A 57,377-nucleotide genomic window follows, 5' to 3' on the forward strand; every position below is an offset into this window, starting at 1 on the left:
GGTAAAGCCGTCGGTACCCGGTACGCAGTGGCTGACCCAGGTGAGGTCGGCATGCACAAGGCCGGTGGGTTTCATCATCTCGCTCGGGTGGGTGACCACCCAGGGCGCATACGGGGTGTGCGCGTCTTTGCTACCAACGCGATGCCCGGCGAGGCTGGCCATGTAATTGAGTTCAGCGCCGATCTGGTCGCCACCGGCCACAGGCAACTCGTTGGGGCACAGCGGCGTGAAGCTCTTTTGGGCATCAACATCGAATGAAGCAAGGGCGGTTTTCGCAAGGGTCATGATGATTCTCCTATGGCCTGGAAACAAAAGTACACGTCATGTACTTTCATTGCAAGAAACATTTATTTACCTGTGCTGGAGCAAGTACATGACATCGCTGTTCGATCCGCTAGACTGTGCCCCACCGCCGTTCGGAAGGACTTCACATGCCACTTAGCGCCTATCTCCACACCGTCGACCTGTGCGTACTGTTTTACTGCCGCACCTCGGGCGAACTCAAACTGCTGCTGAACAAACGCGACGCCGAGCCCTTCGCCGGGCATTGGGCGCTGCCGGGTGTGGTGGTCAATGGCGGCGTGCAAGATCTGAGCCTCAAGGATGCCGTGGAACGGTTGCGCGCCAGTGACAAAGTCGGCCTGGAGCTGGCCTGGAGCGAGCAGGTTGGCACGGTAGGCGACGCGTTTCGCGACCCGCGATGCTGGTCGTCGTCCACTTATTACCTGGCGATTGTGGCGGATGAGGTAACCCTGGCTGAACATCAGGCCTGGTTTTCGCTGAATGCGGTGGCGGACGGCAGTATCAAGCTGCCGTTCGATCACAACCAGATCGTGGCGGCCGTGCAGGAACGCCTGCTGTCCAAGTCGCTGTACAGCAGCTTGCCGCTGATGTTTCTGGGCAAGGAATTCAGTGCGCCGCAAGCGACTGCGATTTTTTCCCTGGTGCTTACACGGCCCGTGTTGAAGACCAGTATTCGCCAGCGGTTGCTGAAGCTGACCGAGGCGGGGTATTTGCGTGAGACGGGGCGCAAAAAGCCGGGTGAAGGCGGCAGGCCCCAGGCGACGCTGGAAAGCCTGAAGCCCGGTGAGGTCTATTTCTTCGATCGCAGCTTTGCTGAATAGTCAGGCTCATGCAGATCAGCTGTGGGAGGGGGCTAGTTCATCCAATTGCCGCCATCGACGTTGTACGTCTGGGCCACTACATAATCAGCCTCTTTCGAAGCAAGGAAGATCGCCATGCCGGTGAGGTCTTCAGCCGTCCCCATCCGCCCAAACGGCACCTCAGCGCCTACCCGTTTCTTCTTCTCCCCCGGCGCCAGCCCTTCATGCCGGGCGAACAACGCATCCACCCCATCCCAATGTTCACCGTCAACCACGCCGGGAGCGATGGCGTTGACGTTGATCCCGTGCTTGATCAGGTTCAACCCCGCCGATTGCGTCAGGCTGATCACCGCCGCCTTGGTTGCGCAATACACCGCCACCAACGACTCGCCACGCCGCCCGGCCTGGCTGGCCATGTTGATGATCTTGCCGCCGTGGCCCTGGTGGAGCATCTGCCGGGCCGCAGCCTGCAATGTGAACAATGTGCCGGCGACGTTGATCGAGAACAGCCGCTCGAAGCTGTCGCGGGTGATGTCGACGATGGGCGCCAGGTCGAACAGCGCCGCGTTGTTGACCAGGATATCCAGCTTGCCGGCATGGGCCACCACGGCACTCATCGCGGCATCGATGGAGAGTTGGTCGGTGACGTCCATCTCCACCGCGTAGGCCTGTGGCCCCAGTTCGGCAGCCGTTTGCCGGGCGCGTTGCAGGTTGATATCGGCGATGGCGACGGTGGCGCCTTCGGCGATATATGCCTGGGCAAACGCGCGGCCGATCCCGCGCGCCGATCCGGTGATCAGCGCACTTTTACCTTCAAGTCGTTTCATGAGGATGTCCTGTAACAATCACTTCGGGTATCCGGCGCGTTTCATTTCGCGCTCTGTGGTCGATTGCGCCTGCATCAACGCCTGATCAACCGTCATGCCACCGGTCAGCGCCGCCGAGAACAACTTGCCGACCGAGGTGCCGATGGCCTGGAACTCGGGGATGGTCACGTACTGGATGCCCACGTACGGTACCGGCTTGACCGACGGGTGCGCGGGGTCGGCGTGCTTCATCATTTGCAGGGTCACCTGGGCGAACGGCGCGGCGTTCAAGTAGGCGTCGCTGTAAGTGGACTGGCGCGTGCCGGGCGGTACGTTAGTGAGGCCGTCTGTGTCGGCGACCAGTTGAATGTAGGCCTTGGACGTGGCCCAGGTGATAAAGGCCTTGGCGGCGTCCTTGTGCTTGGAGGTGGCCGGGATCGCCAGGGACCACGCGTAGAGCCAGGAGGACCCTTTGTCCGTAACTTCTGTGGGCGCGGCGGCGAAACCGACACGGTCGGCCACCTTGCTCTGGCTGGCATCCGTGGTAAAGGAGCCGGCGACGCTGGCATCCACCCAAATGGCGCATTTGCCGCTGTTGAACAGTGCCAGGGTCTCATTGAAACCATTGCTGGACACGCCCGGCGGGCCATATTGCTTGAGGGTATTGACGTAGAAGTTGGCGGCGGCGGTCCACTCGGGGCTGGTCAGCTCGGGCTTCCACTGTTCATCGAACCAACGCGCACCAAAGGCGTTGGCCATGGTGCTCAACAGCGCGATGTTTTCGCCCCAGCCGGCCTTGCCGCGCAGGCACATGCCGTATTCGCCCTTATCCTTAGCCGTGAGCTGGGCGGCGAACTCGCCGAGTTGGGTCCAGGTGGGGTGCGCGGGCATGCTCAGGCCGGCATTTTTGAACAGATCGGTGCGGTAATAGGTGACGGTGCTTTCACCGTAGAACGGCAGGGCGTAGAGCGTGTTATTGACCGACAGCCCCTGGCGTACCGAGGGGAAAATATCCTCGACGTCGTAATCGGCCGGCAGCTGGCTCAGCGGTTCCAGCCATTGCTTGGTACCCCACAGCGGGGTTTCGTAAGTGCCGATGGTCAGCACGTCGAATTGGCCGCCCTGGGTGGCAATGTCGGTGGTCAGGCGTTGGCGCAGCACGTTTTCTTCGAGCACCACCCAGTTGAGCTTGATCTGCGGGTGCTGCTGCTCGAACACCTTGGACAGGCGCTGCATGCGGATCATGTCGCTGTTGTTGACCGTGGCGATGGTCACGGTCTCGGCGGCATGACTGGGCAGGGCCAAGGCCAGGCCGCAGAGCAGGCACAGTGCTGTGGGGAACGTGGCTTTACACTTCGGGAGCATGGCGGTTTCCACCTGTTGTTTTTGTTGTGAGCGCCGATTACAGCAGCTTGGCCAACCCCTCACAAACGAATGGCGGATGCCCAGGTGATACTTTTTTAACCACGCCCCCAGGATCAAAAAAGTACCAGTGCCGGACAACATCGAGGGTAGCGCCTGAAGGCCTGGGGCGCGTATTTTTAGGGTAATCCAATAAAAAACCGACAGCACCATGCCCGTTAGCCGCGCCCAACTGTTTGAACACCGCCCCGCCGAACTCGAAGTGATCCTGCCGGAGCCGGATCACTGCTTCCGCTGGTTCGAGCATGATTACCCCTACGACCTGGCGCGCTGGAACCACCACCCCGAATTTGAGATCCACCTGATCCGCCAGGGCAGCGGCAAGTTGGTGGCGGGCGACTATATCGGCGCGTTCGGTGCCGGCCATGTCGCGTTGATCGGCCCGGACCTGCCACACGATTGGATCGGCGAACTGGCGCCCGGCGAACATCTGAGCGGACGCGATGTGGTGCTGCAGTTCGACGGCGCCGCCCTCCTCGCCCTGCGCAAGACCCTGCCGGAACTGGGCGATCTGCAAGCGCTGTTCGAGCAGGCGCGGCGCGGCCTGGAGTTCAGCGGCGCCACCGCGCTAGAAGCCGCCCGCTTGATGGAAGACATCGGCCGCGCCCATGGCCTGCAGCGGCTGATCCTGTTCCTGCAACTGCTCGACACACTGAAAAACGCGCCCCCTGCACACACCAAGCCCCTGGCCAGCCCCTGCTATGCGCCCACGCTCGACGCACGCAGCGCCGAACGCATCAACAAGGCCTTCGACTACCTCATGCGCGAACTCACCGGCGACCTGCGCCTGTCGGTGATCGCCCAGCAACTGCAGATGAGCGAACCAGGCTTCTCGCGGTTTTTCAAGCGCAATACCGGCCACGGCTTTATTGACCTGATGCGCAAATTCCGCGTGCAGCGCGCCTGCCGGCTGTTGCTGCAAAGCGATATGTCAGTGGCCGATATCTGTTTTGAAGTGGGCTACGCGAACCTGTCCAACTTCAACCGGCACTTTCGTATCGAGATGAACCAGACACCGAGCGAATATCGCCGTGAAACCGCCATGCACCTGTTCAATCGCAGCGAACAAATGACACCCAGTCATTTCTGATCGAAAGGTCGACTAATCCGGCTTTTTGTCAGCTCATTCAAGCTGTTGAGTAAAGTTGGTACAGCGTGTGCAAACGTTTGCGATAAGAGCTTGCTCGCCAAGTTCGCCACCACTCGCAGAAGCGGGTTCACATCGCGTACGAATAGGGATTTTCAATGCACTTCACCTCAAGGCCTCGTGCTTGCTTTGGTGTTTCCTTGCTACTGGCCGCCGTTACGGGAGTACTCAGCGCACCCATTTTGGCGCAGGAATCCCCCTCCAATGACTCAGCACAGGGCGAAACCCTGGCCCCTGAAGCCACCCCGGCGAAAAAAAACGTCTATCTGTCGGAGTGGTTCAACCAGGACCTGACGCTGATCGGCAGCAAAGACATCAGCTTCGGCCCCAAGCCGCAGGACGATGTCTACCTGGAATACGAGTACTTCGGCCGCAAGGGCCCCTTCGAGCTGTACGGCTACATTGACGTGCCTAAGATCCTCGGCATCGGTAACAGCAATGACAAAGGTGCATGGGACCATGGCTCGCCGGTGTTCATGGAGCATGAACCGCGTATTTCCATCGATTACCTGGCCGGTCGCAGCCTGGCCATCGGCCCGTTCAAAGAATGGTACGTGGCATTCGACTGGATCTACGACCACGGCAGCAATAAGCAAAACCGCGCCAACACCCTGTACAGCGGCCTGGGTACCGATATCGACACCCACTCGCGGGTCAACTTGTCGGCCAACTTCTACGGGCGTTACCAGTGGGAGAACTACGGCGCCAGCAACGAATATTCCTGGGACGGCTACCGCGCGCAGATGAAGTACATCGTGCCCATCGCCTCGTTCGACAACGGCGCCTCGTTGACGTACATCGGCTTCACCAACCACGATTTCGGCTCAAACCTGCACAAGGACAACCCGGCACGCACCGCCAACTCCACCGTGGCGACCAACGTGCTGCTGTATTCCTTCACCCACCTGCGCTTCACGCTGGTCGGCCGTTACTTCCACAACGGCGGCAATTGGGAGGATGGCAGCGAGTTGAATTTCGGCGAAGGCAACTTCCGCGCGCGCTCAGACGGCTGGGGTTATTACGCCGGCGTGGGCTATCAATTCTGATCAAGGAGCTTTAGATGAATACCTTTACCCACCTCTCGATAGCCGCAGGCCTTGCCCTGCTACCCCATGTGGCGCTCGCCCAAAACGCGCCGATCAAACCCAAGGTGATGCTGATCACCATGTTCGCCCCCGAGGCGCAAACCTGGATCGATCGCCTGGAACTCAAACAGGAAGTGCGCGTGCCGGGCCTGTCCGCCGAATACCCGGTGATCCGCTGTAACACCCAAGAGGTGTGCCTGCTGGTGACCGGCATGGGCCAGACCAACGCCGCCGCATCTACCCTGGCGCTGGCCTTGTCGCCCAGTTTCGACCTGCGCCAGAGCTACTTTCTGGTCGCCGGAATCGCCGGCATCAACCCCAAGCACGGCACGATCGGCACCGCCGCCTGGGCGCACTACCTGGTGGAGTTCGGCACTCAGTGGGAGCTGGACTCGCGCGATGCGCCCAAGGAATGGCCGACCGGTTACATCGGCATCAACACCAAAGGCCCCAACGAAAAGCCGCCGCTGGACTACAAGACCGAAGTGTTCGAACTCAACCCCAAACTGCAGGCCAAGGCCTTTGCCCTGTCGCACAAGGTTGAACTCACAGAGAGCAAGGAATCGACCGCCTGGCGCAAACACTACCCCGCCGCCCCCGCCAACCAACCGCCGCAGGTCACCCGCTGCGACACGCTGGCGGGCAATACCTGGTTCTCCGGCACGCGCCTGAGCGAACGCGCCGAAGTCTGGACCCGATTACTCACGGACAACAAAGGCGAATACTGCACCACCCAGCAGGAAGACAACTCCACCTACGAGGCGCTGCTGCGCGCCAGCCGTGAAGGCTTGGTGGATATCCAGCGCCTGGCCGTGGTGCGCGCGGGTTCCGATTTCGACCGTCCTTACCCAGGCTACAGCGAAGTGGATAACCTGTTGAAGTACGCGGACCAGGGCGGGTTTGTACCGGCGCTGGAAAACCTCTACCGCACGGGTAACCCACTGGTACAGGCGATCCTCAAGAACTGGTCGGCCTGGGAAAAAGGCGTGCCCGACGCCTAGTCAAAATCAAGCTGTGGAAGGGGGTTTTGCCCCTCCCACACTTGGCTCGTATCACGGCAGGAAGATGATCTTATCCACACTGCCGCCGTTGACTTCCTGGTAACTGCGCACGCCGTCCACCAGCGCCACTTCACGCAATCCCGTCGGCAACGGCAGCGAACCTTCATCGAAAAAGCGCCCGAACTGCTCCAGCATCACTGCGCATTGCTCGCAGTTATAAAGCAATGAATTGATGCCCACCACCGACCCGCCCTTGCGGTACAGCGCCAGGGCCGGCAACTGCACGTGGCCGTCCACCGGGGCCGCGATGATCGCGATGCGACCGAACGGTGCCAGGCCTGCGACGGCGGCGGGCAGCCAGAAACCCGTGGTGTCGAAGATCACGTCGGCGCCGCCCTGGTATACGGCATTGACCTGCGCGCCCAAACCTTGCGGCTCGCCCAGCACAATCGCCTGCATACCTTGCGCCTGCAATGCCTCGGCCTGATCGGCTTTGCGCACCGCCGCCAGCACCTGGGCACCGCGGATCTTCGCCAAGGCCAGCGCCGCACTGCCCACGGCACCGTTCGCGCCGATCACCAGCAACCGCGTGCCCTTGCCCACACCGCTGCGCTCCAGCGCGTCCCACGCGGTGGTGTACGGCACGCCGAGGCTGGCGGCCTGGGCAAAGCTCAGATGCGTGGGCTTATGCGCCACCCCCTTGGCCGACACCCTGAGGTATTGGGCGTGGGAGCCGTCGGCGAAAAAACCCAGATCGCGGCCGGTACCCCAAACGTCCCGACCCAGCAGCGCCTGCGGGCCTTCAACAACCACACCGGCGAAATCCCGGCCGGGAATACGTGGCAGCGTGGTGTAGGGGAAGCGACCGAGCACGTTCTTGACATCACTGGGGTTCAGGCCCGCCGCCTTGATCCGGACCAGCACCTCGCCGGCAGCCGGCACCGGGGTTTCAACGTCAACAAGGCTCAGCGCGGCGAGGTCGCCGGTGGCAGAAAATTGCAGGGCTTTCATGGGCAACATCCATCGCAGGAAAAAGGAGTCAAGACAACCAACCGCTGACCAGCTGCCGCCCCATGGGCCACAGTTTTTCGCCTAGCAGCATGCCCGTCAGGCCCACCAGGGCGATGGCGGGCGGTGCGGGTGAGCGGAAATCCAGGGCACCGTAGATCACGCCGACCAACAGGCCGATGGCGAGGGAAATCAGGTAATTCATGGGGGCAACGCCGTGTGGGTGGATGGGCTTAGTCTAAGCAGCCCCGCGTATCGCCATCGGCCAACTGCTTCAGCCTTTCGGCCAAACCTCAGCCGGTGTACTGCGAAGGCGCAACACCCAGTTCACGGCGGAACATGTCGCTGAAACTGCTCGGTGAATAGCCCAGGGAGCGGGCAATACCGTTGACCGGCCGACCCTGGATCAACTCGGCCGCCGCCGTGGCCAGTTGCACCTGGCGGCGCCATTCGGCGAACCCCATGCCCAGGTGGCTCTGAAACAGCCGCGCCAAGGTGCGCACGCTGGCACCGGCCGTTTCGGCGTGCTGTTCGAACGGGATATCCAGGGACGGCGCGGCCATGACCGCCTGGCATGCACTGACCAGACGACGGTCGGTGTCCGGCGGCATGGCGATGCGGATCTGTGAACGCCGCGCCCGTTGCAACGCCAACAGGGCCAGGCCGACCACCGCGTCGTAGTACGTCGCATCGTCGCCGTCCCCCTCCTCCACCAGCGTGACGATCAGCTCGCGCAGCAACCCACCCACCTCGATCACTTGCACCTGGCTGTCCAGCGTCGTCGCCAGGGCCGGGCGCAGGTAGATATTGCGCATCTGCAGGTCCGAGACCACGCGAATCCCATGCTCCACCCCCGGCGGCAGCCATACCGCGCGCTGGGGTGGCACCACCAGGGCTTCGCGAGGTGTCTCGACCCACATCACCCCGCTCATGGCATACAGCAATTGGCCCCAGTCGTGGCTGTGGCGCTCCACATACAAACCACGCGGATAGGTTCGCGCCAAAGGTTGCACGGGGACGGCGTGATCACTCAAATCGGGGGGCGCAGCCAGGGCCATAGGGCGCACATCATTGGAGGGACAGGCCACCATGGTAATGATGACCGCTCGACAATCCGAGTGAATTTTTACAGGCCCCGGGGATCACTTGTTTACACCACAGGATTGATGGACCAATGAATAACGCAAAACTGTTTGTAATCGACTACACCCTTCATGGCGAAGCCAAGTCATTCATTATCCGGCTGGAAAAGCTCGATGCCTTGGAAGCCTGGCATTGGGCGAGCTGCGACGCCGGCGTGGGGCGTATCGGCCGCTTCGCTCGCGAGCAGGTCAAGAAGACCAGCCGGGAGCAGGCCGAAAAGTTCGGCATCACCAACGTGCAATGGCGCCGCTCGGACGCGCGCGCCCAGGCGTGATCAAGGAGAAAACAGCATGAATTTACCCGCACTGTTCAATGGCAAGGCGCGCATTGACTACACCCAGGACACGCTGTTTGGGCCATTGGCCAAGCACGTCGAATGCCAGGTGAGCGTGCAACGACGACCCGGCTGGCTGGTGGTCAAGGTGTTCCAGCCGTTGCCGGAAGACTTGCACGATGCGCAGACCGTGGTGTTTGCGCTCGAAGGCCGTCGCACCAGCGGGGTCGTCAAGGATCGTCAACGCCTGTCGGACCACAGCCTGAGGCTTGAGCTGGAAACCCAATAGCCGCGGCACACTAACGTGTGGGAGCACATACGCCCCCACACGGTTTTGGCTTTCAGCCATGAGCCGACTTGGCGCACTCGCAGCCCGTGGCCGAAGCACAAGGCTCGCCATGGGCATGGTGTTGCGCACAGCCCTGGCAGCAATAACCCTTACCGTCTTTCATGACCGCGTCGGCGCCCAGCACGCATTTGCAGTGTGGGCAGGCACAGGTTTGATCTGGCATGTTCAGACTCCTCTTTCATGGTCGTCCCGGTGCGGCGAGCGCCGGCACCTTAAGCAATGACTGCGGGCTCATGCCGATCGTTCAAACCATCAGTCGGTGCGCGTGTTGCTGCGGTACATGAACACCAGCGCCAGCGCCAGGCACGCCATCGCCAACAGCCGGCTGCCGGACAGTTCGATGGCAGGATTGCCCAGCCAGCCGAAGTTATCGATCAACATGCCCATGGCCAACTGCCCCGTGATCACTGCCACGGTCGCCACCGCCGCACCGACCACCGGCACCGCACCGACCATCACCATCATGTACACCACGCCAAACAGCGCGCCCGTCAGCTGCCATTTCGGTACGTCGAGCAAACTCACTGCCTGTGCCGGTTCAAAGAAGAAAATCAACAGCGCCGTGACCAGCGCGCCGACCGCAAAGGTCACCAGGCTGCTGCGCAGCACGCCGACCGTCTGGCCCAAGCGACCGTTGATGGCCGCTTGCACGCTCAATACCGCGCCGGCGGCCACCACCACGACCAATAACATCATCAGATTCATCCGCTTACCCTCGTGCAATCAAAACCAGTGCCGCCACAATCAACGCCAGCGCAATCCACCGCTCGCCGTTGACGCGCTTGCGCGCCGCGCCGAACCAGCCGAAGTGGTCGATCAACACACTCTTGCCCACCTGCCCCGACAGAATCGCGATCATGGTCATGGCGATACCGATGTGCGGCGTAGCCAGGGTCAGCACCACCACGTAAATCGGCCCCAGCAAGCCGCCGATCAGTTGCCAGCGTGGCAGCTCAGTGAGCGCCGGGCCTTTTTGCGGGCCGCTGAACAGCAGCAGCAAGACCAGAATCGCCGAGCCCACGCCAAAGATGCTCAAGGTTGCCCACAAATGCCCCACTTGCTCCCCCAGCGGCCCGAGCAAACCGGCCTCGACCGACAAGCCCATGCCCGCCAGGATCACCAGCGGCAGTAACAACAACCGCAGAAGGTTATTTTTTGGCGCGGCTTGCGCCACACCCTCGACAGAACTGGCTCGCATACATCACCTGCGCTTCAACAAAGAATTGGATGGCGCGCATTATCCGGTGGTGGTCCTGTGCGATAAATGGGAGCATGCCGACAACACCTTTGCGTAAAACGCACAGCCTGGAGCCACGATGCAGGGTTTGAATGAATTGAGTTTCAAGGCGCTGCGCCTATTCGTCGCGGTGTTGGACCACGGCAGTTTTTCCGAAGTGGCGCGCCGCGAGGGCCTGGCGCCCTCCTCGATTTCGCGGCAAATCCAACTCATGGAACACGCCGTCGGCCAGCAATTGCTCTATCGCCATACCCGCGCCGTCAGCCCCACCGAAGCCGGGCGCTTACTGGGGCGGCATGCACGCTTGATGCTCGAACAGCTGGAAGCCGCCAGCCAGGCGTTGCAGGAACAGGACAGCGAACCCAGTGGGCTGGTGCGCATCAACGCGCCGATGGTGTTCGGCCAGCGCCATCTTTCGCCCTGGCTGGGCGAGTTGTGTCGGCGCTACCCGAAGCTGCAACTGGATATCCAGCAAACCGACACCTTCGTCGACCCGTTGCAAGACGGCACCGACCTGCTATTTCGCATCGGCGTGCTCAATGATTCCAGCATGCAGGCGCGTATTTTTGCGCCCCAGCGTTTCCGCATCGCCGCCAGCCCCGCCTACCTGGCAAAACATGGCACGCCCACGCACCCAGACGAACTGGCCAACCATCAATGCCTGGCCTACAAAGGCGTCAACGGCCAGGAGCGCTGGTTCTTGCGCCGCGACCAGGGCAACTGGACGCCTTACAGCGTCACAGGCCCGATCACCGGTAACCATGCCGACACCCTCACCCACGCCGCCGAACAGGGTCTGGGCCTGGTGGTGTTTCCATCCTGGCTGATCGGTGACAGCCTGCGTGCCGGCACCTTGCAAGCGGTACTGACCGACTATCAGGTGGCAACCACGCTGGAGCCGCAGCAGATCGCGGCGTTGTGGCCGGGGAGCCGGCGCTTGTCGCTGAAGGTCAGGACCGTGATTGACTACTTTGTGGCGTGTTTTGGGACGGTCCCGTATTGGGATCGGTAAGCGAATCTCATCGTCGCCTGGCCAAAACAGGGCGCAAGCCACCTGATGACCGTGCCCTGGGGTGAAGCAAAAACACTCGGTCAAACTACCAAATCCGTGAGTCCCCACTGTTCGATCAGAACAGCCACTGCCCTATCAACCACCCATTCGCCCCACTGATCACCGCAAACAGCAACCACACCAACGCCTTGGTAGGAAGCCGATTGACGAACGCGCCCATCAGCTGTTTGTCGCCGGTCATGCGGATCAGCGGGTACAGGGCAAACGGCAACTGCAGGCTGAGCACCACCTGGCTCAGGATCAGCAACTTGCCGATCGCGTCATCGCCCATCAGCCACACGCCCAGAAATGCCGGGATCAGCGCCAGCCCACGGGTGATCAGGCGGCGTTGCCAGCAGGGAATGCGCAGGTTCAGGTAGCCTTCCATGATCACTTGCCCGGCGATGGTGCCGGTAAACGTCGAGCTTTGCCCGGACGCCAGCAAGGCGATACCGAACAGGATGCTGGCAAATGCCCCTCCTACCAAGGGGTCGAGCAGGTGGTAGGCGTCCTGGATTTCCACCACGTCGGTATGCCCGGTCTTGTGGAAAGCAGCGGCGGCCAGTACCAGGATCGCGGCGTTGACCAACAAGGCCAGGGCCAGGGAGCCGATGGTGTCGATACGCGCCAGTTTGACCGCGTCCTGTTTGCTGGCCAGGTCTTTGCCGATCAGGCGGGTCTGCACCACCGAGCTGTGCAAATAGAGGTTATGGGGCATCACCGTGGCGCCCAGGATACCGATGGCCAGGTACAGCGGTGCGGCATCGCTGATGGCTGACAACGACGGCGCGAAGCCGCTGAACACGTCGGGCCAGTAAGGTTTGATCAACGCCAGTTCAATAAAAAAACACACGCCGATGGTTGCCACCAACGCCAGCATGATCGCTTCCAGGCGACGAAAACCGCGGTTTTGCAGGGCCAGCACCAACAACGTATCGAACGCCGTGATCACAATGCCGGTGGTCAGCGAAACCCCCAGCAGCAGGTGAAACGCCAGGGCGCAACCGAGCACTTCGGCCAGGTCGGTGGCAATGATGGAGATCTCCGCCAGCGCCCATTGGGTGCGGGCCGAGCGCTTGCTGTAGCGCTCGCGGCACAGTTGCGCCAAGTCCTTGCCGGTGGCGATGCCCAGCCGCGAGCACAGGCACTGCACCGCCATCCCCGCCAAGCTGGCGAGCAGTACCACAAACAACAGGCTGTAGCCGTAGCGCGAGCCGGCTTCGATAGCGGTGGCCCAGTTGCCGGGGTCCATATAGCCGATGGACACCAGCAGGCCGGGGCCCGCAAACATGAGGATGCGCTTGAAGAACGAAGCCTTGGGGTCGACGGCGACAGAACCGGCCACTTCCGGCGGGCAGAACGGGGCGGTAGCGATTTTCGGCAGGCTGAATTTCACGCGGTATCCCAGGCAAACACACTAAACAGGCGCGCAGCTTATCAGTCGGATGCAACCGTGCGCATCACCGTGTCACGGGGCAAGTCAAACGCCTCCACCACCTGCACCACCAAGTCCATCTCCTGGTTCAGCGCTTCACGCTCCATGCGCTGGCGAATCACCCCGATCACCAGCACCGCCAGGGTAGTGATCGAATAGGCCGGGCCGGAAAACGCCCGTACACCGCTCACCAACAGCATGGCCGCCGCCAACGCCTGGCCCACCACTGGAATAGCCGTGGCCGCGCCCCGGCGCAGGATAAACCCGGTCAACCCGGCCAATGCCGTACCGCTCAACGCGGTAGTGGCCGTACGGCTCACGTCGATGCGATGGAACACGCCCTGCTCTTTTTGCGCGGCGGCCCGGAGCTCGGCGTCGAATACCTGCCGATCGGCGTTGCTGAGCTTGTCCTTGTACTGCTCGATGAGTGTTTCGGCCACCTGAGCTTCAATGTCTGCCAGCACCACACTGTCAAGCGGCTGCTCAAACCTGATGCCCAGGCGTCGCGCCACGGCTTCGGCGATCTGGCGATAACCCACGCCATGGCCACGGGCCAGGTTCATAAAGCTGTCACCGCCCATGCGCTGTAACTCGATGGCCAACTTGAGCGGCTCGCGCACGCCGGCATCAATCGACGCGCTGCGTTTTTGCGCCATCAACTCGGCCAGGAACTTCAGTTCCTCCGGCCGCGCCCGCACCAGGGCCGGGAACAAGTCTGCGTCCTCCTCGGCAAAACGCACCTCGGCGCTGCGCTGGTCGGAGCGGATCAGGCCGCGCCGCTCCTGCAACAGGTCGGTGTACTGCACCACCGTTTGCAACTGCGGCCAGTAGGCGGCGTGGTCGAAGCTGGCCAAATGCACATTGCTGACCTTGGTCTTCAGCGCCGGCGTCAGCGGGATGGCATAACGGCCTATACAGCGCTCGGTATCGGGTTTCAGGGCCAGGGCCCAATCCTTGCTGGAATGGCAGTTGATCACCCGCCCCTTGAGCGGTGCCGCCACTTCATCCCAAGGGCTCGACGTACAAATCGCCCCGCCCATCAGCAGCAGGTTGTCCAACGGCAGCTCCCGTGCGGTTTCGGGGCTGGCCAGCAGGCTCTTGACCAGAATCCGCGCGCCCAGGGAATGGCCGATCAGGTTGATGCGCCGCACCTGCAGCGACTCACCGTGCAGGTAGGCGGCCAGTTCCGGCAGTAAGCTGCCGGCCACCTCGTCCACCCGAGCCTCGACACTTTTGTAGTGATCAAGAAAATACGCGATCGCCTTGCCCACCCCCACGGTGGCTGCCCCCACTCCGCCGCCGAGCATCGCGGCGATCACCTCCTTGAAGGGCGCAAACAGGTTTTCCAGAAAGTGCCCCGCCGGCCAGAACAGCATCAGGTTGGTGGAGCCTTCGATACTCGCCAGTTGCGCCTTGAAATTGCCCAGTTGCTGGCGATTGAAGAACGCCGAATAACCATGGACATAGAGATTGAGCACATCGCCCCGGGGCTCGCCACACAGTACGAACGTGGGTTTGCGGGTGCGGTGCATTTCATCCCACTGGCGTTGCATGGGGCGGTGACTCCTGGTGACGGGGGCAGCGATAGTAACAAAGGGTGAGCGACAGGACGGTGAATCCTGACCGGCGCGGGTCCTGGCGCCTGAAGAGGCTCAATAAGCGCCATCAGCCCATAGAAATGGCGAGGCATCCCCCGACATGCCGCAAAAACACAATTTTCGAAATGTAAAAAGCGCTCTAATACGCACCTGTTGATTGGCTTTAAAGATCCTGGAGTTCGCAATGCCCCATGAAGGCAACCTGTTACAAGCAGCGGTGGTGTTCCTGCTCGCCGCTGTGCTCACCGTGCCGCTGGCCAAGCGCCTGCAACTGGGCGCGGTGCTCGGTTATCTGTTCGCCGGTGTGATCATCGGCCCCTCGGTACTGGGCCTGATCGGCAACCCGCAAAGTGTCGCGCAGTTCTCTGAGCTGGGGGTGGTGTTGCTGCTGTTCATCATCGGCCTGGAGCTGTCGCCCAAGCGTTTATGGGTGATGCGCAAGGCGGTGTTCGGTGTCGGCCTGGCCCAGGTGCTGTTGACCGGGGTAGTGATGGGTGCGGTGGCGCTTTGGGTATTTGGCCAGGCCTGGAACAGTGCCATCGTGCTGGGCCTGGGCCTGGCGCTGTCGTCCACGGCGTTTGGCCTGCAAAGCCTGGCCGAGCGCAAGGAGCTGAACCAGCCCCACGGCCGGCTGGCCTTTGCGATTCTGCTGTTTCAGGACATCGCCGCGATCCCGCTGATCGCCATGGTGCCGCTGCTGGCCGGCAGTGATCACCCCACCACCGAAGCCGAAGGCGTGCAGCACGTGCTACAGATCCTCGGCAGCATCGCCGTGGTGATCATCGGCGGGCGTTATCTGCTGCGCCCGGTGTTTCGCATCGTCGCCAAGACCGGGCTGCGGGAAGTGTCCACGGCCACCGCCTTGCTGGTGGTGATCGGGACGGCCTGGCTGATGGAGCTGGTGGGAGTGTCCATGGCCCTCGGCGCCTTCCTTGCCGGCCTGCTGCTGGCGGATTCGGAGTACCGCCATGAACTGGAATCCCAGATCGAACCGTTCAAGGGCCTGCTGTTGGGGCTGTTCTTTATCAGTGTGGGCATGGGCGCCAACCTCAGCCTGCTGATCAGTTCACCGCTGGTGGTGATCGGCCTGACCCTGCTGCTGATCGGCCTCAAGCTGCCGCTGCTCTATGCCGTGGGCCGGCTGGTGGGCGACCTCAACCGCGAAAGCGCCCTGCGCCTTGGCGTAGTGCTGGCCGCCGGCGGTGAGTTCGCCTTTGTCGTGTTCAAGATCGGCCGTGACCAGGGCCTGTTCGAACCCCACCTCTACGACATCCTCGTGCTGACCATTACCCTGTCCATGGCGGTCACGCCGCTGCTGTTGCTGGTGTGCCCGAAGTTGTTCAAGCCCAAGGTCAAAGCAGTGGAAGTGCCCGAGGAATATCGCGCCATCGAAAGCGACGCGCCGCGCGTGGTGATCGCCGGCATGGGCCGCATGGGCCAGATCGTCGCGCGGATCCTGCGCGCCCAGAACATCTCGTTCATCGCCCTCGATACCTCGGTGGAAACCATCGAGTTGACCCGCAGCTTCGGCGGCATGCCGGTGTTTTACGGTGACCCGCAACGCCCCGAGATCCTGCACGCGGCCAAGGTCGACCAGGCCGAGTTCTTTGTGATCGCCATGGACGACCCGGAGATCAACATCAAGACCGCGGAACTGGTGCGCAACCTCTACCCGCACATGAAGATCATCGCCCGCGCCCGTAACCGCCAGCACGTACACCGCCTGGTGGACCTGGACGCCTCGCCGGTTCGCGAAACCTTCTACTCCAGCCTGGAAATGAGCCGCCGCACCCTGGTGGGCCTGGGGTTGAGCCAGGCCCAGGCCGATGCACGCATCAACCGCTTCAAGAACCACGACCTGCAAGTACTCGCCGCCCAGCACGCGGTGTACGACGACGCGGCCAAAGTCATGCAAACCGCCCAGGAAGCCCGTGCGGAACTGGCGCGGCTATTTGAAATGGACAGACTTGAGGAAGAGTCCGACAAGGTGTGACGCTGCGGATGAACGATATTGCGAATTTTCTGACAGAATGCTCCGCAATCTCGTTCATCCCTTGGAGCGCTTCATGGCCACCTTCACCAAGACCGCTGCCCTGCTGGCCCTTGCGCTAACCGCCGGCAGCGTGTTCGCCGCCGCCAAACCGACCACCCAGACCGTCTCCACCCTGGGCGGCAAGTTCACGTTCACTCTGCCCAAGGCCTACACCGCCGACACCCTGCCGGCCGGCAAGGCCGAGGATGGCACCGCCGACACCCAGGGCACGATGTACGCCAGCCAGACCACAAAAAGTGTAGTGATCGTCGCCGAAACCGTGCGTAAAGACGGGGTCAAGATCGGCGACAACGACGCGCAGTTCCTCGATGGCGCGGTGGCCGGTTTCGTCAAGGACCAGAGCGCCGCCCTGCCCGACTTCAAAAAACAGGCCGAGAAAAAACTCACCGTCAAGGGCCTCGGCCTGCGCCAGGTGGACAGCACCGCCACCCAGGGTGGCGGCAAAACCCTGAACTCCACGTTTCTCGGTGGTTCGGGCAACCAACTGGTGGTGATCCAGGCAATCTCGCGGGCCGATGATGCCAAGGGGCATGCGGCGCTGGTGAAACAAATCACCGGCAATAAGTAACCCGATCGCCCCAACAGTGAATAGCCAATGTGGGGGCCACAGGTTTGCCCCCCTTTATTTCAGGCTTTTTTCCAGCCAGGCCTTCAGGTCCTGCACTTCCGCCTCACTGATGGTGTGGTTCATCCCCGGGTAGCCATGAAACTCGGGGTTGAGCCCCAACCCCACCAACACCTCATTCGCCCGCGTCGCCGAGTCATACGGCAGCGCCTGGTCCAGGGTGCCGTGGCCAATAAAGATCGCCAGTTTGCCCAAGCGCTCGTCCGGCTTGAGCTCGGTCCTGAGCACCGGCAGCACGCTGCCGCTGAGCGCCGCAATACCGCGCACCAACGGTGGGTCACGCAAGGCCACCTCGTAAGACATGATCGCGCCCTGGCTGAACCCCACCAGGAACACCCGGTCGGGCTGGGTGTGGTACTTGGCGGTGGCCTTGCCGACAAAATCCTTGATCAGCTTGGCGCTGCTCTGCAGATCAGCCGTTACCCCATCGTATTCGCCGTCGCCCGGCGTCTTGGTGAACCAGCGAAAGCCGTTCGGTTGCACCGGCGTCGGCGCACGCACCGACAAGTAAGTCCAGGTGGAAGGCAATGCGTCCTTGATGCCGAACAGGTCTTGCTCATCGCTGCCGAACCCGTGCAAAAAAATCACCAGCGGCTCGTTGCGCGCGTCGCTTTGGGTCTGTTCCAGGTACGCGAGCGGCAAATCGGTGTGCAACCTGGCATCAGCGTGGGCAACGCCGGCCATCAGGGCCAGGGCGAGGGCAATGGGTTTGAACATGGGACGCTACCTCAGGGTTTGCGCAATAAATAAGTGTCCATGATCCAGCCATTGGCCAGGCGCGCCGCCTTGCGCACCCGATGAATTTCGTCAGCTACCTCGCCGACCTTGCCGCTGACCAGGATTTCATCCGGCGTGCCCAGGTAGGCGCCCCAGTAAATATCCATGTCCTGGTCGGCCACGGTGCGGTAGGAGTCTTCGGCGTCGAGCATCACCACCAAGGTATCGGCATCACTGGCCTGCCCCGCCGCCAGGCGTCGACCGGTGGTGATCTCGACGGACTTGCCGATGCGGTTCAAGGCCACCTTATGCCGGGCGGCCAGGGCCTGCACGCTGGTGATGCCGGGGATCACCTCGAATTCAAAGGCACAACGACCACTGGCCAGGATCGCCTGCAGGATGCGGATCGTGCTGTCGTACAGCGCCGGGTCGCCCCAGGCCAGGAAGGCGCCCACCTCACCGTCCGCCATGTGCTCGTTGATCATGCGCTCGAAGGTGGCTTGCTTATCGCGGTTGAGGTCCTGCACGGCGGTGGTGTAGTCGATCTCGCCGCGCACGCGCTCGGGGCAATCGGCCTCGACAAAACGGTAGCCGGGCTCGGTGATATAGGTGTCGCAGATCTCGCGGCGCAGGTCGAGCAACTTGTCTTTGCTCTGGCCCTTGTCCATCAGGAAAAACACGTCGGTGCGGTTCAGCGCCTTCACGGCCTGCATCGTGATGTAGTCAGGGTTGCCGGCGCCAATGCCGATGATCAGGATGCGTTTCATGGGTTGCTCTCATTGCGGGACGTGAATGTTGCCATGTTTGCCCACTCAGGCGTGAGCTTCCAGGCGCAGGCGCCACACGTCGTTGAAGCGCAGCTCGGTGGCGGACAGCGGTTCGACGTCGATCAGGTAGAACATCGAGATCGGAAACTGCATGACGTACAGCATTGCGGCACGGATCACCAAGGGATGGGTCACGGCCACCACATGGCCGGGGTGGTGTTCGAGCGACTTCATCCATCGCCCTACCCGCGCGCAGACCTTGTCGACCGACTCGCCGCCGTGGGGCGCGCTGGCGTTGTCGGTCAGCCACTCCATCAATTCGTGGCGATCTACTGCGTTGACGTCCTGCCCCGCCCAACGCCCCCAGTCGCCATCACGCAGGGCTTTTTCGACCTTCGGGTCGCGACCGAACAGACCTGCGGTCTGCCGGGTGCGCGCTTCCGGCCCACACAGCAAGCGCGGGTTTTTCTTATAACGACCCGCCAGGGATAAGCTCGCATTGCGCCAATCCATCACCACCGACTCGTCAGCGGCAAAACGCCCCTGTTTTTGAAAAGGGGTGACGGCATGGCAGATAAGGGTCAAACGGGTGCCCTGCATCGCAGTTCGCTCCAACACAACGGACGAGACCACCAAGACTGGCGCAGATAACGCTGTTGCGCAACGCTAATCAAACCACTCCCGCCGCCCCTCGAATGTGCCGACGATCAGTTCCACAATCACCCGCACCGCCTCGGCATCGCGCACCTGCACGTTCACCGCCAGCCACACCTGGCGCTGCATGCTATCGGCCAACAACCCCGGCAACGCCACCAGCCCCCGGTCGAAGCTGCTCATATAGTGCGGCAGCAAACCGATGCAGGCGCCGCAGCGGATCATCTCCAACATCAGCGAATAGGCATGCACCTGCACCACCGCGGCCAGGCGCCGTTGCACCACTTGGTTCCACGGCTGCAAGGCGTCGACCTGTGCGTCGGGCTGCCATTGCACCAGCATGTAGTCATCAAGGTCCTCGACGCTGTCCGGCCGCGTGGTCAGGCGCGAATAGCGCTTGGCGATGTGCGGCAAATACTGCAACCGCGCAAGCGATCGCGGCGGTTCGATGGCGAAGCTTGGGCCAGGCATCGGGCCGTCGGTGTCCGACAACCACAGCACCACGTCCACCTCCACCGCTTGCAGGGACTGTTGGCTGTCGATGGCGATGATCTCCAGGCGCACGCTGGCATTGCGGCGCAGCAAGGCGATCAGGTCGCGACCGAGGATGTCGTGCAGGATCGGTTCGGCCACCGCCAGGCGAATCAACGGTTGCTCTACCACCGGCAGGCGTCGTTGATGGGCCAGGGCGACCAGTTGCGCCTGCAATTGCAAGCCGTCGCGACTGAGCACCAAGCCGTTACCCTGGTAGGTGAACAGCGAGTGGCGCAGGTGTTCCTCCAGTTGCGCCAGGCGTTTGCGCAGCAAGGTCGCCTTGATGTTCAGGCTGCGCGCCGCCTGCATAAAGCAGCCGCAACGCGCGCTCACCAGAAAGTAGCGCGCCACCTCCGGGTCGATCTGATGCGCCAGCGCCAGCCAATGGCCGCGTGGCTCGACCGCTGCGCGATAGGCTGCGGGCCCCTGAGGGCCGGACGGTTCCAGTAATGCCATGGGAGACTCCTTGTCTGATGGGCGTGTGCATCCAATGCGGGGTGCGGCGTCTACTCCAGCACCTTACTCAATTGGGCGCCGTCGATACTCAAGGTCGCGGTGTTGAGCATGCCTTCGAGGTAAGCCTTGGCGATCTGTTCCTGGCGCTGGGCACGCAGCGCCTCGGTGAGGCGCTCGCGCAGTTCGTCGAGGGTCGCGGTGCGTGCCGGTTGCTGGGCGATCAACTTGAGCACGTGAAACCCGGCCGGGCTCTGCACCGCCTCCGAGACTGCGCCGACCTTGAGTCGCGCCACCGCCTCGCGCACTGGCGGCACCAGTTGCTGCAACGGCTGCAAACCGGAATCGCCACCGCGCGCGGCGCTGTCCGGGTCCTGGGAGAATTGCGTGGCCAGCGCGGCAAAATCCCCCGGTGCGGCCTGGGCCTTGCGGCTCAGTTCCTGGGCCTGACGGCGTACCGCGTCGAGGGCTTGCGGGTCACTCACCGCGAGGAAAATCTGGCTCACCCGGTACAACGGCGGCGTCACCCACTGGGCTTTGCCGCTGTCATACGCCTGTTGCAACTCGGCGGCGCTGGGGTAATCGGCCGGGACCTGGCTGACCGACAGCATGTAATCGCGAAACACGATCTGCTCAGTCGCCGCGCGGGTCTGTTGCTCCACCTCCGGGCGCTGGCGCCAGCCCTGGGCATCGGCCTGTTCGAGTACGGCTTTTTGCGCGAGCCGCGAGCGAATCCAGGTTTCCAGGGCGCCACGGTTGCCGCGCAGTTGCTCGCGGGTTTCGGCCGGCAGGCTGGCCAGTACGCTGTTGAGTTCCGGCAGGTCGATCTGCTGGTTGCCCAGGCGTGCCACCGCCGGCACGCCAGGTACGGGGCTGGTCGAGGGCGCCGGTTGTTGCGCCGCCACCGGGTCGCTGCCCGGGCGCAGGCTCAAGCCCACCGCCACCACCAACAGGGCCAGCGCACCCGCGCCGACCATCAGGGTTGGCTTCTTCACAGTGCCGAGGCCTCTTCAGCGACCGCCGCAGGCTGGGCCTGCAACTGCGCCGCGTGCTGGCTGTACTCACGCAGGTAAACGATAAATTCCTGCAGCAGGCGATCCCACAGTTCCAGTTGGCTGCGCAAGTGCGTGGCGCCGACACCGGCCACCACCACGTCCATTTCCATCAGCAAGAATTCGCCCTGCACCGACAACCGTGCAAAGCGGCGCGAGGCATTCCACACCGGGGCCAGGCCCTCGGGCAACTCGCCCTGTACCCGCAGCGCGCAGCTGTAGGTGAAGTCTACGTACGCGCCCTGCTCCGTCGCCGGGTTACCGAAGCGCACCGCAAAACCGATGCCCTGGCTGGCGCTGAGCAACTGCACGATGCCGTTCTGTTCGCTCTGGTTGACCCGATAACCGGCTTCCTGCAACAGCTCGGTAAGGCTCTGGACGCTGACGCTGGTGATCAATTCGCTCATGCTCTGTGCTTCCTTGTCGATCAATGGGTAACGCCCGCCTGGGGCGCATCAAAACGGCTCTTGTACAGATCGTCGCCAAAGCCCTGGGCCAGTTCTTCGAACTTGACCCGCGTGCTGCTGGCGAAGGGCTGGCGGATACTCATCACCTGCGCCACATCGATTTTTTCGTAGGCCGCGAGCAACTGCTGGGCCACGCCGTACATCTGTTGATTCTTGACTGAACATTGCTGCACTTGTGTGTCACGTTCAGCCAACCTGGCCTGGAGGCTGGCACGCTCAGCCTCCTTGCCCTTGGCCAGCACCAGCAATTCGTCGTAGGCCTTCTTGAACTTGCCGATCTGCTCGTTGCTCGCATTCACCTGCGCTTGCGCCTGACTGTGCAGGCTCTGCTGCTGGCCGGCCAGTTGCTCGGCCACGCCACGGGTCTTTTCCAGCTCGGCCGTCAATTGCTTGATCTGCGCCTGGGCCTGCCTGGCCTGGGTTTCGGCGGCCAGGCGCGCGGCACTGGCCTGGGCCTGTTCACTTTGCAGCGCCTGCAACTGCTGGGTGGTGCTGCGCAGTTGGGTGCGCAGGCGCTCTTCCATGCCTTCGGCCGAGGCGCCAGTGGCGACCAGCAGCAACAACAGCCCGCCTATTCGAATGTTCATGTGGCATCTCCCTGCGCGTCAGAAGCGCGTGTTGAGTTCCAGTTGCATCACATCGACTTCGAACGGCTGGCCATACACTTCGGACGCGCTCAACCAACGCGCACTGGCGTAGATGTTCTTGTCGATGCCGTAGTTGGCGCCGATGAAGTAACCCTTGGCGTTGGTGCCGCCCAAGTGAAACGAGGAATCGTTGAAGCCATCGGGCAAGGCGTCGGGCTGGATGTACTTGTAGCCGGCCAACACGTTCCAGTCGCCGCGCTTGCGCATTTCCAACGCGCTGCCAAGGGTGAACGAGACCATCAAGGCATTGCCGCCACTTTCAAACTGGCCGTTGCTGTTGATGTTGTTGACGATCTCGCCTTCGCTGCGCTTGAGCATTTCGCCCTTGTCGTAGGCCAGGTTGTGGATGAAGTTGCCCTGGGTGCGCAGCTTGAAGTCGCTCGGCAGTTCGCTGTCCCAAACCAGGTTGAGGTCCAGCACATCGAACTTCGACGCCAGGCCGACGAACTGCGGGTCCGGCGTTTTGGCCGGGTCCGTCGGGTTGGTGGTGTTGTTGCGCAGGTTGAATACCGTGTTGCCTTTTTGCATAAACGCCACACGCGTGCCGTCGGTGTCGCAGCCCGCCGCCCCCTGCCATGTGGAGCACGGGCTGGAGCGCTCGCCTTCGATGTCCTGGAACTGGTAATAAGCGGCGGCGAGCTTGAGGCGGTTGCTGCGGTTGATCTTCCAGTCTGCGCCGATCTGCCCGCCAAACAGCCATTTGGTCTGGCTGTCTTCCTTGTCGATCCCATTGCTGCTGGCGGTGTCGGAGGTGTATTCGACCGGGAACGCGCCCAGGGTCCCGAACAGGCCCCATTCGCTGTTGAGGCTGTGGTTGAAGATCGCCGCCACACCGTCGAAGTTGAGGTCGTTGGAATACATCATGTCGGTGGAATAAAACGGGTTGCCGATGCGCCCGGCGGTCAGGGTCATGGCGTCGGTGGTTTTCCAGCTCAAGTAACCCTGGTCGAGCCAGATGTCTTTTTTGCCGAAGCCGCCGCCCAGGGTCTGGGTGGTGGACACCGGGTTATTGTCCGAGCCGGTGGCGATGCGGATGCCGGCGGTCCATTCCGGCGAAATCACCGCTTTCATGCCCAGGCGCGCGCGCAGGCGGAACAGGTTTTCGCGGTCCTCGCGGGTGTTGAGCAAGGGCGGGAACCGGGTGTTGGAGTTTTTGTTGACGTCGTACGGGCCGGTGTCGTTGAGCTTGGCGTAGTCGGTGATGGTGTTGTCGTTGCGGCCCGAGAAATAGCGCGACTCGTCACGCAAACGGATATCGCCATCAAAACTGATGCGCGAGATCCAGTCCGGAAACGTATTGGGCTGGGCCCAGTTTTCCTGCTTGGCGGTCGCCATGACTTCAGCCTTCACCTGGTCACGGATCTGATCGCGTACCGCTTGCGGCACGTACTGCACGCGCACGTCGCCAGGGGCTGCGGCGGGGCCGCTGGCAACCGTCGGCGCCGCATTGGCCTGGCGTGCCTGCCGGGCCTCATTTTCGGCCTGGGCGATCAGCCCGTTGGCGGTGTCCTGGGTCAATACACCCTGCTGCACCAGCAGGCGGATCAGGTTGATGGTGACGTTTTCCGAGGGGGCGACCGGGGCTGCCGCCGCCTGTCCGACCAGGGTCGCGATGACCATGCCAACCGCCAGGGTCAGTCGATTCACGGGGGAAATCATGTGTACGCAACTCCTGTAAAAAACCGTTGAGAAATGCAGTTGAAGAGTGCTCGATCAATCCGGGCGCCGGCCCTTGAGGGACAGGCGTACCGGCAGCGTTACCGAAGCCGGCACCCGTTGCGTGGCATGGGGCGCGCGCAAGGCCGCCAACACCTGGGCATCGGTTTGGGCATCGCCGCTGGACTTGGCCAACTCGGCGCGGATCACCTGGCCTTCAGCGTTGAGCCACAAGTCCGCCTGCACCGTGTAAGCCTTCTTGCGCAATTCCGGGTCTTCACGCAGCAGGCGTTGAAACACCCCGGCCAGGTATTGCTTGTACGTGCCGGCGCCAAGGCCACCGCCGCCGGAACCGGCCATGCCGCCGCCCTTGCCCGCGCCAATGTTGAAACCATCGTTGCCCGACTGCGCATCGCCATCGATCTGCATCGGGTTGGCCAGGTCATCGGCCGGTGACGGCGGCGCTTCCTCGGCCGGCTTGACCTCTTCCGGCGCTGGGGTAGGCACCGGCTCCGGGATTTTTTCTTCCACCTGGGGCTCGGGCTCCTTGGGTTTTTCCGGCGGCGGCGGTGGCGGTGGCGGTGGCGGCAACGGGATAATCGTCGGCACCTTCGGCGCTTCGCGGCGTACGCCACTCATGTCATTGGCCCACTGCCACAACAGCCAGGCCGCCACGGCCCCCAGCAACAGGCCGGCGCCCCACTTCAGCGGGCGCAACGGCGGCGTGTTCTTGACCGGTAACGGCCTGATCGGGATCTGTGCGGTCATGACTCAGCCCTGGCTCGGTTTGCCGGTAACCAGCCCGACCTGGGACAGCTCCAGCCGGCGCAACAAGTCGAGCACTTCAATGACCTTCTGGTACTGCACCATGGCATCGCCGCGCACGATCACCGGGAAGTCCGGGTTCAGCGCTTTCTCGATACGCAGGCGCTCTTCCAGCTCGCCGAGGGTCACCGGGTAAGCGTCGAGGAACACCTGGCCGCCGTCATTGACGGAGATGGCCTTGGTCTTGGCCTCTGACAACGACACCGAGGCGCTGGCCTTGGGCAAGTGGATCTGGATACCCGAGACCTGGGCGGTGGCGGTGAGGATAAACATCACCAGCACCACCATCAGCACGTCCACCAGGGGCGTGATGTTGATGCTGTCGACGGCGGCATCATCGTCATCGTCGTGGGAGGCATTTACGCTAGCCATGGCAATTCTCCTCAGGCCGGAACCGACGCGTGATGCTCGCGGCGGTGCGCCGCTTCACTGTGCTGGCTCTCGCCGTGCATCTCCGCCAGGCGAGTGATGAACTCATCGACAAACACGCGCATGTCGGCGCTCACTTCCTTGTTGCGCGTGATCAGGCGGTTGTAGCCAAACAGCGCGGGGATCGCGACGAACAGGCCCATGGCCGTGGCCAGCAACGCGGCGGCCATACCGGGGGCAATGGCGTTGATGTTCACGTCACCGGCCATGGCCGTGCCGAGGAACACCACCATAATCCCCAGCACAGTGCCGAGCAGGCCGATGTACGGGCCACCGGCGATGGCGTTGGACAGGGTCGAGAGTTTGGCGCTGAGCGCCTGGTTTTCGCGGGTGCGCACGCCGTCCATGGAGCAGCGGATGGCTTCGATAGTCGCCGCCGACACCGACGAGGTATCGGCGCCCTGGGCGCGGCGGGTGCGAATCTCCTTGACGGCCACCAGGTACAGGCGCCACAGCGAGGAATGCGCCAGGCGCTCACCCAACTGGGCGTCATCGGCGTACATCTCCAGGCGCGTGCCGATCTGGGCGAAATGCTCGCGGAACACCTCGTTGGCAGCGCTCACGCGGCTGACCTGGCGGTTCTTGCGCAGCATGATGAACCACGACTGCACCATCATTGCCACCAGCACCAGGATGATCACCCAAGCATCCACCGGCACGGCGTTGAGCAAAAAGCCCAGGCTGCCGAAGCCCATGCCCGACTGTTCCTCATCCACCCCATAAGCCACCAGTTTCGACTCGGCGCCCTGAGCATTTGCGTCGGCCAGCAACAACGCGGCCGGGCGGGCCACTTTGGACAAGCGCAACTCATCCATGGCCCCGGCGAATGGCTGGTGTGTGCTGCTCGCTTGGGGCAGGTCGGCGCCCACGGCCAGTTGCGAATTGAACGCCGGCATTGCCACGCCAAGGTTGGCGGTTTCGCGGCCGTTGACATACAACGCGACTTTTTCACCTTCAGCGGTAAACGCCAGGTGCTGCCATTGGCCGGGGTTCAGCGGTTGGGTCGATACGGCGCGCTGGCCGTCGATCTCGATAAACGGCATGCCCTGGTTCAGCCCCAGCAACAGGCTATGGGCGCCATCGCGACGCGCCAGAACGATCTGCTCGCCACTGGCCTGGTCCAGGCGCAGCCAGGCACTGAAGGTGAACGCGCCGCCGGCGGCGTGTTGCAGCGACGGGCTGGCCGGCAACAGCAGCGGCTCACCGGCGAACTGCAAGGCGCGGCCGATTACGCCGTCGATGCTTGTGCCGGCGGCATTCAGCGCGGTGTTGGCGTAAGCCGTGGTATCGCGTGGCGGCGTCGCATTGGCACCGTCAAAGTGGTACAGCGCGGTGTAATTGGGGTCGAAGGTCAGCTGGCCGTTGGCGGTGGCCGGTGCCTTCTGGTTGCCGTAATACATCCACAGGTCCTGGCGCTGTCCGCCTTCGACCTTGGGCACATCCACCCAGATCAGCGCCATGCCCATCAGCGGGTCGAAGCTCTCGATCTGGTGATTGAACACGGTCTTGTCATCGGCGCTGACAAAACGTAGGTCGGCGCCGTCGTCCTTGACCCCGTCAAAGCTGAAATTGCCGGTGTGCAGGCGCACCAGCAGCGCAGTGCGGCCCAGGGCCTGGCTGATCGCGGCGCCTTGGGCGGTGGTGTCTACCGAAATCTGCTTGCGGTAGTGCCAGTCATCCTGCCACCAGGCATGGGCGGTGGCCGGGAGCGCGAAGCCCAGGCAGATCAACAGGCTCAGAAATAGGCGTTGCATGGGTGAAGTCTCCGGAAGAAAAAGTCAGAAAGTCGCCTGCACACTGAAGTGCAGCCGCGAGTCCTGTTTCTGGGTGTTCGGTCCATCGAGCAGCGGGTAGCCCCAATCCAGGCTGCCGGATAACCATTTGCTCAAACTGGCGCGGGTGCCCAGGCCGACACTGGCCAGGCTGTATTCATCTTCTTGCTCGGGCAGCGGGTCGTGCAGGCGCAGGCGCGCGCCTTCGGCGAACGCATAGAAACGCCACTCCTGCACATAGCTGCCGAGAAGCTTGGCCAGGGACGGCGTGCGCAGCTCCTGGGACAGCAGCACGCCCTCATCGCCGGTGCGTTCCGCCGCCAGGTAGCCGCGCACCGAGGTGGCGCCACCGGCCGAGTACTGTTCGTTGGATACCAGCGGCCCCGAGGCCAGTTGGAAGCCGGCCTTGGACGCCGACTGCCAATCGTTGGCGAAGGTGTAGCTGTAGGTGAGGTCGCCCTTGAGCACGGCGAAACTGGCGCTGGCCTTGTAGCGCTTGTAGTCGAACTCTTCGGCGTCGCTGCCATAGCCAAAGAAGGCGCGGGTGCCGACGATCAGGTTCAGGCCCAGGCCCAATTGGGATTGTTCGGTGTAGCGATAGCCGTTGTAGCCCAGGGTGAACGGCGCGTATTTGAGCGGCACCTGATCGCTGCTGGACCCGAATTTCATCTGCTCGTCGAAGTCTTTGAAGTCGATACCGAACGAGAAGGAATTGGCCCAGTTACCGGCGGCCGGCAGGCTGTAGATCGCCGACACCCCATAGGAATGGCCCTTGCCCAACACGTTGCTGCCGCCGATGGTGGCGATGTTGCTGTCGGACTGGTAACCGGAGAACTGCAAGGTCCAGCGCTCGTCCAGCGGCGCGCTGTAGGAGCCGGACCAGACCTTGGCGTTCGAGGTGTCCTCGGGCGCGGTGAAATAGGTCAGGGAAATGCTGTGGCCCAGTTGCCACAGGTTGTCGTAGCCCAGGGTTGCGACCGAGCGCAGTTCCTTGGTGTCGGCGCTGTAGTCGTTGTTCAGGCCAAGGCTGGCGTGCCAGGGGTTCTGGTCTTCGACCTGCAAATCCACGTCCATGGTGCCGGGGCGCTGGCCTTCGCGCACCAGCGGCGTGACCTGGCGCCCGGCACTGCGGTTGAGCCCGGCCAACTGGGTTTGCACGCTGGCGAAGTCCGGCACGGCGCCCTCCTCCAGGCCCGGCACTTGCTCGCGGATCTCCACCGGCGAGTAATGTTTGGCGCCCACCACGCGCACCCGGCCGACCTTGGTTTCACTGACCTGCAGGTAGACGATTCCGTCATCGACCTTCTGCTCCGGCAGCTCGACAAACACCGACTGGTAGCCGCGCGCCTGGTAGATCTTCTGCAGCGCATCGCGGGCGCCTTCGATATCGTCGAGGGTCTTTTGCGGCCCCAGGAACGGGTACACCGCCTCTTCGATGGTTGCCGCATCGAGCACGGTATTGCCGCGCACGAAGTACTCGTTGACGTCGACCCTGCGTGCCGGCTCCTGCGCCTGCGCCGGCAGGGCCATGGCCCCAAGCGTCAAGCAGCACAGCGCCAGCGCTGATTTGAACAGATGCTCCACACCGCCCCCTGACTTGCTGATTTTTTGCGCCGTCATTGCTACGGCGTTCGGCCGGCTCAATTGCTGGCGATCGAGGTGTTGCCGTGACGTGCCAGCCAGGTGTGCAGCAAGGCGAAGTTCAACGAGAACTCCGGCATGTGCAGCAAGGCGCCACAGAACACGTCACCGATGATTTTCTGGATGAGTTGCACCGCACGCGGGTTGCTCAGCAGCGTGGCGATGTCGCGGGTCAGCACGTGAATGCTCCAGACCTTGTGGTTCAGGTCCAGGCCGACGAACCAGCGGAACAACAGGTTGTAATTGAGCTGCTCATGCAGTTGCTGCTCGCTGGGCACCGAGTACAGCAGTTGCAGCAGCAATATCTGCAACACGGTCTGCGGCGCGATCAACATCGAGGGCTCGGCCACCAGCCACTCACGGTGCTGTTCGAGCACCTCGTCGATCCGCGGGCGCAGCAACACCAGGGAATGGCCGGCGGGGATGTAGCTGGAGACTTCCTTCAAGGCACCTTGCCAATCGTCCTGGGACACGATCCACACCCAGGGCGCGCCATAGCGATAGACCGACACCGGCTTCTTGCGCGCCGCTTCGACGATCTTCGACAGGCGCTGGTCGAGCTCCTGCATGCCCACTTTCGAATAACGTTCCATAGTTCCCATTGCCCCACTCCTGGCGTACAGCCGGCGCCTTGAACAACACCGTGCTGGTGTTCTTGAGCGCGTTACACAGGAGAGACGGGAGTGGCCATGGGCTACCGAACTTTTGTCATGAAAGGTTCATTCGGAATTGGGAGGGGGGCATTTTTTGGGCTGGATTGGGTACAACGCCGTGCAAAAAAACGGGGCGATCAGTGATCGCCCCCAAGGTACAACGAGAGGTCTGGGCACCGCCCTACAAGGTAATCTGCTTGCGCTCCTCATCCGTCAAACGCGCCCGCGCCTGTTCGCTCAATGGCCCCGCGCCCAGCACCTGCACCGGGCTGTTGGGGTTGTACGCCGAGGTTTTCTGCTGTTCCTGCGGCTCACGGGGCACCGGTTCGGTGCCAAACCCCAGCACCTCCACGGTCACGATCGAAGCCCGGCCCTGCTTGGCCGCCGCCTGCTGGCTGCGCGCCGCGTCTTCGGCCGCCTGGGACGCCGCCGCCCCCGCCGCGCTGGCCGAACTCATGGCGCCGGCGTTCACCGTCGCTGTCGCCGGCACGCCCGACGACTTGCCCTGGGTCTGGATATTCGCCGCGTTCACCACGCGCAAGGCCGCGATGTTGACGTTCCCGCTCACTCGAATCCCCGCCTCGCCCGCATCGATCGTGCCCAATGGCGCGATCAGGTCGATATCCCCCGCCGGTACTTCCGGGATCGGGTTGAGCGTGGCGATCCCGGCACCGGTGCTCGGCACCGACGGCGATAGGCTCACGTTGCCCCAGTTGTCATAGACGCGCTTGGGCGGTGTGTACACCACGGTGGTCTTGGAGCCGCGCCCGGCGTTGATGTCGCCGGCGCTGGTCCAGCCCATGATCGAGCCGCCGAAGGTGGTCATGATGCGGCTTTGGCCAAGCAGGATGCTGCCCAGGGAGTACAGCTGGATATCCCCCGCGCCCTGCGTGATCACACCCGCCGTCGACGGTGGTGCCGCGCCTTCGATGCCGAAGGTCTGGCGGCCGCCGGGGGTGAGCATCTGGATCGAACCACCGAAGTTGGTGTGCACGCCTGCGCCGCCGAACATCGTGATATCGCCCTTGTAGGTGATCGGGTTGCCGGCCACATCCGTCTCGGGGAACAACCTGGCAATCGCGGTACGGCCGCGCACGTAGCTGCCCTGGCGCACACTGCCGTCCTGGTTGTACTCACGGCCGGCGGCCTTGAGTTCGGCGAAGTACACGTCGCGGGCGAAGATCCGTTGTTGCTCGCCAGGCAGTGCGGCGTAGTAGGCACGGGCCTGTTCGCTGTCGCCGCCGAAGCCGAAGCGTTCGGTGAGCCAGGCCACCAGCTCACTCTCATAGGTCTTGGCGACTTTGCCGCCCTGCAACGACTCACCCGGTTGCGCCAGGTTGGCGGGGTTCAGGTAGGCCTCGACGAAGCGGCGGTAATCCGGGCCGTTGGGGCCCATGCCGGCTTGCATGACGATGCTTGCGCCAGGGCGGCTGTCGCCGGCCGCCACAGCCCCCAGGCTGTTCACCGCAACTTTGTCTTCCATCTGGATGTTGCGCCCCGCCGTCAGTTCCAACGTGCCGGGGCCGGCGACATTGAAGCTGCTGTAGAGGATGTCGCGGCCGGCGCTGGCGATGGAGATATCGGTGGGGCTGTTGTGCACGAAGAGGTTGCCGGCGTAGGTGTATTCACCCGTGGTGTTATTACCGCCATTGGCACCGCTGAGTGGCGTACCGCTGCTGACGATGTCGCGACCGGCCAGCATCCAGACCGGACCGGCACCCTCGTAGTAAGTCTGCCCAAAACGCGGGTCCTGGAAGGCGGGTCTAGTCAGGGTGATTACACGCCCGCTATTGACACCCAGCAGGTCCCCGCTCAGCGCATAGAAACGTGCAGGCTCCAGGGCGTCGCCCCAGGCCATGCTGGCGGTGTTGGGGCCAAAGGCAAACAGCGGCGACACCCTGAAGGTGGCAATGCTGGCGTCGCTTGCCAGATTACCGCTGCCGTTTACCGCGATCTGATTGGTGAGGAAGCCTAGAAACGCCGGGCGCAAAATCGTCGCCAGGCTTTGCGCGGCTGCGCTGGAGCGGCTGATGGGCAGGTCGCCGCCGTAGATCGAGTCGCCGGCGAGCAGTTCCAGTTGCCCGTTGGCCGACGGCGCCAGCACCATGGCCCCGAGCGGCGGCACGGTGCTTGGGTCACCGTACGATGCGCGACCGTAGTACAGGCTGCCGCTGGCGGCGACGGCGCGCAACGTGGCGGGATAGACGGCTGCCATGTCGGTGTCCAGCGTCTGGGTCAGGGGCGTGAGGTTGCCCCCGGCGGAAAACAGGTCCACCGCCGTACGGTCGGTCCACAGGCTGAACCAGCTGTGTCCAATCCCGTTGACGCCAGCGTTCGCGTAGGCCAACGCGTTGACTTGCGGCGCGCGGCCCGGGTCGGCGACATCCTGCAGCACCAGGTCACCGCGGGTGGCCAGGCTGAAGGTAGCGTCACCCGGCAACAGGCTCAAACCACCCGCTGCCCTGGCGGACGTGGAGCGCAGCGGGTCGTAGGCCCGCACCTCGCTCGGGCTCTGGTAGCCGGGCTGGTCACCATACAGCAGCGTCAGACTACCGAGGGCGCCGCCAGTGAGTTGTACATGCCCTCGCGTGTTCACCAGGACGCCATTGAGGTGGTCTCGGTTGATCTGGCTGACCGGGTTGAGCGACCCGCCGACCCGCAGGTTCAGATCGCCGCCGCCGGTCAGTTGGACGCTGCCATCGGTGGCAACGCGGCCGGTGCCGCCGACGGCCAGGACCAGGCCTTGGCTGCGGGGGCTGACGTTCTGCGGCTGCGACGACGCGTTGAGAATCCCCGCATCGCCGCCCACATCAACGTTAAGGTTGCCTCCTCCCAGGGTGCCGAAGCCCGTGAACCCAACCATCTGGTCCGCGCTCGGGTAGGCCATGCCGGGCACGTAGGTACCAAAGTTGACCCACCACGCGGTGGCCTGCGCCTGGTTGCCACTGAGGCCGTTGCCCTGACGCCACAGCCAGTTGCCGACGTTGGCTGAATCCTGGCCCAGGTCGCTGGGTACCGGACGACCGACGCCGTTCAGCGCCGGGCTGGTGATATTGCCGGTCAGGTTGCCGCCCACTTTAAGCAGCAAGTTGCCGCCCGTATCCGGGTACCAGGCACGGTACAGGCTGGCGGTGTCTGCGTTGACCAGCTTTTCGTTGCCCCCGGCGTTAGCCAATACCTTGCCATTGCTGCCCAGGGCTCGCTTGAGGTTATACGGATCGTTGGCCGAGGTGCCGGTGGACGAGCTGCCCGCCGTGTATACGCCAAACAGCGACTCCATGCTCAGGTTGCCGGCGGCCAGCAGGTCAAGGTCTGCCGCGCCGGTGCGGACTACGCTGAAGCGAGTGCTGCCGCCCACCAGCAGCGTGTAGGCATCACCACTGATAACGCAGTATTCCGGGAGGTCGTCACATAGCCCTGGGTATTGTATTGCTTCGAAATCAATGGGTTGGCCTACCATGCTGTCATCGCCGAACCACCCCAAGGAGCCCTCCTCGGTCCAGACCTGGGCTCCCTTGCCGAACGCCCCGTAGTGACTGTCCGCCAATCGCAGATTGCCGCTTACCGGATGCGGCTGCAGCAGGCGACTGTCCGCCGCCTCGGTATCGGCCCCCGCGACCAGGCGTATCGACCATGACTGCGAGCCTTCCTCCAACATCGGTGCAATCGCCCAGTTCTTGCCCTGGCGACCGGCGTCGGCCACACGCAACTGCACCGACTCCACGCCACCGGGTAATTTCACGTCAGTGCCCGACGGCAACAGCGCGCCACGGGGCAACACTTTGCTGGCGGCCAGGGTCATGCTGGTGACCAAGGGCACGCCCTTGGGCCAGATCAGGCTGTCAACACTGGCTGAAGTGCTCAACAGGCTGCCAGCCTCCAGGACACTGCCACTGGCGAGGGTCTGGTCCTGAGCCAGCAAGGTGCCCGCCGCGAACAGCACAGTGCCCGAGGCATCCCGAACAGCCGCAGCCAACACCGTGCCCGCCGGGAGTACCAACGATTGGTTGAGCGTGGCCGCCACGGGCAAACGGGTACCCGCCGGCAGAAACAGCGGGTTGGTCAGTACATCGAAATTAAGCGCAGCGCCCGCGGGGAACACGGTGCCCACCTCCAGGGTCACGCCGCTGCCCGGCACCACCACGGTGCCGCCGGTGTGGTCGATACCGGCGCGCAGCACCCAGCCATTGTCATCGTCGGTGGCCGGTGGCGCGGCAAAGCCATCGTTGATGCTGCCGTAGATATTCAGGTCACCGCCGGCGCGCAGGGTCAGGCTGCCGGACTCGGTCTTGGCCGTTGATTTGAGGCTGGCGTAGCGATAGCTGGAGAGGTCCAGATCGCCCTGCACCACCAGGTCGCCGTCCGCGGTTTTGCTGACTATCTCGACGCCGGGGCGCAGGTGGAACACGTCGCCGTAGGTCGCGTTGTTCAAGCCGGCGAGCTTGCGCAGCAAGTTACCGTTAACGCGCGCGGCGTCGATAAATTGCGTATTCGATGGATCGACGACGTCCCTGAGGTAGTCCTGGTCGATCACCTGGTACGGGCGCCCCTCTGGCGTTTCATCGGTTCTGGTCGGGGCATCGTCGTAGGTTCTCATGCCGTTGAGCGCAATCGAACGCGCACCTTGGATAGTCAACACCCCACCGGCGTCGATGGCGACGTCATTGTTGCCCACGCGCGGCGCGTTGAGTTCCAGCGTGCCACGGCTGCGCCCGTCGTTGCCGGTCGTGGCAGCGGTGCCATGGCGCAGGTCGATGCGCGCGCCATTGGCCAGGGTCAGTTGGCCCTGGCCAGAGCTGAGGACCACGATGGCGCGGTTGGGCGAATCGATGATCTTGCCGTAGCTGTCCACGCGCAGTTGTGTGCCATGGGCGTCCAGCACGGCGCCGCCGTCGAGGCTCAGGCCATTTTTCGCGGCCAGGTTGATGCTGCCGACGCGCTCGCCACTGGCATCCACCAGGCCGGTCACGCGCAGGCTGCCGTTGTCGATCGAGACGTTGACGCTGTTGGCCTTGACGTCACTGCCGATGGTCAGGTCGCCCTGCTTGAGCTGGAAGCTGCGCGCACCATAGACCTGGCCCTGGTTGAGGCGCTGGTTGAGCGCGGCGAACTGGTCGCTGAGGATGCCATTGCCGCCCAGGCGCTGGGCCTGGATTTCCACCGCGCCGGCGAGGTACGGCACCAGGGTGCCACCGGCATCGTAGCCACCGCTGCTGCCGGCGATGATCTTGCCCGCCAGGTCGACGATCCCCGCTGCGCCGTCCACCGCCACCGCGCGCAACCTGCCCGCCTGGTTGTGCTGCGCCGACAGGTCGATGGTCGAGCCCGCGGCCTGGCTTACATTGCCTGTGCGGCTTTCCAGCAACACCTCGCCGCCTGCGCTGTATTTGGTCAGGTCGTTGAAGGGAATGGCCCGACCGGCCACATCAATCGAGGCGGTATCGGTGAGCACCACATCGCCACGGGCACCCAGGGTCACTTTGCCGCTGGGCATCACCACGGCACTGGCCAGGCGCAGGCTGTCACCCTGCAACGCCAACTCACCGCCGATACCGTTTACCTTGCCCACCGCGCCGGCCGAGGCGCTGACATCTATTGCGCCACCGGAGGTAATACGGTTGACCGAACCGGCCTCCCCGGTCATCAGCGGCGTGAGGATATTCAGATTGCCGCCGCTGTAGGCAAAGCCCTTGATCGGGTCAAACGCGCCCTGGCTCTGGTACACCGAGAGGCTGCCTTTGTGGTTGGCGGTGATGCGCTCGCCGGCATTGAGGTTGACGTTGGCAAAACCCAGGGCGAGGCGATCGAAGGTTTTAGTGGTGCTCGCCTGGGCAAATCCCCCATAGCCGAACTCGATGCGTTCGGCATTGATGTCCAGGCGCCCGCTGCCGCTGCCGGCACCACCGGTCACCGCCGCCGCAGGCGGTGCCTCGGCACCCTGCCAGATCAGGTTGGCGGTGTGGATGGCGGCCACGTCGTTGGCACCGCCAGAACCGTAGATCGCCGGCGTGGAGAGCATCAGGTTGCTCAGCAGCGACTTGCCGGTCACCGCGTCGTAGGTGTCCAGGGTGGTGGTGCCGTAGAAGTTGAAACTGTCGCGCGCCGACAGTTGCAGGGTTTCCAGGGCCGGGGCGCCGAATTGGGTGTCGCCGCGCAGCAAGCGTTCCAACACCTGCTGGTTGAGGGTCATGCCCACCGGCAGCCGGTTACCGGCGGCCGCGGCGGCCAGGGCTTCGGGGCTGCCGACGTTGATGCTGGACACCCCCAGGTTCAGGTGGCGGGTGCCATAGCGCACCTCATCCCCCATCTGCAGGGTGCTGTCGGTCAAGGTAACGATGCTGCCTTCGGAATACAGGGCCGTCTGGCCGCTGCAGGGCGCGCGGTTGCACACGCCTAACTGAATGCCCCCACTGATGACTCCGCCGGGTGACCGCGCGGCGACGACGTTGAGCAAACCGTTGGACACCGCCAGCATGTTCGCCACGTTGTAGACAAAACCGTCACGCGCGTCATAACTGGCCTTGCCGCGACCAATGGTGTTGATCGAGGCACCCTGCTCAACGACGATGCGCCCGGTGCCGCTCAGCAACAGCACTTCCGGCGCAGCCAGGTTGGCCCCATCGCGCAGCACAATGGAGCTGTTACTGCCGTTGGCGATGTTGATGTAGTTGCCGGCCTGGCCGTAATTGACCAACGTCATCCCACCGATCACCAGGCGTGAAGCGCCCAAGGCATTCAAACTTTGGGCCTGCACGCTGATCCCGTCAAAACCACTGCTGGCGTCTTGGCCCGCCGCCACGATTTCGATGTCCCGGCCCACCCCTGCGCTTGCGTTGGTCAGCGCCACGGTGCCGCCGTAACCGCCGTCAGCGGCCTCGAAGCGACCGGTGCCCTGGAACGAAAACGCCTGCGCACCGGCTCCCGCACGCAACGTCAGTTTCAACGTCTTGGCATCCACCGGCAGCAAGGCACGGGGCACGCCAAGCCTGGCCGCATCGGCCACGGCGAACTGGGCGTAACCGGTTTCGTTGTACTGGGAGTAACGGCGCAAGGTATCGGCGGAGGTCAGGATCACCTGGCTCGCCAGGCTGTTGACGATGCCCGTATTGGCGATGGACAGGCGCCCGGCGGTGGCCCATGAGCCATTGCGCATCTGTTGGGTTGCACCTTCGCCACCAGGCCCGGCCAGGCCATTGATTTCTACCCGAAACGCGCCCGGCATCAAGGCGTAGGTGGACGGCATCAGCGTATAGGTGCCCGCCGCCAGCCCGGGCACGCCGGCACCGATGGTGATTTGCTGGCCCATCAGCGGGTCGACCGCGCCGCCTTCCGGCGCCACCGGTGCATAGCCCGGTTGCACACCCGGCACAATCGCGTAGATCGGGTTGGTGCCAAGGCCCGGCAGCACAAAACCGCCGGTTGCGCCGAACTGCACCAAGGGGGTCAGGCGCGCATCGGTGGAACCGCCACGCCCGGAAATGAACCCGGCCCCGAGCAATTCACCACCGCCGGATAAATCCACCGTAGCGCCCGGCTGGACCGCCACCGATTGCCCACCCAATACCATCCCTATATACAAGCCACCGCCGTTATCCGTTGCGCCCTGGCCAACGAATGTGACTTTCTTGCCGTTATACAGATAGACCTGGCCATCTACCGTGCCGCCGTAAGGCAACACCAGGCCCTTGCCGCTCACGGAGGTCAGGCTGCCCGGCAACAGTTCAACCTTGCCCGAATTCAACACGCCGATTTCGATCAGCCCCAGCGGCGCACGCACCACGCCGCCTTGGCGAATATTCGCGCTGCCCAGTTGCAGGCGGCCGAAGGCCGAGTACGGCACAGCCGCTGTGGCGTCACCGATGCGTTCGATGCTCAAGGTGCGCGTCGGGTCAAAGCCCGAGTTGCCATTCAAATACCCCGCCAGGACCCGCGCCCCGACCTCGGTCGCAGGGTACAGCTGCGCGGCGCGCAGGGTCATGTCGCCGCTGGTCGCCAGTTGCGTGCTGATGCCCTGAGAGATCACGTTCGCATCGGCACCGGCCAGAAAGCGCAGGTCGCCTTGGCTGGTCAGTCGTACGTCGTCGAACCCGCGACGCTCGACCGCGACCAGCGCGTCATTCGTCTGCGGCACGTTGCTCTTGTTGCCGAACACCACATTGCCGCGCACATCAATCACGTTGGCGCTGGCGCTGAACTGTGCCGTCGTTGCCAGCGGCGACGGGTTGGGCAGCAGCGGCACCGCACGCACGTAGGCCTCTTTACCACTTTGCGCAGGCGCGAGGATGCCGGCCAGTTGCAGGTACGGTGCCGACAGCGTGACCCGCGAGTTGGCCGCAGCCCCTTCACTGAGGTTGTAGCTAGCGCTGTACAACCGCAGGCTCTGGCCCATGTTCAACGACACGTCGCCGTCGAAACTCAGCAAGCCGTTGCTGAGCAGCGCCAGGTTGTCGAAACCGCCGGCGGTAATCTGGTCGACACCGAGACGGCCATGGCCGTATTCCAGGCTGGCGGCGGTCGGTAAGGCGCTGGTCTGATGGGTCTGGCTGAGCACCAGCTCGCGCACCTTGAGCACCCGGTCGTTCGCGCCGTTTTTCGCGTAGTAGGGGCTTTCCAGCGCCAGCGACAAGCTGCCGCCCGCCGCACCGGCGCCACCGGCGCGGGCCACAAAACTGCCGTCCAGGTACAGGCCATTGTTGGACGCAAAGCTGATGCTGCCGCCATTGCTGGCCACCGGCACACGGCCCTGGCCGGGAACATCCAGCATCGCCTGGGCCCCGGACGCGTCCAGGCGCGCGCCCTCGCGGACCACCACAAACACATCGCCGGCACTGGCAATGCCGGTGGCGAGGTTGATATCGCCGCCGATGCTGATCTTGCCGCCATTGAGGACCTGGCCGTACACGTTGCCCCGATGACTCACCGCCGTGACCGCTCGCGCGGCGACGTCGATCAGCGCCTGTTCACCCACCCAGATCGAGCGTTCATGGCCGGCGGCAATCGGCTGTTCCCAGGCCGGCGGCGTCACATTCAGGCCGCCCAGGCTGACGCTGCCGCCCCAGGCATTCAGGCTGCCGTTGACGGTCAACTGGCCGACGCTGCGCAGGTTGATGCCCTGGCCGGGGTCGACATTGATCACCGCGCCCCGGCCCACGGCCAGGGCGGTGCTCGCCAGTTGTGCGGCGGTGGAATCCCTGGAGCCGGCCGTCAGCGTCAGGCTGGCACAGCGACGCTGGGTCAGCACGCCTTGGGTCGGGTTTTCCTGGTAGAGCGTCGGTGTCCAGCGCTCCAGTGCCGTGGCAGGCTCGCTGACACTTGGCGTCAGCGCTGTCTGCCGGCCCAGACGGTAGACCGGCGCATTCACGTCCACCTGGGTGCCGTCGGTGACGAGCAACCCCTCGTTGCCGGTGATGTCGTAGGCCGAGAAGCCCTTGTTGAAGAAGTCGCCGGTCAATTGCAGCGTGTCGGTAGCGGGTGCATCGGCGCTGTTGCCGATCTGCACCTTGCGCGCCTGCAACGCCAGGGTACCGCCACCGTTGACGCCATAACCGCGAATCTCGCCGTCCACGGCCAACGCGCCCCACGCCCCCAGGGTCACATCGCCGCCTTTGCCGCCGCTGAGCTGGCCGTCCACGCCCAGGGTGGCCCCGGAAGACACATCCACCGCACTGCCCGCCGCCAGGTCCACGTTGCCGGTGCTGCGCAGCGAGACCTTGCCACCGTTCACATACGCCACGCCGTCGCGGCGGTTGGGCTCCAGCAGCACATTATTCCAACGCCCGGTCGCGTCCAGCTTCACACCTGCGGCCACATCGACATGCCCGCCGCCCGCCAGGATCACATCGCCGACGGTATTGCCCGAATTGAGGTTGACCTGGTTGAGAATATTGCCCGCATTGATGCTGCCGCCATGGGCCGTGAGGTTGGCGTTGAGGTTGACCTGGGGCCCGAACAGCGTGATATCGCCGCCGTCCGCCACGTTGAGCGCGCCGTTGACACTGATCTGCTGTTTGGCCCCAACCTTGATCGCGCCCAACCGGTAGCCGTTGAGTTGGTCACTGTCGAGCACCATCTTGCCCTGGCGATCCGCTGGCAGCGCGGTGGTGAGGTCCAGGCCGTCGGCGATTTTCTGCGTGTTGCCGGCGATCAGCACCTCGTCGGCAGTGCCGGTCAGCGCATAACGCAGGGTGCCGGTGGCCTTGTTGTAGACCGGCGTGTACCCGCCAATGATCAACTGCGCGCGCTGGGCCATAGCCTTTTGCGACTGTTGGTAACCGTCGAGGTTGATGTTCGGTGCCTGGGTCTGGCGATCGCCCTGGAACACATCGCTGACCACCTGGCCTTCGAGCACCGCGCCCGTCGTGCCGACTACCAGCTTGCCGGCATCGCGGCCCACCGTGTAGCCGCTCTCGTAACGGCGTTGCTTGGCGATCAATGGGTTGTAGTAGTAATCGGTCTGGCCCCAGCGGGTACTGGTGTCTTCATAGCCCTTGTAAAGCCCGGAATACAGAAGGTCGCCCGGCGCGTTGGACAGCTCATACAGGCGCCCGTCCGGGCCCTTGAGCCAGGTCTGTTGGATGTAACCGGCCTGCACGTCTACGGTGCCGCCCGACAGGTTGAGCTGCGCGCCCTTTTGCGTTACCACTTCCTTGCCGGTGAAGGTCAGGGTACCGCCCTGGGCCATCCATTCGCCCACCGAGTGGCCTTGGGTGCCGAGGTAGCCGCCGACTTCCAGCAAGCCGCCGGCGGTGTACCAACGGTCCGTGGCGTAGCCGTTGGTCCCGGCCGGTACAAATACCAGGTCGCGCAGGTCGACCCACACGTCGTTGTTGATCAGTTTGCCGTCGTCGCGGTTGACCGGCGCATCGCGCTGCTCGTTGCCCTGCACGTTGATCTTGATGTTGTTGGCTTCCATCGACACCTTGACCCCCACCGCGCCGGACACGTCAATCAGCGCCCCATCGCGCACCAGGCTGCGCCCCGCGGCACTGACGGCGACCTGCCCGCCGGTGGCCAGGGTGATCGAGCCTTTGTGGAAATCCACGGTGCCGCCGCTGACGATCTCGATGCGCGACTGATCGCTGCGGTCGGCCACGGCGCTGAGGTTGTTGAACCGCCCGGTGGCCAGGTTGGCGGGCATGCCGTCGAAGTTGACCAGGCCGTTGCTCTTCTGGCTGTTCAGCGCGGTGCTGGCGCTGCTGTCCAGCAGGATCGCGGTGGTGCTGCCCTCGCCCAGGGTCACACTGCCCGTGGTGTCGGTGGAGGAATTGAGCAAGTGGATCGTGCCGCGAGTGTCCACCGAGGTGCTGGCCAGGGCCACGCCGTTTTGCTGCACCTGGTGCCCGGTCAGGGTGATGTCACCGGTGGAGGCCATGATCAGCCCGTTGTTGCTGACCTGGCCGGCACTGCTGCCGGCCTTGAGGCTGGTCGCCACTTCATTGCCGCGCGTGGTGGAGCGGTCGTTGCCGGTGGTGCCGACGCCCTTGCGGATGTAAAAACTGTCACCGGCGGCCAGGGTGGTCTGGCCCTTGGCGGTGATGATGGTACCGGCGTTGTCCACTTCCGACCCCAGCAGCAAGGCATAACCGCCCGCATCCGTCGAAGTGGCCGGGCTGTGGGTCTGGATCAGCGCACCGCGCTGCACCTGGACCTTGCCCGCCGCATCGGTGAAGGTCGGCTGCGTGCCGGTCGCATCCACGTAAACACCGCGTTGGGTGAATTGCTCATCGGTGATATTCGCAGCGGCGGCAACGAGGTTGCGCACGTTGACCTGGCTGGTGCCGCCGAACACCACGCCGTTACGGTTCATGATCATCACCGTGCCGGCGCCGTTGATCTGGCCCTGGATCTCGCTCGGCCGAGCATCGGGGTCGTTGACGCGGTTGAGCACGGCCCAACTGGCCTGCTGCTGGAAATCCACCGTGGTGTTGCGCCCGACGTTAAAGGTTTCCCAGTTGAGGATCGCCTTGTCGGCGGTCTGCTCGATGGTCACCGTGGTCTTGCCGCCGGCCTGGCTTTGGGTCGGGCCCTTGGCGTTGGTCCAGCCCTGCGTGAGGCTGTTATCCACCTGCAGGCCACCTTTGCCGAGGCCATCGGGAATCGTCGAGACCTGGCCGAACGCCGCCTGACGCCCCGCCGCTTGCGCCGCCTGCTGCGCGGCAATCGCCGCGACGCTGGTGTTCAAGGTGCTGATGGAACGCGCCAACTGCTGGTTGGCCCGTGCCTGCTGGTTCAGCGAAGGAACCCCCGGCACCTGCCCGGCACTGATCCGCGCCGCCGTCGCCGCCTGAGTCGCGCCTTTCTCGGCAAACCAACTGGAACTGAACGCCGTGGCCGCGTGGGCATTGCCGGCCACCATCAACAAGGCAATCGCCTGGGCCAGGGGCTTGAGGCGCAGCACGGGTTCTGGGGCTTTCAGGTTAACCGGTGATTGGCAGCGGACCATCGGGGATCTTCCTTCTTTGTTATCACGCAGGGAGCACGACAGGCTCACGTATGAGGGTTAGGCGGTTGGCGAAGGGCGGGACCGAACTTCTGTCATGCAAAGTTCATATGGGGCTGGTAACGGCGCGGCGAAACGCAAAAATCAGCAACGGCGCAGGCCGTTGCTGATCAGGTGTTGCAGGTCGTTGGAAGCGGGGGTTACAGCGGACGACCGATACCGTTGCAAACGTTGGTGTTGCCGATGCTCAGGGCACTGCTCGCGGTCAGGAAGCTGGCGCGAACGGTGGCTTTCCAAGCGGTTGGCAGCGGAACGAAAGCGTTGGCGGTGATGGCTGCATCGTTGTTGCTGGAGGCGCCGTAGTGCTTGGTGAAGAAATCACGCACTTGGGTGGTCTGGGTGGCATCGGCGTAGCACTGGCTGAAGATCAGGTTGGTGAAGCCCAGGATCGGGTAGCCGGTGGTTGGGTAAGGCTGTACACCGGCGGTGTTGTCCGGACCGAAGACCGGAACCCAGGCGTCCGGGTTGGAACGAACAGCGGCAGCCGGTACCGGTACTGCGCCGATGGCGGCAGATACGTTGGCGGCAGCCGGCGAAACGCCGAGGGTGTTGGTGGCGACGTTTTTGCCCACGCGAGCCACTTTGGTGGCGTCGTCCAGGCCGGCCAATGTAGGGGCGGCGAAGTCCGGGCTCATGTAGGTAATGCCGCCGTCGGTTGCGCCCAGGGAAGTCATCACCCCTTGGCTACCGGTGGCTGCAACAGCACCGACCAGCGGGGTCAGGCCGAGGCTGTAGCTGTTGGCGAAGATAGGCGTAACGGCAAAAGTGCCCGCTTCTGTCGTGCACTTGGCGTTGAGGAAACGGGTGAACAGCTCGGTGGTACCGCTGCTTTCGCTGCGATATACAATTTTGATCGCACCGGTACGACCGGAACCGGAGATACCGCTCCAGTCAGCAATACGGCCCGAGAACACACCGCACAGCTCGCTGACACTCAGGTCAACCGCTGCGGTACCGCTTTTGTTGAAGGGGATAGCGACCGCAGTACCCACCGACGGCACCTGGATCAACTTACCCCAGGCCGGTTGCTTGGCGGACGCATAGGTCGACAGTTCGGTGGCGCTCAGCTTGGAGTCGCTGCCGGCCCAGTGCACGTTCTTGTTCGTCACGCCAGCCACGAACTTGGTGTAGTCGTTGTTCAGGAAGGCGGATTTGCCGTTGCCGCTGCCCACGCCGATGTAGGGGGCGAAACCGGCGGTCAGCACGCCGGAAGTCTGGTACAGCGCCTGTGGCAAGGTAGCACCGCCGCCGTTGATGTCAGCCAGTGCAGCCTGGGCCGAGCACAGTGCGGCGAGGGTCATGGATACCGCGAGAACGTTGCGCTTAAACATGAAGAATCTCCTTTCGTCGTGTTTGTACGTTTGGGGTAGATGGCTCTTGCATGACGCCATGGCTTCGGTCCCAGGCCGGTACGCGGGGGGTGGCCTGGGTGAAAACCATGGGAACGAAACTCGCAGTTTCCGATGACAGATATAGGAAAAAACCTCGGGAGGAAGCGCTTGATTTTAAAAAGATTCTCGGGTGTTTTGGTCATGCTTTCGAGCGGTTTTGGCCCACGTGACAGCGGCGTTTCAGTACGGCTTCGCAACCCTGGGCTGGAGACCGCACGGAGCGTGTCGAGCGGTTGAAACATGACAGGATGAGGAACCCGAGTTCGCTCCGCTGACCTAGGTGACCAACTGATTGATCTCGATGATCGGCAACAGCACCGCCATCACGATCACCAGCACCACCGCGCCCATCACCACGATCATCAGCGGCTCCAGCAACGCGGTCATGCCCATGGCCCGGCGTTCGATATCCCGCGACAGGGTTTGCGCCGCGCGCTCAAGCATCGGTGGCAGCGAGCCGGTCTTTTCGCCGCTGGCGATCAGGTGGATCAGCACCGGCGGGAAGACCTTTTCCACCGCCAGCGCCGGGGCCAGGTTGACCCCTTCGCGCACCTTGGCGGTGGCGTCGTTGACGCACTGGCTCAAGCGCTCGTTGGACAAGGTTTGCCGCGCCGCTTCCAGGGCGCGCAGCAGCGGCACCCCGGCACCGCCGAGGATCGCCAGGGTCGAGGCAAACCTGGCGGTGTTAAGGCCCAGCACAAAGCGCCCGATCAGGGGCAGGCGCAGCACGCGGCTATGCCAGTTCAGCCGCGCCACCGGGTTGCGCAGGTACAGGCGCCAGCCCCAAAAACCGCCGACAATGCCGGCAAAACACAGCCAGCCCCAGGCGCGAATAAAGTCACTGGCGTTGAGCATCGCCAGGGTCAGCCCCGGCAGATCCTGGCGCGCCTGGGAAAACGCGCTGACGACCTGGGGCACCACGTAGCTGAGCAAAAAAATCACGATACCGATGGACACCAACCCCACCACGCCGGGGTAGATGAACGCGGTGAGAATCTTGCCGCGCAGGTTGTTGCGCTCCTCGATGTAGTCCGCCAGGCGCTCCATGACCTGGGCCAGGTCGCCGGACTCCTCCCCCGCCGCGATCAAGGCGCGGTAAATCGACGGGAAATCCCGTGGCCGCGCCGCCAACGCATCGGCCAGGCGCATGCCGCCGCGCACATCGGCGCGCACGGCGGCCAGGGTCTGGGCAATGTGCTTTTTCTCTGCCTGCTCCACCGTGGCACTCAGCGCCGCTTCCAACGGCAAACTGGCGCCGAGCAGGCTCGCCAGTTGCCGCGTGGCCCAGGCCAGGTCGTTGTCCGACAGTTTCGCCGTAAACAGACCGCCGCCGGCAGCCGCTTGCCGAGTACCTTCGACCTGCACCCGCAACGCCGTCAGGCCACGGCTGCGCAGCAGCGCAAACGCCCCGCTCTGGCTGTCGGCTTCCAGATGCCCGGCCTCGACCTTGCCGTTGGCATCGGCGGCTTCATAGCGATAGCGATTCATCAGGCGTCCCGTGTCACGCGCAGGATTTCTTCGGGCGCGGTGGCGCCGCTGCGCACCCAGCGCTCGCCGTCTTCACGCAGGCTCAACATTCCGGCGCGGCGCGCGGCCAGGCGCAGGTCCTGCTCATTGGCGCCCTGGTGGATCAGGCTGCGCACGTCATCGTCGACGCAAAACAATTCATGGATACCGGTACGCCCGCTGTAGCCGATCTGATTGCAATGGGCACACCCCACCGGGCGCCACATGCCGGGCGCGGCCGGGTCTTGCTGCTTGCAGTGCGGGCACAGCCGCCGTACCAGCCGTTGCGCCAATACGCCCAACAACGACGAGGCCAGCAGGAACGGTTCGACGCCCATGTCGACCAAGCGATTGACCGCCGACACGGCGTCGTTGGTGTGCAGGGTGGCGAGCACCAAGTGACCGGTGAGCGAAGCTTGCACGGCGATCTGCGCGGTCTCCAGGTCGCGTATTTCGCCGATCATGATGATGTCCGGGTCCTGGCGCAGAATCGCTCGCAGCGCCAGGCCGAAGGTCATGTCGATCTTGGCGTTGACCTGGATCTGGCTGATGCCGGGCAGGTCGTATTCCACCGGGTCTTCCACGGTCAGGATATTGCTGGTGCTCGCATCCAGCCGCGCCAGGGCGGCGTACAGGCTGGTGGTTTTGCCGCTGCCGGTAGGGCCGGTGACCAGCACGATGCCGTGGGGCTGGCGAATCAACGTGTCCAGACGCGCCAGCAATGCCGGGGCCATGCCCAGGGTTTCCAGTTGCAAACGCCCGGCCTGCTTGTCCAGCAAACGCATGACCACGCGCTCGCCATGCCCGGTGGGCACCGTCGACACGCGAATATCAATCGGCCGCCCGGCCACGCGCAGCGCGATGCGCCCGTCCTGGGGCAGGCGTTTTTCGGCAATATCGAGCTGGGCCATGATCTTGATCCGCGACACCAACGCGCCGTGCAGCGCCTTGCGCGGCGACACCACATCGCGCAGCGTGCCGTCGACGCGGTAGCGCACCACGGAATGGGTTTCATAGGGTTCGATGTGGATGTCACTGGCTTCATCCCGTGCCGCCTGGGTGAGCAAGGCGTTGATCATGCGGATCACCGGCGCGCCGTCCTGGGTGTCGAGCAGGTCGGTGATCTCGGGCATGTCTTGCATCAGGCGGTCCAGGTCCACCTCGTTTTCCGCGGCGCCCACGACAGCCGCGGCGCTGCCGGTGTCGGCATAAGCACCGGTGAGCAGGCCGTCGAGTTCGTCGTCGCGCACCTGCTCGACGCGCGCCTGGCCGAATTGGCGCTGAACTTCGCTGATCGACCAGCCAGGGGTTGAAGGGCAGACGGTCAGCAGCATGCCCTCTTCGCCTGGGCGCAGGAGGATGCGTTGGGACTTGGCCCAGGCGTAGGGGAGCAGGCTCATGGTTGCGTACCTACCGGCACCGCCCGGATTACCGCCCTGGGCCCCTGCTGGCCGGGAATCGCCTTCTCCACCGACGGCAGCTGCGGCGCCTGCACGTCCGGCATCGCCCAGCTGTGCTCAGGCTGCAACCCACCCTGGGCCCGGCGCATGAACTCGTAGCGGTTCAACGTGATACTGCGCCCCGCCCCACTGTCGCGAATGATGTAGGGCCGCAGGAACACCATCAGGTTGGTCTTGCTGACACTGCGCTTTTCATTGCGAAACAACGCGCCCAACCCCGGAATATCAGCGAGCCACGGCACCGCGTCGTTGCTCTGGCTGTAACCGTCCTGCAGCAACCCGCCAAGCACCATGATCTGCCCGTCATCCAGCAAAATGCTGGTGTCGATCGCGCGTTTGTTGGTCACCGTGCCCGCGTCCACCGAGGTGCGCGTGTCCACGCTGCTGACCTCTTGGTAGATATCCAGCTTGACCGTGCCGCCCTCGGAAATCTGCGGGCGCACGTTCAACTTGAGCCCCACCTCTTCACGCTGCACGGTCTGGAACGGGTTGTTGCTGGTGCCGCCGCCACCGGTGACGTAACTGCCGGTGACGAACGGGATGGTCTGCCCCACGAAAATACTCGCCGCTTCATTGTCCAGGGTCAGCAGGTTGGGTGTGGACAGCACGTTGGTGCCGCCTTTGCTCTTCAACGCACGGGCCAGCACTTTGAGGTCGAGCACCTTGCCGATCCCCGGAATATCCACGGTGCCGTTGACCACGCCGACGTTCAGGCCCTTGGGCAGCACGTCGAGGCTGGTCTTGGCGGTGGTCGCAAGGCCGCTGCCGCCGAGGTTGACGCCACCAAAGCCGCCCTTGCCCGCCAGGTTGCCGGCCTGCCATTGCACACCGAACTCGGTGGCGTCGTCCTCGCCCACTTCGACGATCAGGCTCTCGATCACCACTTGGGCGCGGCGTTGGTCGAGCATGTCGATCACTTCGCGCAGGTTGCGGTACAGCGGGTCCGGCGCGGAAATCAGCAAGGTGTTGGTGGTGGCGTCCGCCTGGATGGTCACGCCGCCGGCGCTGAAGGCGGTGTCCTGATCCTTGGAGGTGCTGTTGCTGCCGGTGGTCGAGTTGGTTTGCCCATACCCCGGCGACACACCGCTGCCGGTGGGCGTGCCACTGCTGTTCTGGGCCGCGCCGCCTTGCGCGCTGTTCTGGCCGCTGCCGCCCATGCTGCTGAGCTTGCCGCGGGCGTCGTCGCTGACGCCGGACTCGCTTTCCCCGGTGAGCAACCCGCGCAGCGACTGCGCCAACTTGCCCGCCTGAGCATTGCGCAGGTACACCACGTGCATATTGCTCGGGTTGCTTTGGGCGTTGTCGAGTTTGTAGATCAGGTTGCGCGCCAGCTCGGTACGCTCGGGGCTGCCGGAGCGGATGATGATCGAGTTGGAACGCGGGTCGCCGATCACGTTGATTTTCTGGGTCTGGTCGGCGCCCTGGGTTTCCAGAAGCTCGGCAACCATGGCGGCGATGTCCACGGCGATGCCGTTCTGGATCTGCACCACATCGGTATCGATGGCGCTCGGGGTGTCGATGCCACTGATGATCTGCGCGACCCGCGCGAGGTTCTCCGCGTAGTCCGTGATGACGATGCTGTTGTTGCCGGGGTAGGCATTGATCGGGTTGTTGGGCGACACGATGGGGCGCAGCACCGGGATCAGGTTCACCGCGTTTTCGTATTGCAGGCGAAAGGTGCGGGTCTGCATGCCGCTGCTGCCGGCACTGTACATCGGCCCGCCAAGCAGCTTGGCATCGGCCTCTGGCACCACTTGGGCCACGCCGCCCACGTCCACCACGCTGAAGCCCTGCATGCGCAGCGCGGCCAGCAGCATGTCGTAAGCCTGGTGTGCGGGAACCTGGCCTTCGCTGACCAGGGTGAGGTTGCCTTTTACGCGCGGGTCCACCAGGAACTGCTGGCCGGTGGCGCGGGACAGTGCGCGCACCACCGCCTGGATATCGGCCTCGACAAAGTTGAGTTGCACCGACTGGTCGCCCAGCGGGTTGCGCGCCTTGACGGTCGTCGGCGCCTGGCCTCGGGCGCTGTTGGTCAGCCGGTGGGGTGCGGCGGCTTTGGGCACGGCGTCGCGCTGGCGATCGAGCACGGTATCGCCATGGCGACGAGTGTCGGCCAGCGGCTGGCCGAGTTCGCTGTCCACCAGCAACGGCTTGGCGGCCTCCTGGGTACTGCACGCACTGAGGGCCAGCAACAGCAATGGCGCAACGGTGCGAAACGGCGGGACTGACCACTTCATGAAGCTTCCTTAGCGCCAAGCGCCTGATCCATGCGAACGGTCCCGGACACAGTGCCGGCCGAGGTGTCGACGGCATCCACGGCACGTTGCAAGCGCGCCTCGGACACCTCCAGAGAAAACGAACGGGGATTGCCCAGCAACCAGCCCACCACGGCGTCTGCCGGGGCGTTATCGAAGGTCAGCCGCCAACCGGAGCCCAGCGCCTGCACCTGGTAATGGCCTTGCAGGCCGGCACTGTCCAGGGTCTGGCGCAGCGCGGTTTCATCGGCGAGCCGAGGCGCGGCGACGTCCTGCAACAGCACCTGCAAGGCGGCGGCCTGGGCGCGTAACTTGGGCGTTTCGGCTTGCCAGTAGTCGATTTTTTTCAGCGCGGGCTGCACCAGTACTAACCAGCTCAACAGGCTCGCCAGCACCAGGCCGGCACCGGCCAGCATGCGTTTTTCACGCACGGCCAGGCCGTTCCAGAACACGTTGGCCTGGCCGCGCATGCGCTGCCATTTATTCATCGCCAACCTCCGCTTGTTCAGCGGCGGGCGTCGGCGCGATGCTCCAGCCGTGGTCATCGCGCGTGGCGGCAAACCCTGCCTGGCCCAACGCGGCTTGCCACTCGCCCTCGGCGGCGGGGCTGCGGCTGTCGGCGAGCATTTGCAGGTGCAGGCGCCCCTGTTCAAAGGTCAACGTATCGACGCTGCCCACCATAAACGGCAGGTGGCTGCCCGCCAGTTGCAGCAGGCCGGGAAAGCGCTGGCCGGGGTCGGCGGCGGCGCCGGCCTGGCGGGCGGCCAATTGTTGACGCGCCTGTTGCAACGGGTTGAGCACCACCGGCAATTCGGGAAACGCCTGGCGCACTTGGCGGCTCATCAAGGCCTTGAGCCGCTGGCCCTCTTCGACTTGGCGGGCCGCATAGAGGTTGAGGCCCAGGCTCCAGATGGCCGTGGCCAGCGCGACGCACCCCAGCGCCCTGCCCCAGCCGCCGCTGGACGGTTGGCGAAGACGAGCGTGCAAGCCCCACGCGGGAACGGCACCGGCCCAACGCTGCGACGCGTCCACCAGCGGCACATCCAGCACCTGCACACCCAATGGATGCACCGCCGCTTGTTGCAGGCTGTCGCGCGTCAACAAATACCCTTCGTCCAGCGTCGCAGCTCCTGCCGGCAAGGCATAGGGCGCCGGGTACAGGCCACGCAACCTGAGCTGCGCCTGCGCCAATACCTGGCTCAGTTGCGCCAGCCCGGCCTTGGGCACCCAACCCACCTGCACGCGCCCATCGCTTTCGCGCGGGCCATGGGCCACGTGCATCGCCTCAAGCGGCCCCAGGATCAACGCCTGCGCCGCGCAGGCCACGGCGGCGGCGGTTTTGGCGGCGGCCAATGGTGGCAGCTCCAGGCTTGTCAGCAGGCTGTCGCGGGGATGCAGAAAGCAGTCCACTGCCGGGTGGTTTTTGCCCAGCCGCGCCAGGCTTTCATGACCTTCGCACACCACCCTGTCGCGCTCCAGCCAGGCAAATGTCACGCGGCTGTCCACGGTCAAATCAGCCAACGGCGGCAAGCCAATGCGCAAGCGTTTCATACGCCCACCCGCGCCCAGATCACCTGGGGCCGCTGGTTTTCCGGGCGATGCAGCAACGCGTCGAGGGTCACCCGGCGTTGGTCCTGGCGCGCCTGGCCTTGCAGGCGAAACCACTCGCTGGTGATGCCCACCTGTACCGCATCCACCGCCACTTGGGGCAAGTGCAGGCGGTTGACGAAGTCCCCCCGGTTGATAAACCAATGCCCGGCATCCCGCTCGGCCACCAACGCCTGGGCCTGGGACAGATTCAACGACGGCACCACGGCGCTGAGCACTTCGGCGCGGGCGGTGTTGCCGTTGACCCAGGTGATATCGGGCAGCACGCTGATATACGCCTGCATGCGCTGCAACAGCGCCGGGTCGAGGCCGTCGATACCGCTCAGGTCATGCAGGCTGCGCAGCATCGGGTAGCCGGCGGGCTGATCGAGCTGGTCATACGATGCGATCACCCGCTGGCTGACGCGCCGGCTTACCGCCGGGTCGACCCCGATCAGCCGACACAGGCGCTCGAAGCTTTGCAACTGCTCGGCATCCACCTGTCGCCGGTTGACCAGGTTACGCAGGTTGAACTTGCCCTGTTCGTCTTCCACCCGGCCGGTGAACGCACCGCCCTGGGCGCGGGCCCAGGGCTGGTCGAGACGGGTCAGCACGTCCTTCTGGCGTGCTTCCCACAGCATGTGTCGAGTGCGCTCGAGGCTGCCTTGCAACAACCATTGACCCTGGATGCGCGATTGCTCGGCTTCCAGGCTGCGGGTGAACACGCTCTGGCGCGTCAACATGGCGCCGGCAAGCACCGCCACCACCGCCGCGATCAGCAACGCGCTGATAATCGCCATGCCGCGCTGCTTCGCCGCTGCGGGCGAATACCGTTTCATGGCGCGCCTTATAGCTGCCAGGAGCCGATATCGGCATTCACGCCATCGCCGTCCGGCTGGCCGTCGGCGCCCAAAGAGAACACATCGACTTCACCGTTGGCGCCCGGGTTGAGGTAATGATACGGGTGGCCCCAGGGGTCGTTGGGCAAGCGGTCGAGGTAGGCCCGCCAGGTGTTGTTCTTGGCGTCCGCCGGGCGTTCCACCAGCACTTTCAGGCCTTGGTTCATGCTCGGGTAAGTGCCGTGGTCGAGGCGGTAGAGTTTCAGCGCCTGCATCAAGCCGCCGATATCCTGCCTGGCCGCCGTAGCCCGCGCCTGGTCCGGGCGGTCGAGTACCTTGGGCACCACCATCGCCGCCAGGATCCCAAGGATGACCACCACCACCATGATCTCGATCAGGGTGAAGCCACGCTGGCCGCGAGGGCCTGGCAATGGGCGGGTTAGGCGCGCGATATCCATCTCGACATTCCTTGGGTTGAGTGCATTTCGTGGCGCAGTGTTGCAAGAACACATGTCAGTCGTATTGAAAATCCTCGGGAGTTTCGGTCGCCAATCGGTCAACTCAGGGCGCTAGTCTGCGGGCCTGTTTCCAGGCTTTGAGAGCGCCATGCACGGCCACCGCAACGAGCGAGGATTTACCCTGATCGAGGTGCTGGTGGCGCTGGCGATCATCGCCGTGGCCATGGCCGCCGCCGTGCGCGTGGCCGGGTTGATGACCCAGAGCAACGGCGTGTTGCGCGACAAATCGATAGCGTTGCTGGCGGCGCAGAGTCGCCTGGCGCAGGTGCGTCTGGAGGGCCATCTACGCAGCGGCAAGCACACCTTCGAATGCGACCAAGGGCGCTTGAAACTGCGGTGCGAGCAAACTGTCAGCGCCGATGGCCCGCTGTTTCAGGTTTCGGTGCTGGTGCTGGATGCCAGCCGCGAAGCACCGCCCCTGGCGCGCCTGGCCACTCAGGTCATGGCCGAGTGAGCCGTGGCAAGGCGGGCGCGTCCGGCAGCTTATCGAGGTTGACGCGCAGCTTCTCGCCGCCACGCTCAATCTCGACCGCGTCACCTTCGATGGCGGTCAAGCGCACGCCGGGGCTGAGGCGCTCACCCAACAGAAAACTGCGCGGCGGGCCGTCGTTGAGGCTGAGGATCGCCACCGCGCCGCGCGCCCCGGCCAGCACGCCGGTGACCTTGACCTGCAACGCCGTCGGCGCATTGGCAAACCATTGCAGCGCCGGGTTATCGCTGCGTGCCGCCAATGCCTGCGGGGTGGCCTGGGGCGTATGGGATTGGGCATTGGTGAGTAGCAGCGGCGCCCATACCGCCACGCCGGCCAAGGCCGCGAGCAGCGCGCCGACCTGCACGCCCTGTGCCGCTGAAAATCGCAGGGAAAACGCCATGAGCAGGACCTCCTGTTTGTCCGTGGCATCAGCCTACAGCTCAATTCGCACGTTTTTATTTCACAACCTCACCAGTTCAGCAGGTGCCCCGCGATGAAACAAACTGGCTTTACCTTGATCGAGCTGATGGTAGTGCTGGTGATCATCGGCATCGCCAGTGCCGCCATCAGCCTGAGCATCAAGCCCGACCCACTGCACCTGCTGCGCAAGGACGCCGAGCGCCTCAGCCAACTGCTGCAAGTGGCCCAGGCCGAAGCCCGCGCCGACGGCCGCCCGATCACCTGGCGCGCCGACGCCAAGGGCTTTCGCTTCAACCGCCGCAGCGATGACGGGACAGCGATGGAAGGGTTCCAGGGCGACGCTCAACTGCGCCCGCGCGCATGGGAGAGCACGCCGATGCAAATCAACCTCGAACCCCGGCAAACCCTGGTGCTCGACGCAGAATGGATCAACCCGCCGCTGCGCCTAGTGCTGTCCGACGGCCAACACAGCCTCAGCCTGCAACGGGACGCGGCAGGCTTGATGCGCGTGGTCAGCCAGCCATGAACAAACCCCAGCAAGGCTTCACCCTGATCGAAGTGATGGTGGCGATCATGCTGATGGCCGTGGTCAGCCTGATCGCCTGGCGCGGTCTCGACAGCGTGACCCGTGCCGACCATCACGTGCAGGCAAGCACCGAGCAGACCGAAGCGCTGCTGCGGGTGTTGAACCAGATGCAACGGGACATCAGCCTGCGCGCCGGCGTGGAGCTGACCGGGCCCAAGGACGAGGCCGCCGGGCTCGCGGCCATAACGGTGCGCAGTTCCGACAGCCAAGGCTTTCGCCTGGACGTGATTCGCAGCGCCCCGGTGGCCGGCGATGGCCTGCAACGCGTGCGCTGGTGGCTCAAGGGCGACAGCCTGTACCGCGCGGCGGCGCCTGCACGGGATCGCTTCCCGCTGCCGCCGGCCAAAGACGGCGTGGTGGTGTTGAGCGGGGTCAGTGACGTGCAGGTACGGGTATGGGAAACGGACAAGGGGTGGCGGCAGTTGAGCGGCAACCGGCGCGAAGACCCGCTGGGACTGGAGATCAACCTGGTGCGCCAGACGCCGCAAGGGGTGGAGCGGTATCGGCAGGTAATCGGGCCGTTGCGATAAGGCCTGATGCCTGAGCTGCCGCTGAGCTAGCTCAACAGCACGACGCCACCGGGCAACTCGGTACATTTGGCCCCATACGCATCCCGAATCAACAGCGCCACCCCCGCCAATTGCTGCAAACTGAACCGCGCCTGCACCCGGCGCCGGCCCAGTTCCTGGTTGAGCAGCACCAGCATTCCCGGCCGGTAGCGGTTGATTTCATCCACCACCGTCGCCAGCGTGGCGTTGTTGAATACCAGCACCTGCTCACGCCAGGCCACCACCGCCTGGGTGTCCACGCTCGTCACTTCGCTGATGCCGGCCGCGCCGTAGCTCAATTGCCGGCCACTGCCCAGGTTCACACGATGGCCGCCAATGTCCACCGACAGCGCCCCGTCGATACAGGTGACGCAGACCGTGCGATCGGTGTGCCGCACGTTGAACCGCGCCTGCGCCGCGCTCACCCAGCCCTCGGCGGCCTGGACCTTGAGCGGCTGTACAGCCTGGGCGAGCACTTCGACTTCACCCTCAAGCAATTCGATACCCTGGCCCACCCGGCTGATGCGCGTCTGCGTATTGAGCTCCAGGCTCACACCCTCGCTCAACAGCACATGCCGCTGCTCACCGACCTCGGTGCGATAGTCCGCCGTGAGCCCGGCAAAACCACCCGGCACGCCGACCCGCACCATCACTACCGCCGCCGACGCCGCAATGGCGCCGCCCAGGAACGCGCGCCGGCCAAACTGGCGCGGGCGCTGCGCCGTTTCGGCCGCCGCGCCCACGTGCCGCCACAACATTTTGGCGCGCTCGAACGCCTGGGCATGCTCCGGGCTCTGGGCGCACCAGGCTTTGAGCGCCTTGGCATCGGCCACGGTGGCGCGGCCCGAGGTCAGCAGAACCAGCCAGTCGCGGGCTTCGTCGTGCAAGGGGCTGGCGGCGTTTTGCCGGGCGATGGAGAAGCTAAAAATGTTCAAGCGCGCACGTACTCACGGTTTTATCAGGGACTCAACACTAAGACGGTTTTCCGGCCCCGGGACCGAACCGCTGGATGACTTTTCTTTCCAGGCGCTTGGCGCAGTGGCCCAGGGCGGCCTTGATTTCCTTTTCGACCATGCGCGTGGAAATGCCGAAACGCTGGGAGATTTCCAGGTGCGGCGCCTCCTCCAGGCGCGCGGCGATGAGGATCTTGCGTCGGCGCGCCGGCAGTTCGTAAAGGGCCTTGACCAGGGACTGGATTTCTTTCTGGCCGCCCACCACCCGCGACGGGTCCTGGGCTTCATCGGCGCTTTGCAGCAGCTCTTCCACCTCGCTGCCGGTAAGCAAACGCGCGTCGGCCTGGCGGCGGTCGGCGGCGATGTTCAGGGCCATGCGGTACAGGTAAGCGTTGGGTTGCGCGAGGTTCGGCGGCATGTCCATGCGGTCGACGCGCAGGTACGTTTCGTGCAGCACGTCGTTGGCCAGGTCCTCCGAGCCCAGGCGCTTGCGCAAACGGACCTTGAAGTCTTCGTAGGAGGCCAGGAACAAGCTGACCATCGTACTGTGCCCGGTATTTTTCATCCGCCCCAGGCTCCTTTTGCTGCTGTGCATTCCATGCGCGTTCCTGTTGTGTCGGGCATCAAAAGTAAAGTCACCGGTTGGCGCAATGAACTGGGCGCCGGGCGCTCCACCCGTGCAGTGCCCAGGCTGCGTACCAGTGCTTCATCGCGTTGTTCGTCGCCGGTGGAGCTGACCAGCCGGCTGTGTTCGATCAGCCCCTCACGGTTGACCCACACCTGCACCAGCGCGCGAAAACTGCCGGGGCGCGTGAGGGGCGACCGGCACAGGCTGGTTTCGATGGCCTGCTGCAAGGCCGTGGCATAGCTGTTATTGATCCGCGCGGCATTGCGCGCCGCCACGCCATGGGCCGGCGGCGGCTGGCTGACCTCGGGCAACTGCAAGGTAAACGCATCGCCGCGTGCATAACGTGCCATCAGGCCGCTTCCTGTCAGCAACATCGCCAGAGCCTCCTGCGCCGTAAAGCGCCCGCGCACCCCGATGGCGCGCCGGCCCCGCGTCAGCTCGCGGTCTACCAGCACGGCCATGCCGGTGGCGCGGCTATACGCTTGCAGTGCAGGCTCCAGGTCTTGCGCCGGCAGGTTCAGCAGCAACAGCGGTGCTTCTGCCTGCGCCAGGCGACCGCCGATCAGCAGCAACAGCAAGCCCAGGGCGCATACGGCGCGCCGACAGGCTCCCTGTTCACCCCCTGCTCCGCATCGCTGCACGGCCGACGCACCCTAGAAAACCGTCATCCTGAGGCCCGTTTATGAACCTGATGTTACGGTGATAGCAAAAAAAACATCACGGTGACGAGCAGCCCGCTGCACTACACTTTGCAGCCTTACCGGCCCACTCCCGCGGCCCGCCAGGAGGCCATGATGAAGCTGCTCCCGTTGCTTGCCAGTGTGTTGCTGTATACCGCCGTGCCCGTGCTTGCCCAGGCCGACAACGCTGCGGGCGGTTGCACCGAGGTCACGGTGGATGGGTACAAGGCGCCCGACTATGGCTGCCTGGGCCAGCAGATGGGCAATGACACGAACGCGGCCAAGGCCGCGCAAAAGAACCGCGAGGCGCAGCAGCTTTCGGTCCAGAAACGAACGCCGAATGCGCTGGGCTTGTCGACCCCGGCGGCGACGGGAGTGCGCATGGGTAATACGTTTGGAACATCCGTCAAACCACAACGGCCGTAAGGCCAATCGACGCGCGTAGACGCTGAAACGTTCAACCAAGCACGTCCATACAATTCCCCCCGCGCCCCTGCCCCTAACCTCACGGCTTTCTATCCCGTAGAAGCGCTGGAGAATGGGCATGCGTAACAAAGCAATCAAAGTAACCGTGGCATTGACGCTGCTGGCGAGCGCAATGATGGGCAATGCCTTCGCGGCAACCCCGAGCGTGGCCGTGGCGCCGCAATATGACACCAGCCATGTGTATGTCGCCCCGGCGGATGTGGACCGTTTCGCCCAAAGCTTCCTGGCCACCTTCGGCGGCAAGAGCACCGCCCAGGTGGTGGTGAATGTGCTGCCGGTGCCGAGCAGCACCACCTCGCAACTGCTGCAGACGCCGGCGGGCACGGTATCGCTGTTCGGCTTTACCACACCGATCCCGCACCCGTTTGGCCAGGAGCGCAACGGCTATCTGGTCAAGGACATGGACGTCGCGCTCAAGGCCGCCCGCGACAACGGCGCGGCGGTGATCGTCAGCGATTTCCCGGACCCCATCGGGCGCGACGCGGTGGTGCAATGGCCGGGCGGCGTCAACATGCAGCTCTACTGGCACACCAAGACCCCGGACTATGCCGCCTTCCAGACCGTACCGGAAAACCGCGTGTACCTCAGCGCCGAGCGGGCCGACGCCTTTATCAAAGGGTTCGTGGGCTTCTCCCACGGCAAAATACTGGCCGATGACCAGCACGCGCCGGGCATCGATGTGAGGCCAAGCCAGCGGCACCTACCGGCGTGTCGATATCGAGTCGCCGTTCGGGCGCATGGCGGTGCTGGTAACCAACGGCCAACTGCCCTACCCCTTCGGCCACGAAACCACCGGCTACCAGGTGGCCGACCTGAGCGCCACGCTGGGCAAAGCCACCGGCTCCGGTGCCAAAGTGGTGGTGCCGGCGTTCGACAGCAAAGGTCGTCGCAGCGCGCTGGTCGAATTCCCCGGCGGCTACGTCGCGGAAATTCACCAACTCAACG

Annotated in this window: 50 protein-coding genes and 1 pseudogene (2 of these 51 cut by a window edge); 14 read left to right on the forward strand and 37 right to left on the reverse strand. The window is 64.0% G+C overall.

Features of this window, described 5'->3' with window-relative positions:
- Positions 1-285: the 5' end (the start) of a nicotinamidase gene (locus AB4O23_RS20695; RefSeq protein WP_116079732.1), read on the reverse strand. The gene continues 363 nt to the left of window position 1, outside the view; 285 of the gene's 648 nt are visible here — the first part of the coding sequence; the start codon lies at positions 283-285; its stop codon lies off the left edge, out of view.
- A 146-nt stretch (positions 286-431) separates the two neighbouring features.
- Between AB4O23_RS20695 and AB4O23_RS20700 the strand changes: the two genes are divergently transcribed.
- Positions 432-1,124: an NUDIX hydrolase gene (locus AB4O23_RS20700; RefSeq protein ID WP_017530274.1), complete on the forward strand. Its 693-nt coding sequence runs from the start codon at positions 432-434 to the stop codon at positions 1,122-1,124.
- 32 nt (positions 1,125-1,156) lie between these two features.
- Here the strand turns inward: AB4O23_RS20700 and AB4O23_RS20705 are convergent, their stop codons facing one another.
- On the reverse strand, positions 1,157-1,930 hold the full coding sequence (locus AB4O23_RS20705; protein WP_065877931.1) for an L-iditol 2-dehydrogenase: 774 nt from the start codon (positions 1,928-1,930) through the stop codon (positions 1,157-1,159).
- An 18-nt stretch (positions 1,931-1,948) separates the two neighbouring features.
- Positions 1,949-3,274, reverse strand: a complete 1,326-nt coding sequence (locus tag AB4O23_RS20710) for an ABC transporter substrate-binding protein (protein WP_065877929.1) — start codon at positions 3,272-3,274, stop codon at positions 1,949-1,951.
- 208 nt (positions 3,275-3,482) lie between these two features.
- Between AB4O23_RS20710 and AB4O23_RS20715 the strand changes: the two genes are divergently transcribed.
- From AB4O23_RS20715 to AB4O23_RS20725, 3 genes are all read left to right on the forward strand, one after another.
- On the forward strand, positions 3,483-4,421 hold the full coding sequence (locus AB4O23_RS20715) for an AraC family transcriptional regulator (RefSeq protein WP_116079730.1): 939 nt from the start codon (positions 3,483-3,485) through the stop codon (positions 4,419-4,421).
- Positions 4,422-4,576: 155 nt separating this feature from the next.
- Entirely contained in the window at positions 4,577-5,524 is a 948-nt protein-coding gene (locus AB4O23_RS20720) for a nucleoside-specific channel-forming protein Tsx (RefSeq protein WP_017530270.1), read from the forward strand.
- Positions 5,525-5,538: 14 nt separating this feature from the next.
- Positions 5,539-6,564, forward strand: coding sequence for a purine-nucleoside phosphorylase (locus AB4O23_RS20725; RefSeq protein WP_065877925.1), 1,026 nt, complete (start codon positions 5,539-5,541; stop codon positions 6,562-6,564).
- A 51-nt stretch (positions 6,565-6,615) separates the two neighbouring features.
- Here AB4O23_RS20725 and AB4O23_RS20730 read toward each other — a convergent pair whose 3' ends face one another.
- The 3 genes from AB4O23_RS20730 to AB4O23_RS20740 form a co-directional block, all read right to left on the reverse strand.
- Entirely contained in the window at positions 6,616-7,575 is a 960-nt protein-coding gene (locus AB4O23_RS20730) for a quinone oxidoreductase family protein (RefSeq protein ID WP_017530268.1), read from the reverse strand.
- 28 nt (positions 7,576-7,603) lie between these two features.
- A complete protein-coding gene (locus AB4O23_RS20735) occupies positions 7,604-7,777 on the reverse strand; it encodes a DUF1427 family protein (protein WP_017530267.1) in 174 nt (57 codons plus the stop codon).
- An 88-nt stretch (positions 7,778-7,865) separates the two neighbouring features.
- Positions 7,866-8,630: an AraC family transcriptional regulator gene (locus AB4O23_RS20740; RefSeq protein ID WP_026067451.1), complete on the reverse strand. Its 765-nt coding sequence runs from the start codon at positions 8,628-8,630 to the stop codon at positions 7,866-7,868.
- A 116-nt stretch (positions 8,631-8,746) separates the two neighbouring features.
- Here AB4O23_RS20740 and AB4O23_RS20745 point away from each other — a divergent pair, with 116 nt between their 5' ends.
- A complete protein-coding gene (locus AB4O23_RS20745) occupies positions 8,747-8,989 on the forward strand; it encodes a DUF6555 family protein (RefSeq protein WP_017530265.1) in 243 nt (80 codons plus the stop codon).
- A gap of 16 nt (positions 8,990-9,005) precedes the next feature.
- On the forward strand, positions 9,006-9,278 hold the full coding sequence (locus AB4O23_RS20750; protein ID WP_017530264.1) for a hypothetical protein: 273 nt from the start codon (positions 9,006-9,008) through the stop codon (positions 9,276-9,278).
- Between the two features lie 52 nt (positions 9,279-9,330).
- Here AB4O23_RS20750 and AB4O23_RS20755 read toward each other — a convergent pair whose 3' ends face one another.
- The 3 genes from AB4O23_RS20755 to AB4O23_RS20765 form a co-directional block, all read right to left on the reverse strand.
- Entirely contained in the window at positions 9,331-9,501 is a 171-nt protein-coding gene (locus AB4O23_RS20755; RefSeq protein ID WP_017530263.1) for a metallothionein, read from the reverse strand.
- An 89-nt stretch (positions 9,502-9,590) separates the two neighbouring features.
- Positions 9,591-10,043, reverse strand: a complete 453-nt coding sequence (locus tag AB4O23_RS20760) for a DMT family transporter (RefSeq protein ID WP_017530262.1) — start codon at positions 10,041-10,043, stop codon at positions 9,591-9,593.
- Positions 10,044-10,047: 4 nt separating this feature from the next.
- Positions 10,048-10,536, reverse strand: a complete 489-nt coding sequence (locus AB4O23_RS20765; protein ID WP_116079726.1) for a DMT family transporter — start codon at positions 10,534-10,536, stop codon at positions 10,048-10,050.
- Positions 10,537-10,654: 118 nt separating this feature from the next.
- Here AB4O23_RS20765 and AB4O23_RS20770 point away from each other — a divergent pair, with 118 nt between their 5' ends.
- Positions 10,655-11,587, forward strand: a complete 933-nt coding sequence (locus AB4O23_RS20770) for a LysR family transcriptional regulator (protein WP_017530260.1) — start codon at positions 10,655-10,657, stop codon at positions 11,585-11,587.
- 115 nt (positions 11,588-11,702) lie between these two features.
- On the opposite strand, the gene AB4O23_RS20775 is transcribed toward AB4O23_RS20770, so the two are convergent.
- Positions 11,703-13,022 carry an Nramp family divalent metal transporter gene (locus AB4O23_RS20775; protein ID WP_017530259.1) on the reverse strand — a complete coding sequence of 440 codons (1,320 nt, stop codon included), beginning with the start codon at positions 13,020-13,022 and terminating at the stop codon, positions 11,703-11,705.
- A 41-nt stretch (positions 13,023-13,063) separates the two neighbouring features.
- On the reverse strand, positions 13,064-14,614 hold the full coding sequence (locus AB4O23_RS20780) for a DUF726 domain-containing protein (RefSeq protein WP_068933689.1): 1,551 nt from the start codon (positions 14,612-14,614) through the stop codon (positions 13,064-13,066).
- A gap of 229 nt (positions 14,615-14,843) precedes the next feature.
- On the opposite strand from AB4O23_RS20780, the gene AB4O23_RS20785 reads away from it, so the two are divergent.
- Complete coding sequence (locus AB4O23_RS20785) at positions 14,844-16,652, forward strand: monovalent cation:proton antiporter-2 (CPA2) family protein (RefSeq protein WP_017530257.1); 1,809 nt, start codon at positions 14,844-14,846, stop codon at positions 16,650-16,652.
- A 73-nt stretch (positions 16,653-16,725) separates the two neighbouring features.
- Entirely contained in the window at positions 16,726-17,280 is a 555-nt protein-coding gene (locus AB4O23_RS20790; RefSeq protein WP_223496988.1) for a DcrB/PsbP domain-containing protein, read from the forward strand.
- Between the two features lie 54 nt (positions 17,281-17,334).
- Here AB4O23_RS20790 and AB4O23_RS20795 read toward each other — a convergent pair whose 3' ends face one another.
- From AB4O23_RS20795 to gspG, 22 genes are all read right to left on the reverse strand, one after another.
- Positions 17,335-18,054, reverse strand: coding sequence for an alpha/beta hydrolase (locus AB4O23_RS20795; protein WP_460150239.1), 720 nt, complete (start codon positions 18,052-18,054; stop codon positions 17,335-17,337).
- 11 nt (positions 18,055-18,065) lie between these two features.
- Positions 18,066-18,821, reverse strand: a complete 756-nt coding sequence (cobF, locus tag AB4O23_RS20800) for a precorrin-6A synthase (deacetylating) (RefSeq protein WP_065877913.1) — start codon at positions 18,819-18,821, stop codon at positions 18,066-18,068.
- Positions 18,822-18,866: 45 nt separating this feature from the next.
- Positions 18,867-19,421 carry a histidine phosphatase family protein gene (locus tag AB4O23_RS20805; protein ID WP_017530253.1) on the reverse strand — a complete coding sequence of 185 codons (555 nt, stop codon included), beginning with the start codon at positions 19,419-19,421 and terminating at the stop codon, positions 18,867-18,869.
- Between the two features lie 66 nt (positions 19,422-19,487).
- Positions 19,488-20,465, reverse strand: a complete 978-nt coding sequence (locus AB4O23_RS20810) for a LysR family transcriptional regulator (protein WP_065877909.1) — start codon at positions 20,463-20,465, stop codon at positions 19,488-19,490.
- A 50-nt stretch (positions 20,466-20,515) separates the two neighbouring features.
- Positions 20,516-21,457 (reverse strand): peptidylprolyl isomerase, encoded by a 942-nt coding sequence (locus tag AB4O23_RS20815; protein ID WP_223496990.1) that lies wholly within the window; start codon positions 21,455-21,457, stop codon positions 20,516-20,518.
- The gene (locus AB4O23_RS20820) at positions 21,454-21,921 is read right to left on the reverse strand and encodes a YbjN domain-containing protein (protein ID WP_017530250.1); all 468 of its coding nucleotides are present in this window, start codon (positions 21,919-21,921) and stop codon (positions 21,454-21,456) included. The genes AB4O23_RS20815 and AB4O23_RS20820 overlap by 4 nt, the downstream gene beginning before the upstream one ends.
- A gap of 20 nt (positions 21,922-21,941) precedes the next feature.
- Positions 21,942-22,568: a hypothetical protein gene (locus tag AB4O23_RS20825; RefSeq protein ID WP_017530249.1), complete on the reverse strand. Its 627-nt coding sequence runs from the start codon at positions 22,566-22,568 to the stop codon at positions 21,942-21,944.
- 18 nt (positions 22,569-22,586) lie between these two features.
- Complete coding sequence (locus AB4O23_RS20830) at positions 22,587-24,287, reverse strand: putative porin (protein ID WP_460060397.1); 1,701 nt, start codon at positions 24,285-24,287, stop codon at positions 22,587-22,589.
- 54 nt (positions 24,288-24,341) lie between these two features.
- Positions 24,342-25,052 (reverse strand): energy transducer TonB family protein, encoded by a 711-nt coding sequence (locus AB4O23_RS20835; protein ID WP_460060399.1) that lies wholly within the window; start codon positions 25,050-25,052, stop codon positions 24,342-24,344.
- Between the two features lie 3 nt (positions 25,053-25,055).
- Entirely contained in the window at positions 25,056-25,481 is a 426-nt protein-coding gene (locus AB4O23_RS20840) for an ExbD/TolR family protein (protein WP_010211136.1), read from the reverse strand.
- Between the two features lie 11 nt (positions 25,482-25,492).
- Entirely contained in the window at positions 25,493-27,292 is a 1,800-nt protein-coding gene (locus AB4O23_RS20845; protein ID WP_460060401.1) for a DUF2341 domain-containing protein, read from the reverse strand.
- Positions 27,293-27,316: 24 nt separating this feature from the next.
- Positions 27,317-28,894: a ShlB/FhaC/HecB family hemolysin secretion/activation protein gene (locus AB4O23_RS20850; RefSeq protein WP_065877940.1), complete on the reverse strand. Its 1,578-nt coding sequence runs from the start codon at positions 28,892-28,894 to the stop codon at positions 27,317-27,319.
- Positions 28,895-28,950: 56 nt separating this feature from the next.
- On the reverse strand, positions 28,951-29,544 hold the full coding sequence (locus AB4O23_RS20855) for a transposase (protein ID WP_017530244.1): 594 nt from the start codon (positions 29,542-29,544) through the stop codon (positions 28,951-28,953).
- Between the two features lie 241 nt (positions 29,545-29,785).
- Positions 29,786-42,046 (reverse strand): filamentous haemagglutinin family protein, encoded by a 12,261-nt coding sequence (locus tag AB4O23_RS20860; RefSeq protein ID WP_460150241.1) that lies wholly within the window; start codon positions 42,044-42,046, stop codon positions 29,786-29,788.
- Between the two features lie 197 nt (positions 42,047-42,243).
- On the reverse strand, positions 42,244-43,434 hold the full coding sequence (locus AB4O23_RS20865) for a substrate-binding domain-containing protein (protein ID WP_065878546.1): 1,191 nt from the start codon (positions 43,432-43,434) through the stop codon (positions 42,244-42,246).
- A 336-nt stretch (positions 43,435-43,770) separates the two neighbouring features.
- A complete protein-coding gene (gene gspF, locus AB4O23_RS20870; protein WP_017530241.1) occupies positions 43,771-44,982 on the reverse strand; it encodes a type II secretion system inner membrane protein GspF in 1,212 nt (403 codons plus the stop codon).
- Positions 44,982-46,400 (reverse strand): type II secretion system ATPase GspE, encoded by a 1,419-nt coding sequence (gene gspE, locus AB4O23_RS20875; protein WP_017530240.1) that lies wholly within the window; start codon positions 46,398-46,400, stop codon positions 44,982-44,984. The genes gspF and gspE overlap by 1 nt, the downstream gene beginning before the upstream one ends.
- Complete coding sequence (gspD, locus tag AB4O23_RS20880; protein WP_135196945.1) at positions 46,397-48,697, reverse strand: type II secretion system secretin GspD; 2,301 nt, start codon at positions 48,695-48,697, stop codon at positions 46,397-46,399. The genes gspE and gspD overlap by 4 nt, the downstream gene beginning before the upstream one ends.
- Entirely contained in the window at positions 48,694-49,203 is a 510-nt protein-coding gene (gene gspM, locus AB4O23_RS20885; protein ID WP_017530238.1) for a type II secretion system protein GspM, read from the reverse strand. The genes gspD and gspM overlap by 4 nt, the downstream gene beginning before the upstream one ends.
- The gene (gene gspL, locus AB4O23_RS20890; protein WP_065878542.1) at positions 49,196-50,266 is read right to left on the reverse strand and encodes a type II secretion system protein GspL; all 1,071 of its coding nucleotides are present in this window, start codon (positions 50,264-50,266) and stop codon (positions 49,196-49,198) included. Before gspL ends, gspM begins: the two co-directional genes overlap by 8 nt.
- Positions 50,263-51,141 (reverse strand): type II secretion system minor pseudopilin GspK, encoded by an 879-nt coding sequence (gene gspK / locus AB4O23_RS20895; protein ID WP_158555756.1) that lies wholly within the window; start codon positions 51,139-51,141, stop codon positions 50,263-50,265. The genes gspL and gspK overlap by 4 nt, the downstream gene beginning before the upstream one ends.
- Positions 51,142-51,149: 8 nt before the next feature.
- Positions 51,150-51,599, reverse strand: coding sequence for a type II secretion system major pseudopilin GspG (gspG, locus tag AB4O23_RS20900; RefSeq protein ID WP_017530235.1), 450 nt, complete (start codon positions 51,597-51,599; stop codon positions 51,150-51,152).
- A 148-nt stretch (positions 51,600-51,747) separates the two neighbouring features.
- Here gspG and gspI point away from each other — a divergent pair, with 148 nt between their 5' ends.
- Positions 51,748-52,113 (forward strand): type II secretion system minor pseudopilin GspI, encoded by a 366-nt coding sequence (gene gspI, locus AB4O23_RS20905; protein WP_017530234.1) that lies wholly within the window; start codon positions 51,748-51,750, stop codon positions 52,111-52,113.
- Here the strand turns inward: gspI and AB4O23_RS20910 are convergent.
- Positions 52,100-52,531 carry a type II secretion system protein N gene (locus tag AB4O23_RS20910; protein ID WP_017530233.1) on the reverse strand — a complete coding sequence of 144 codons (432 nt, stop codon included), beginning with the start codon at positions 52,529-52,531 and terminating at the stop codon, positions 52,100-52,102. The genes gspI and AB4O23_RS20910 overlap by 14 nt on opposite strands.
- Positions 52,532-52,624: 93 nt before the next feature.
- Between AB4O23_RS20910 and gspH the strand changes: the two genes are divergently transcribed.
- Together gspH and AB4O23_RS20920 are read left to right on the forward strand one after the other, a co-directional pair.
- On the forward strand, positions 52,625-53,077 hold the full coding sequence (gspH, locus tag AB4O23_RS20915) for a type II secretion system minor pseudopilin GspH (protein WP_017530232.1): 453 nt from the start codon (positions 52,625-52,627) through the stop codon (positions 53,075-53,077).
- Positions 53,074-53,667, forward strand: a complete 594-nt coding sequence (locus AB4O23_RS20920) for a PulJ/GspJ family protein (RefSeq protein WP_065878540.1) — start codon at positions 53,074-53,076, stop codon at positions 53,665-53,667. Before gspH ends, AB4O23_RS20920 begins: the two co-directional genes overlap by 4 nt.
- A 26-nt stretch (positions 53,668-53,693) precedes the next feature.
- On the opposite strand, the gene AB4O23_RS20925 is transcribed toward AB4O23_RS20920, so the two are convergent.
- Genes AB4O23_RS20925 through AB4O23_RS20935 form a run of 3 tightly spaced genes read right to left on the reverse strand, consistent with a single transcriptional unit; the run spans position 53,694 to position 55,844 of the window.
- Positions 53,694-54,620, reverse strand: a complete 927-nt coding sequence (locus tag AB4O23_RS20925; RefSeq protein WP_017530230.1) for a FecR family protein — start codon at positions 54,618-54,620, stop codon at positions 53,694-53,696.
- A gap of 37 nt (positions 54,621-54,657) precedes the next feature.
- A complete protein-coding gene (locus AB4O23_RS20930) occupies positions 54,658-55,203 on the reverse strand; it encodes an RNA polymerase sigma factor (RefSeq protein ID WP_017530229.1) in 546 nt (181 codons plus the stop codon).
- Complete coding sequence (locus AB4O23_RS20935; protein WP_017530228.1) at positions 55,200-55,844, reverse strand: secretin and TonB N-terminal domain-containing protein; 645 nt, start codon at positions 55,842-55,844, stop codon at positions 55,200-55,202. The genes AB4O23_RS20930 and AB4O23_RS20935 overlap by 4 nt, the downstream gene beginning before the upstream one ends.
- Positions 55,845-56,060: 216 nt before the next feature.
- On the opposite strand from AB4O23_RS20935, the gene AB4O23_RS20940 reads away from it, so the two are divergent.
- Complete coding sequence (locus tag AB4O23_RS20940) at positions 56,061-56,372, forward strand: hypothetical protein (RefSeq protein ID WP_017530227.1); 312 nt, start codon at positions 56,061-56,063, stop codon at positions 56,370-56,372.
- Between the two features lie 118 nt (positions 56,373-56,490).
- Positions 56,491-57,377: pseudogene (locus AB4O23_RS20945) on the forward strand (VOC family protein) (it continues 11 nt past the right edge of the window).

This window comes from Pseudomonas sp. H2_A10 (assembly GCF_054680085.1).

Bases quoted from the DNA above. Each gene is read 5' to 3' on its own strand.
- AB4O23_RS20700 (WP_017530274.1), top strand. From the start codon at position 432: ATGCCACTTAGCGCCTATCTCCACACCGTCGACCTGTGCGTACTGTTT.
- AB4O23_RS20705 (WP_065877931.1), bottom strand. From the start codon at position 1,930: ATGAAACGACTTGAAGGTAAAAGTGCGCTGATCACCGGATCGGCGCGC.
- AB4O23_RS20710 (WP_065877929.1), bottom strand. From the start codon at position 3,274: ATGCTCCCGAAGTGTAAAGCCACGTTCCCCACAGCACTGTGCCTGCTC.
- AB4O23_RS20715 (WP_116079730.1), top strand. From the start codon at position 3,483: ATGCCCGTTAGCCGCGCCCAACTGTTTGAACACCGCCCCGCCGAACTC.
- AB4O23_RS20720 (WP_017530270.1), top strand. From the start codon at position 4,577: ATGCACTTCACCTCAAGGCCTCGTGCTTGCTTTGGTGTTTCCTTGCTA.
- AB4O23_RS20725 (WP_065877925.1), top strand. From the start codon at position 5,539: ATGAATACCTTTACCCACCTCTCGATAGCCGCAGGCCTTGCCCTGCTA.
- AB4O23_RS20730 (WP_017530268.1), bottom strand. From the start codon at position 7,575: ATGAAAGCCCTGCAATTTTCTGCCACCGGCGACCTCGCCGCGCTGAGC.
- AB4O23_RS20735 (WP_017530267.1), bottom strand. From the start codon at position 7,777: ATGAATTACCTGATTTCCCTCGCCATCGGCCTGTTGGTCGGCGTGATC.
- AB4O23_RS20740 (WP_026067451.1), bottom strand. From the start codon at position 8,630: ATGGCCCTGGCTGCGCCCCCCGATTTGAGTGATCACGCCGTCCCCGTG.
- AB4O23_RS20745 (WP_017530265.1), top strand. From the start codon at position 8,747: ATGAATAACGCAAAACTGTTTGTAATCGACTACACCCTTCATGGCGAA.
- AB4O23_RS20750 (WP_017530264.1), top strand. From the start codon at position 9,006: ATGAATTTACCCGCACTGTTCAATGGCAAGGCGCGCATTGACTACACC.
- AB4O23_RS20755 (WP_017530263.1), bottom strand. From the start codon at position 9,501: ATGCCAGATCAAACCTGTGCCTGCCCACACTGCAAATGCGTGCTGGGC.
- AB4O23_RS20760 (WP_017530262.1), bottom strand. From the start codon at position 10,043: ATGAATCTGATGATGTTATTGGTCGTGGTGGTGGCCGCCGGCGCGGTA.
- AB4O23_RS20765 (WP_116079726.1), bottom strand. From the start codon at position 10,536: ATGCGAGCCAGTTCTGTCGAGGGTGTGGCGCAAGCCGCGCCAAAAAAT.
- AB4O23_RS20770 (WP_017530260.1), top strand. From the start codon at position 10,655: ATGCAGGGTTTGAATGAATTGAGTTTCAAGGCGCTGCGCCTATTCGTC.
- AB4O23_RS20780 (WP_068933689.1), bottom strand. From the start codon at position 14,614: ATGCAACGCCAGTGGGATGAAATGCACCGCACCCGCAAACCCACGTTC.
- AB4O23_RS20785 (WP_017530257.1), top strand. From the start codon at position 14,844: ATGCCCCATGAAGGCAACCTGTTACAAGCAGCGGTGGTGTTCCTGCTC.
- AB4O23_RS20790 (WP_223496988.1), top strand. From the start codon at position 16,726: ATGGCCACCTTCACCAAGACCGCTGCCCTGCTGGCCCTTGCGCTAACC.
- AB4O23_RS20795 (WP_460150239.1), bottom strand. From the start codon at position 18,054: ATGTTCAAACCCATTGCCCTCGCCCTGGCCCTGATGGCCGGCGTTGCC.
- cobF (WP_065877913.1), bottom strand. From the start codon at position 18,821: ATGAAACGCATCCTGATCATCGGCATTGGCGCCGGCAACCCTGACTAC.
- AB4O23_RS20805 (WP_017530253.1), bottom strand. From the start codon at position 19,421: ATGCAGGGCACCCGTTTGACCCTTATCTGCCATGCCGTCACCCCTTTT.
- AB4O23_RS20810 (WP_065877909.1), bottom strand. From the start codon at position 20,465: ATGGCATTACTGGAACCGTCCGGCCCTCAGGGGCCCGCAGCCTATCGC.
- AB4O23_RS20820 (WP_017530250.1), bottom strand. From the start codon at position 21,921: ATGAGCGAATTGATCACCAGCGTCAGCGTCCAGAGCCTTACCGAGCTG.
- AB4O23_RS20825 (WP_017530249.1), bottom strand. From the start codon at position 22,568: ATGAACATTCGAATAGGCGGGCTGTTGTTGCTGCTGGTCGCCACTGGC.
- AB4O23_RS20830 (WP_460060397.1), bottom strand. From the start codon at position 24,287: ATGATTTCCCCCGTGAATCGACTGACCCTGGCGGTTGGCATGGTCATC.
- AB4O23_RS20835 (WP_460060399.1), bottom strand. From the start codon at position 25,052: ATGACCGCACAGATCCCGATCAGGCCGTTACCGGTCAAGAACACGCCG.
- AB4O23_RS20840 (WP_010211136.1), bottom strand. From the start codon at position 25,481: ATGGCTAGCGTAAATGCCTCCCACGACGATGACGATGATGCCGCCGTC.
- AB4O23_RS20845 (WP_460060401.1), bottom strand. From the start codon at position 27,292: ATGCAACGCCTATTTCTGAGCCTGTTGATCTGCCTGGGCTTCGCGCTC.
- AB4O23_RS20855 (WP_017530244.1), bottom strand. From the start codon at position 29,544: ATGGAACGTTATTCGAAAGTGGGCATGCAGGAGCTCGACCAGCGCCTG.
- AB4O23_RS20860 (WP_460150241.1), bottom strand. From the start codon at position 42,046: ATGGTCCGCTGCCAATCACCGGTTAACCTGAAAGCCCCAGAACCCGTG.
- AB4O23_RS20865 (WP_065878546.1), bottom strand. From the start codon at position 43,434: ATGTTTAAGCGCAACGTTCTCGCGGTATCCATGACCCTCGCCGCACTG.
- gspF (WP_017530241.1), bottom strand. From the start codon at position 44,982: ATGAATCGCTATCGCTATGAAGCCGCCGATGCCAACGGCAAGGTCGAG.
- gspE (WP_017530240.1), bottom strand. From the start codon at position 46,400: ATGAGCCTGCTCCCCTACGCCTGGGCCAAGTCCCAACGCATCCTCCTG.
- gspD (WP_135196945.1), bottom strand. From the start codon at position 48,697: ATGAAGTGGTCAGTCCCGCCGTTTCGCACCGTTGCGCCATTGCTGTTG.
- gspM (WP_017530238.1), bottom strand. From the start codon at position 49,203: ATGAATAAATGGCAGCGCATGCGCGGCCAGGCCAACGTGTTCTGGAAC.
- gspL (WP_065878542.1), bottom strand. From the start codon at position 50,266: ATGAAACGCTTGCGCATTGGCTTGCCGCCGTTGGCTGATTTGACCGTG.
- gspK (WP_158555756.1), bottom strand. From the start codon at position 51,141: ATGAAACGGTATTCGCCCGCAGCGGCGAAGCAGCGCGGCATGGCGATT.
- gspG (WP_017530235.1), bottom strand. From the start codon at position 51,599: ATGGATATCGCGCGCCTAACCCGCCCATTGCCAGGCCCTCGCGGCCAG.
- gspI (WP_017530234.1), top strand. From the start codon at position 51,748: ATGCACGGCCACCGCAACGAGCGAGGATTTACCCTGATCGAGGTGCTG.
- AB4O23_RS20910 (WP_017530233.1), bottom strand. From the start codon at position 52,531: ATGGCGTTTTCCCTGCGATTTTCAGCGGCACAGGGCGTGCAGGTCGGC.
- gspH (WP_017530232.1), top strand. From the start codon at position 52,625: ATGAAACAAACTGGCTTTACCTTGATCGAGCTGATGGTAGTGCTGGTG.
- AB4O23_RS20920 (WP_065878540.1), top strand. From the start codon at position 53,074: ATGAACAAACCCCAGCAAGGCTTCACCCTGATCGAAGTGATGGTGGCG.
- AB4O23_RS20930 (WP_017530229.1), bottom strand. From the start codon at position 55,203: ATGAAAAATACCGGGCACAGTACGATGGTCAGCTTGTTCCTGGCCTCC.
- AB4O23_RS20940 (WP_017530227.1), top strand. From the start codon at position 56,061: ATGAAGCTGCTCCCGTTGCTTGCCAGTGTGTTGCTGTATACCGCCGTG.